The sequence below is a fragment of the Schaedlerella sp. genome (assembly GCF_056796775.1).
Window position 1 is genome coordinate 1 of record NZ_JBQIKP010000030.1, and the last position, 57,671, is coordinate 57,671.

Consider the following 57,671-nt stretch of genomic DNA (forward strand, 5'->3'; position numbering starts at 1 on the left):
TAGGTGGTCACCTGCTCCACATAAGCCTCCCGGTCCAGGTCATAGATCTTGAACTCCGCATTTTTCACTAAGACGGGTTTCTTCGTCTCGTCATCCTTCTTTATGATCCGCAACTTTGCCTCGAATTCCTCATCCAAAAGCACCCGCCAGGCCTGGGGCGTATCGGGATGGTTCTCTGTGATGTGGACCAAAAAGTCCTTGACCGGCTTATAGTTCTGGGGAACCGTGGTCTCCCGCACGAGGTACGTGCCAAAGGGCAGCGGAATACTGCAGGCATAGCCGTTTTCATCGGTAAAGATCTCGGTCTCCCCGTTGGCTCCAAGCACCACCGGGGCTGCCGAATCAAAATCGTATCCCCCGTCTTCCTTTGTATGCAGGGAAGAAACCAGATAAGCCGTAAATCCTGCCCCTGCAAGCAGGCCCGCGTCCGTTTCCCCGCTGTTTGCTGCTTTCACGATCTGGAAGGGCTGTTTGATCACCTGGTCTGGGGAGGTACAGTCCCTCTCAATGACAGCGGAAAGCTCCCCTTCGTAGCTGCAGACCAGATCATACTCGGTTTCATCGGTCAGGTAACCGGCTGGCGGGGTGATCTCCTTTACGAAATATTCTCCCAGATACAGGCCGTCTATCTCCGCTTTTCCCTCTTCATCCGTGGTCAGTGTGGCAACCTGTTCCCCGGCCTGGTAAAGTACACCGGTCTTTGCGTCCGGATGAAGGATGTCCTTCCTTGCATACAGCCCATAGACCGCATGCTCCAGCGAAGCGTCTCCCTGGGGGATACTTTCGCCTGTTTCTTTGTCCACTTTCATGAGCCGGATCGTGGCACTGGCCCGTTCATTGGTAAATGTATGGGCAAAGGACACCTTCGCCTCACTGCCGTTTGCTGCTTCAAACCGGAAGGCGTATGTATCCTCCTCATTCTTCAAATAGTTTGGCGGGGCCTGGATCTCCTTCACATAGTAACCAAATCCGATGGGAAGGTCCGCAGTGAATACGGCATTTCCATCCGTGCCAGTGGTGGCTTTCTCAATCAATGCATCTTTTTCTGCAACCGGATTTCCGTCTGCATTCTTGATGCTTTCCGATGCGTATAATCCAAACACACCTCCGGCCAGACCGTTCATCGTATCCTGATCCTTCTTTACGATGCTCACCTCCGCTTTCTGGCGGTCATTCTGGAAGGTGGCAGTGGAAAAGGCCGTTTCTGCCGTCTGCCCGGCATATGCGATCACGACCTCCTTCGTTTCCTTTGCATTGTAAAATCCTTTCGGGGCCTGAACCTCCGTTACCCGGTAGGTTCCCAGGTGCAGGTTCTTTACCGTGACGGAACCATCCGCCCCGGTCTCCAGGTTCTCTGCGACCAGCTGTCCGGATTTGAATACTACCGTTCCGGAAGGTGTCACGATATCCCTCGCCGCATAGACGTTAAATACAGCTCCTTTTTGCTTCCGGTTCCCATACTGGAATGTAAGCCCGTTTTCATGAGGAGCGGCTCCGGTCAGGACTTCCCCCTCTTTATAAATGGTCAGGTTTCCCAGCTGTTCGATATCCGGGACCGTAGTGGAAACGGTCTGGTTTGTCTTGAGTGCCACCCGGTAGGCGGTGGCATTGTACCGATATCCGGAAGGCGCGGTGATCTCTTTCAAATAGACCGTATCCTGGGTCTTTGCGATCTCCACTTCGGATTCCCCATTCCGGTTGGTGGCAGGCATGGTCGCGATCAGGTTCCGGCAGGCTTCCTCCTGATAGATCCCGAACACCGCTCCTGCCAGCTTTGCGTTGGAAGCCGAATCCACCTTGACCACCTTCACCCTGGTAAGATCCATCCACTGTACGGAAAAGCGGACCGAATTCCCGCTCTCTTCCTCATAATAGCTTCCGATATCCTGGTTGGCGTCCCCGGTGGATACCACCAGGGCTTTCCAGATGGTCCGCAGGCTCCCCCGCATTTCTCCGGTATCCCAGGTGCCGCTGACACTCATGGGGGCGGTGAAATAGAAACTGGTTCCTCCGGAGATCCGGACGCTTCCGCCGGTCTGAGTTTCTCTGCTATCCTCGTTATGGAACGTCACGTTTTCCGGGATTCTTAAGGTAATGCTGTTTCTGGAATCCCCTTCCAGCCAGATACTTTCTGTCCGCTGCTCCGAGCCGTTGCCGGTTGCTTTCAGTGCGGTTTTTGACAGGCTCAGATATGGGTCTGGGGGCGCTGGCTGGTCCGCCAGGTAATTGATCCATCCCAATACCCCGCATTCCTGCAGGTCTTCCATGGTACAGCCCTCAAACCCGTCGATGCCGCAGTAGAAATAACTGGCCGCGATGTGGGTGAACACGTATTTCAGTTCGCCCCCGAACTGGGGCATGAACTGGTCGGTCAGATCCCCGGCGCCGCCGTATCCATAGTACAGGGTTTTCTGCAGGTTGGGATTGCTCTCCAGGACCTGGGACGCGTAGCTCCCCGTAGCCGGTGTGCCCTTGGCGGATTCCAGGCAGTATGCGATCCTTCCATTCACGGTGAACATGTTGGTGGAGTAGTTTCCCAGATTGGTGGGATAGAAGACCTGCGCGCCTGTCACCAGGGAGGCGCTTCCCGAGGCGGCCCTGGATCTTTTGGCTGTGGTCCTGGTATCCATGGAAAACAGCAGCAGGCCGCCGTCCTCCGCGATCTGCTCTGCGTGTTCATGGGCATCCTCAGACTGCTCCATATCCTCTATGACGGCTTCCATCTGTGCTTCTGTCAGGGAGTCTGATGAGACGGATTCCAGGCCTTCAAAATCCGGAGCCTCCGTGTCCGGTCCGAATTCCTCATTGTCCTGACTAGGCTCCCCGAACGGTTCTCCCTGGCTGTTTTCAGACATAGATTCTGACTGTAATGCACCCGGGATTTCTTTAACGATGATATTCCGGCAGATATGGTAAGATGGATTTCCGCTCACAGGCTCCACAAAATATACTGCTTTGTATGAGTCTGGCCGATCCGTGTCAAAGTCCTGCCCGGACTGGTTCTTTGCTTCGTGGAATTTCACCCTTACCTTCTCTTCCGGAATCTCCATGCCGGAAAAATCATACTCTATGTCAAAGCTGCTCCCGGCTTCAATTTCGTGATCTCCTGCCGTCACGATCTCATCCTCTGCCAGTACTGACCGAATGGCTTCCAATGCCGGATACTCTGCTTCATAGGCTGTCGGCTCCGGATCCTCTGCCAAAGCCGAAGCTGGCTGGATCAAGGCTGACAGGATTGTTACGGCAGCCAGCAGGCCTGAAATTACTCTTTTTGTTTTCCTATTTGTCAATCAATCTACCTCTCTTTCATCTCTTCACTTATTGAATGACACAGGAAACCCGCTATTTGCAGCTTTTCCTGCATCCTGTGAGACAATCCAGCAAAAAATGTCACTGGCGCGTTTTGCCGGATACTTCATAATAATAAAAGCCACAGGCCTCTTTTTTAGAAGTCTGTGGCTTTCGATCAATGATTCTATTTTTGTTCTTCTATTCCATCTCATAACAAACAGCGTAATAAAGTTGAAAAGGTTACGCCATAGGAACGGCTGCTTTCTTCTTTAATTCCAGTACCGTTTTCAACGGAAGATCTGTCTTTTCCGCAATGATCCTCTCATCCAGAGTCCCAATCAGGTTTTTAGCAATTTTTATTTTTTCCTGCTCACTTCCCTGTTCGATTCCCTGCACGATTCCCTGTTCGATTCCCTGTTCAATCCCTCTATTCACCAGTAACTGTCCCAATTCTGTCATTCCAACCGCCTCCATCAATTCTTTCTTCTCAGCGGACTCTAAAAATTTATCCGCCATGATATACAATACTGCCTCAATCTTATCCTGCTCATCCTGTCCGACAGAGCCTGCCCCCCGTGTGATCCGGTACGCTTCCTCCACCCTGTCTTTTAGGGGCATCTCCCCGCCCATCAACAGGCAGAGCGTCAGCGGAACCAGATCCTCCTTCGTAAGTTTCCCGCCGCATTCCTGCTTCTCCTGAAGCTCCCTGATCACCTGGTTCGCATTGCGGCTCTGCATTGTAATCGGGACGATGCGGTATGTATTTACGCCCTCTGTAAATTCCGCCATCGGCTTTTGGATCTTCCCGGAAAACAGCACATAAGTGGTGACCGGAACCTTATGCTGGTAGCTATACAGCGCCTCGTAGGCCCGGAATCTCTTTAAGCCCTCCAGCCCTTCGTTTGTGCTCTGGAACTCAAAATGCGCACATGAGCCGTCTTCCATGTCAAAGTTAAAGTCTTCGTGGAAGACCTTTACGTCCAGATGCACCAATTCCGTTGCCGCAATCCCCACGGCTTTCCCCTTGATCCCGAAATACGGCAGCAACACATCCGAAAAATACCTGAAGGCCGTCTTTAAAGCCACGTCTTCATGCTGGATGGCAAGGGTCTGTGCTTCGGGCTCCACAGTTTCCGGAGCCTGTTTCAAGTTTTCTGTACCCATATCCTTTATCCTTTCCGTAAAACCTTACAGGGAAACCTTCTTTACTATAACTATATCAAAAATCATCTTTGCAGACAATGCGGTTTTACTAAAAATATTTTGTTTGTTTTTTCTCTATAGCAGTTTTGAAAATCTCCCGGATAGCAGGAAAGATAAAACAAGACAATAGAATATACCCTGATCGGAGATATCCTCTCAGGTAGGATGTTTTTTATAAATGGCTTCTCTGTATCGGAACACCATCCGCATAAATAAGTCTATGACAGATGATACGAAATGTCAATACAAATGACGGATTAGAATGTGAACTTTCGGACACATTGTTACAGTTCACTGGCCAGCCAGCGAACTGTAGCGAATTCAGCCTATTTTAAGTCGCCTTCGGCGAGGGGCTGAATTCTATTCAAGGCGCAGCATGCATCCCCCCAGCCAATCAGCGTAGTGATTGGCTGGGGAGTAAACAGTAACGACACATTTTCTATCGTTCCGCCTGCTTCTTGGATTTCCTGCCTTTCTGCTTCTGGTTCTTTTCTTCCGGTTCCTCCGCCTTGGGTATCTCCGGCGGCTGTACCTCTCCCTTCATTCCTTCGGATACAGAAAATTCATCCGGCATGAATTCCTGCTCCGGCTGGCCTAAGTTGCGGTTGATATGCCGGGAGATCGTGTACACCGCATTTTTCACATTGCCGATAAACGCCCGGAGCTCCTGGGGTTCCTTATTCCCATAATCCTGCATCTGACAGATCTTGTCGAACTGGAACCCGGAATGGTCCACCCCATACTTTTCTGCCATGACATAGGCCGCGCAGAACGCCTGGGGGGCAGCCTGCGTGCGGCTGTACGTGCCGTCATGGGCATCCATGGCAGCGCAGGCCAGCTCCCGGTTGATGGCATGGAAGGTCACTTCCTCGCTCATGCCGTTGCGCACGTAGATGGTCCGCTCCCTGGGGATATACTGGGCCTGCACCTGGTCCGGCAGGTTGTCTGCAATACAAATCTTCGTTTCCGTATCTTTTAACAGGGCGCCCATCAGCGTCTGGATTGGCTTTGGCTCCGGCGGTTCCGGCTGCTTCGTGCGGATCTGGCTGATGTCATAGGCTTTGCAGATCACATACCCCTGACGGGTCTCCCCGTCCTTTTCATATTTCTGGTCCGCAATAAAGGTATAGCCGTGTGCCCCTGCCCGCAGGGTCTTATGCTCCTTCTTCCATCCATCGAAGGTCTTGACCTGACGGATCTCTGGGTTCTGGCTGTACAGGAGCAGGAGGTTGGCTGCCTTCTGCGGCTTGCACCGGGCCATGAAATTTAAGAAACCCTTTAAGGATTCCCCGTCCCGGAAGACTTCCTGGGCTTTGGAATCCACCTCTGCCCAGACTTCCTCCCGTTCCTGTTTCTTCATGGCTGCGTATTCTTCCTTCGATAACTGCTGACCCGCATCTGCCGGGGTGTCTGCCCTATTCTGCAAATACTGTGATAAATCCATCCCATCACCTTCCTTTCTCTTTGATCTTCATTTTCTTTCTGCTTCGGCGGTTTCCATTCCCGCGGCTTTTGTCCTTCTGAGCCCGCTTCTTTCCCGCCTCTTGCTTTTCCTGCCGGATCTGCTCCAGTTCCTTCCGCACCGAGGGCTTTTTACTCTGCTCCCCCTGTCCGGAAGAAATACCGTTGCTGCGCGAGGAAGGTTCGGACAGATTCCTTCCCTCCTGCGCCTTGGTAAAATTTTCCATTTCAGTTTCGTCCATTCCATATCCGCTCATTTCAGATCTGCCCATGCCCGGCAGTTCCCCGACATTGAAATCATCCTCAAAATCGCTGAGCTCGAATTGGATCTCGCCCTCCGGCATCTCCATGGTTTCGGTTTTTACTGTAGAATCTATCCCTGACTGTGTTGTTCCTTCTGCTTTTCTGGAATTCTTTTTCGTCTGGGCGGTTCTTTCTGCTTCCTGGGAATTCCCGAATGGATCCATCCGTTCTATTTCCCTCACATTCTCCTGCACGGCTTCCCCATTTTCCGACTTCAGGAAATCCAGCTCCATCTGGTCCATCACCCGGTTCACCTTTGCCGCGTCATCGGCAAAGACCATCAGCTCGCATAGTTTTGGATTTTTCCGGTCACGGATCACCACATAGGGGAGGCCCCTCTTTTTGGCTTCCTTTGCGAATTCATAGATCCTGTTTGATGGAACCGTGAAAAATTTCAATGGCCGGTTCTCCCTCAGCATCCGTGCCATGGAGATCCTGCCGTAGCTCTTCTGGTTGTTTTTCATGACCGCCGCCAGAAAAACCGCCAGGTTCTTTGCCATCGTACCGGACAGCCTTAACCCATGGTCGATCCCCTCCAAAGAATAACGGACGACCTGATCTGCCGCCTCACCTCCAAGGTTCATATCGCGCTCCCTCCTCTCTCTTTTCTGTCATTTACTGAACTGACTGGAAATGTATTCTCATCTCCGCTGTTCTGCTCACAAAGCATTTTTTTCATCAACTCCTGCTCATGATCTGTGCTTCTTCAACGCTGCATGGATCTTTCCGGCTTTTTCTCTGCTTTGGGCTGCAGTTCGCTGGGCGTCTGTCCGGAAAGCGGACGGAGGAATTCCATCCGTTCCGCAGCGTAGACCGCCTGCCGGTTCAGCAGCCTCTGCCAGGCCCCTTCCTTTGGGGCCCACCGGAATCCGTTTGCTTTCAGCTGGGCGCGGTGTTCTGCACTGGGCTTCTCTTCAAATAAGAGCTGCAGCCGTCCCGCATCCTGGTTCGCCACCGCCTCCCCTCCGTCAAACTCCCATCCGCAGAATCCTACCTCCGCATTCTGCTTCAATTCCTCGATGCGGTGTTTCAGACGCCGAATCTCCGCGTTATTATTGGTGAGCTGATAGGAGGGGAAAGGCTTCGGTTCCGGATGCCAGGATCGCTCCATGGAAGCCTTGAGCCTGTGAATCCGTTCCCCGTCCAACAGGGGGCATCCGTCCAGAGTCTTATTTTTCCTGTAAAAGGCATTCACATCCTTCATCAGCTTCTGGGTGCTCTCTAACCGTCCCAGCTTCTGCTCCAACAGCTCCACCGCATGGGGATGGTCGGATCGGATACCGCCCATCCCGGTACTTCGGATCTGATCCAGAAGCCCCTGGATCTGCCGCCATTCCTCCATGTTTTTATCACTTGCCGCATTCTGCTTTTCTTTTTTCCGTACAGGAAAGTTAGAAGCGCCTGCGATCATCACGGACGGCACGCGGGCTGCGATGTCATATCCTTTGTTCATGTTGTCGGCCAGCTTCCGGGCATAGTGATCTACAAGACGGTCGATCTTTTCATGGTAAATGGGATCCGCCCGTTCCTTCTGCTGCTCCGCGATCTTCACAGCCTCATCCACACAGTGCCGGTATTCTTTTGTCGCGCTTCCGGGCTGGTAGTCAAAAAAGCTGTTCATTTCTTTCGCCCTGCGGGCGGCAGTTTCGTTGATCGGATAATAGGTGACCGGAATTCCTGTGTAGCCTGTATGGGTCTCATCAGTTCCTGCTTCTGATGGTGCTGTATCTGATTGCGTTATATCTGATGGTGCTGTATCTGATCGTGCTATATCTGATAGCGCTGTATCCATGGATCCTATACTATTTTGTTCCTTTTCCTTCCCGTTCATTTCTGACATCCGTTTTCCTCCCTGATAGTTGATTCTTTTTCTGTGTATCCTGCTGCTCTGCCTGGCGTATCCGTTCCTCCATTTCCCTGGAATGTGTTTCAATCTGTATGGACATTTTGATCTCCCTTCTGAGTTTTTTCAGCTGATCCGAGATCTCGCCAATCCTTGGTGAATCCGGTTGTATCCGGTAAAGCCTCCGGCGCTCTTTTAAAAGCGATACCACCTGCTCTTCTCTGGGACTACGGAACCCGGAGAGCTGTTCACGGGTAGTGATCCCATGCTTCTGTAGAAATTCCATCTGTTCCACCCGTTTGTCTAACCGCCGGATATCCTCCCGCACCAGATAGGAGATTCTTGGCGGACGCTTTTTCAGGACGCCCATCTGATAAAGATAGGAATAGTACAGCGCCTGCAGGCCGGTGAGCTTCCTCTTTGGCGCGGCACTTTTGCTGCCCTGCTTCTGGCTCCATTCTCCGGATTTCGGCCGGGTTGACCGGGTGTGTTTGATTTCTTTCGGCTTTAAGATCCATTCCCGGATCTTATCCTCCGTATAATTTGTCCCCAGACTTTTTAAGCGTACAAACCGCTCCATGCCGGGAGCCTTTAGGGCGGGATATTTCCGATCCAGCTTCCACTCATATCCTTTGTGTTCCATCTGTACCAGGAACTGTTTCCATGTGAAGCTCTCCTGTACGGCCTCCCGGATATCCATGCGGATCGCTGTCCGCCAAGTCGGCCTGCCGTCTTTTTCTGCCTGCCACTGGGCATAGGATTTTCCTTTGCTGCCATTTCCCTGAATGACGGATAAGCCATACTTCTGACAAAGCCCGTCGGATATCTTCCTGATCTCTTCATAATAGCTTTTAGCATTGCTACGGTATTTCTTCCCGTCTGCCATACTGACGGAATTGAGTAGGCTAAGTACCCAGCGCCTTTCCACATTGCTGTAGTAGGTTTCCGGGCACTCGCCCCCGAACCGGACTTACAACTCTCGCTGTATCCGGCTCTCCATCCATTCACAGTCTGCTCCGTGAATCTTTGTGTGACAGCTTTCGCAGACCACCAATGTTTTCCGGTTAATCTTCTTCATAAAAGCTGCCCATGGTTGACTTTCATCCAACTCTTTTAGCGTTCGTACTTGATGGATTACCAACGCCGGGGTTTCTTTTCCGCACCATTCACACCGATTTGCTTTCAATCGTGTTCCCAGGCTGGGCTTCTTTAGGGTGTCTTTCGGCTTATGAATAATGTCCGCTTCTTTTCCCAAAGGATATTTATTTCTGGCAAGACTGCCTTTCCATAGGAGTCGAATCCGTTCATTGCCGTGCTTATCCTGAAATTTTACGCCGATGTCCTTTCCAATACGATACTGTGCAATAATTCTCTGCTTTGTCGTACGGTATTTGCATGCCAAAGTTTTGTAAAAGCTGTATTCCATGATATAGCGGAATTTATGGAGCTTAGAACGATTGTTTGCAATCGCATAATAATTGCAGAATCCTCGTATCTCGCCGTTGTACTGTTCTAGGATACTCAAATCTGTTCGCCCAATAAGTTTTCCACGATGCGTGGGGTGCCATATCTCTGTCCCATTATGGACATCAATTCTCATGGCTCCCAGTTCCAGCAACTTCTTCTGTATAACAAGAGTCGGAACTTCCAGCATTACATGACCGCTGTAGTTTCTAGCCTTGAAGCCGCTTTTTGTTTTCTTGGCATGATTGCTCTGCGGTGTGACCCTGATTTCGAATCCTAAGAATTTTGCTCTGTCTGTTGCCTTGGTCACCAACGTCTTTTCGTCCGACAGTTCTAATTTCAACTGTTCGGCGATATATGCGCCGATTATCTGCTTGACAGCCTGTGCGTCTTTCTTGGCTCCGATGATACCGATAATGAAGTCATCAGCATACCGGACATATTGCAGTCTACGAAAGTTTGTGTCCATCGGATTTTTGCAGGGAATGGTTTTGTGAACCTTGTCCAATTCCCGGATACTTTCCAGAAGAACTTGCCTTTCTTCCTCTGATTGTGCTTTTTCCAATTTTCTCTTGAGTCCGGTTCTTTTGTCGCTCAGCTTACGATATTCCACATTAATGGCTCGTTTGTCCCCATGGTCAAACAATTTCTTGAACTCTGCCACATACTTGTCGAACTGGTCGAGGTAGATATTGGCAAGAACGGGACTGATAATGCCGCCCTGCGGGGTACCGCTGTAGCTTTGGTGCAGTTGGTTATCTTCCATATATCCTGCGTTGAGAAATTTACGGATAAGGCGTAGAAAGCGCTCATCTTTAATTCTCTTTTGAAGAATACCGATCATTACATTGTGATCGATATTGTCGAAGAAGCCTTTTATATCTCCTTCTACGAACCATTTACATCTGACAAAGCGATTTTGAATCATTCTCAAAGCTGTGTGACAACTTCTGTTAGGACGAAAGCCATGTGAGGTATCCTCAAAGCTGTCTTCGTAGATTGATTCCAACAGCATTCGGACAATTTCCTGTACCAGCTTGTCATCAATGGACGGAATCCCCAGTGGACGGAGTTTTCCGTTCTTTTTAGGGATATATGTCCGTCTGGACGGCTTGGGTTGGTAGGATTCATCTTTCAGGGTTGCAATAAGCCTGTCAATTCTTTCAAGGCTCATTGCGTCAATAGTTTTTCCATCTGTTCCTGCGGTCATGTTTCCTTGACTGGCATATATATTTTGATATGCCTGTAAGAAAAAATCCTTGTTGAACAGATTACGGTACAGCCTGTCATAGACATAGCCGGATTGAGCTGAATGCTCTTGCAGACTGTTCAATACATTTTCTGGATTTCTCATAGTGCCTCACGCACCTTCCTTTCTTTTGTACTGAATTGAATGAACTGCCGCCCTTCGCCATGTGCGTGCCATTAACACGCTCGGACTACTACGGCGGCTCCGTTGCCATATTGGATATTCAGGACCTGTGCCCATAGCTCTCGCAAGCATTCCAACTTAGGCAATCCCCATTTAGTAACAGAGTAAAAAGCTGTGTTCATTGTCGGATACGGTTTTCGTCCTTTTATGCTGATACATACGGACTGCACATTGGTTTCGCTCCTATCAGTCGTATTTCCTGACGGAGATGTGCAGCGCAACGGATATAGCTGTCTTCCGTTACGACCACCACAAATGTCCCTTGGACTGCCGTTTAACCAGTATAGGCTTTATCCTTATATGAACTTTGGTCTTGCTACTCAGTCGTGGCATGACAACTTGCCAACTCGTAGCTTTACGGTCGTGCTATTGTTCCCTTTGGGTTTCCCCATCCAGGTTAGCCGTTGACCACAGGCATGAAACCTCGCGCCTGCCGCTTGCTAAGCGGATTTACTCTGCCCCTTATGGGCGCACAGACGATGTGGTTATGATAATGGGCGGTATTCAGATGCGTGGTAACTACGGCCTCAAACCGGCCTTTTAATAGCTGATCCGCCAGTTCCTGACCGATCAGATGCGCCAGTTCCGGTGTCACCTCTCCTTCCGCAAAGCTCTGGATCAGGTGGTAGCCCTGTACGCCGCCCAGCTTGTGGAACCGTTTCTTGGTCGCCACCATGTCTGCAAAAGCAGAATCACAGGTACATCCGATGGAATCCTCATAGACCGCCAGTTCTGTTTTCTCCCGGTTCATGGCATAGTCCACCGCCTCTTCTAAGGAACCGGCGGCTTCGGATCTCTTCCTGGTTTTCTTTTCATCCTTGATATAATCAATCGAGCGGTCCAGACGGTGGACCGGGAGGATACTGGTATAGGCCAAGCCCGGTCACCATTCCTCTTTTACCAGCTGCCAGGTCTCCCGGGAGATCCGCAGCATTTCCCGGAGGTTCTCCGGGCTGGCCGTACCGGATGCGTTGGCCACATGGGCCAGCTGGTTGGCGTTGTTGCATAAGCCTGCGATCTTCCGCAGCAGGTCTCCGTGATGCTCACAGGGCTTGGCATGGACTTCCGCCCCCATGATCAGGGTGCGGAGATATTCCTCCCGGGAAAGCCCGCTCTTTTTCACCTGTTCCTCCAGATACCGCAGCTCCTTGGCATTGAGCCGCACGGGTATCACATGGTTCCGTTTCCTCATCGTTCTCCCCTTTCCTGTTTCTGTTGTTTCGGCTTTCTATTTTTTGTCTTCTGTTCCGGTTCTGTCTGTCTCGGCACATGGCTTTCCCATGGGATTGCGGAAAGGTCAAACACTCCGCAGTCCGGAACATACGCGCCATACCGGACATAGGGGAAACCCTCTGACTGTACCAGGATCCCTTCCCTGCGCTCCGGTGTGGTGACCAGGAGGCTGTGGGCACACTGCCCCTCGTCATCAAGATACATATCGCCGCCGTTTTCATAAAGGAACTCGTAATGCCTATAGAGTTCTTCCTGGAATTGTTCAAATGTTTCTTTGGAAAGCTCGACTCCTTTTTCTATCTGTGCCTTCCATGTTTCCCCTGGATAGACCGGATCTGCCAATTCCCATCCGTCCAGGGGCTTCCTGTGGAATTCTGCGTAGACAGTCCGGCTTTTTTGCTTCCCCATCTTTACTCGCCGCCTTTCTTCAGGGGCAGGGCTCCTGCCATGGCTGCGTATGCCACATTGCCTGCTATAACCCTTTTTCTCATAATAATGCCGGGCCTCCCTTCGCTTCCAACGCCCGCATGGTCAAGGGCATGAAAATGATGTCATTCCTCGCCATTTCCTTTGCAAACTCCTGGAGCTGCCACGCCTTCCCATCAATCTTCACATGGGTATCATCCAGATAGTGGCAGATGCTAAACTGCCGCTCTCCCCTCTGGTTGATCAGCTGGATGGGATCCCCGTCCTGGATACAGAACAGGCTGTTGTTAAAGTGGTCGACAAACCGGATCACCTTACGCCTCCCATAACCGTTCCGCTCCATCTCCCGTTTGGCACGGGCCATCGCTCTGTTACACTTTGCCCCGGCTGCCAAAAGGCACATGGCTAGGATCCCTGCCATGCCGCCAAACAGGATGCCGACAATAAGCCATACGATAAACATTCTTTTCTCCTTCTCATTTTGTAATTAGTCCTGAAAAGCAGGTACGATATTTTTCTGTTAAATTTTATATGCTATGGTGTTCTCTGCTTCCGGGGGCTTGGGGTTCTCCCCAAAGTTGCGTTTGGGATATCCAAACGCTATGCTTGCCAAACCAGTTCCAGCGTTTGTTGGCACTCCACCCGGCAGATTCCATGCAGGCTTTCACCGTTCCCTTTGCTGCTTCTTTTCCGGACAGATCAGTTTCTTATAATCCTGTGCCATCTTCCCCATCATCCTCCAGGGATCTGCGCCGTCCCCGACACGGTCCGTATATTCTCCGATGGGCATTCCCGGCAGCTTTTTCCGGCCCTCTTTCCAGAGATACAGCACATCCTCCTGCCGGCCGTTGGCCATGACCGTCTCAATCCGGACATGATAAGTCTGATATTTCTCCGGGAGGAACTCGTACATAGAATTCTCGATCAGTTCATAAAACTGGAACCACGGTAATCCGATTCTATCTAAAAGTCCCAGCTGCTTTCCCAGCTTTTCCAGCTTTTTGCGGCCTCTCCTCAAGGGATCTTCCATCTCCGGTGTTTCAATCCCCTCTACATTTCTGAGATTTTCCATGTCCTGGATCCATCGCCTGAGCCCGTCAAATACGGTCCGCAGCCGCTGTCTCTCCTTCTCTTCCATCTACTGTGCCTCCTTGATCCTGACCAGCCCGTCCAGCGTGGTGCAGATGATATGGAGCCGGTCTGCCATGCTGATCTCCGTGTTCATCGTTCCGGTCAGCTCTTTTCCGCAGACCACCACCATCCGGCATCTCCGGAGCACCATATGGGACATTCTCTGGAACGCCTGCATATCCTCTGCCTCCCCTTCGTCCAAATATGGAGCGAAAACAAACTGCGGACAGATCGGTACATATCCCAGTTCATAGATCTTCCGGCAGTATTTCTGCATTTTTGCTTTTCCTACGTCTGCAGGACAGCATACATAAGCCAATGCTTTCTCCATGCTGCAATCCCTCCTTTCTTCCATAGGCATCCCATGGGATGCCTGATCTGATTCTGACGGCCGTTCTGAGCATCCTATGGGATGCCTTGTTCCATTCTGACGGCCATTTCGAGCATCCTATAGGATGCCTTGTTTCATTCTAACGGCCTTTTCGAGCATCCCATGGGATGCCCTGTTCCATTCTGACGGCCATTTTGAGCATCCGATTGGATACCCTGTTTCACTCTGACAGCCGTTTCGAGCATCCGATTGGATGCCCTGTCTCATTCTAACGGCCATTTCGAGCATCCTATTGGATGTCTTGTTTCATTCTGACAGCCGTTTCGAGCATCCGATTGGATGTCCTGTTCTATTCTGATGGCTGTTCTGAGCATCCTATTGGATACCTTGTCCTATTTTGACGATTCTTCCGGGCATCCAATAGGATGTCTGTTCTGTCTCAGACATGTCCGGCCATCTCACCGGGCCATCTGCTTTTCTGCAATCTTACATTTTTGCAGTGTGCCGGTCTTACCCTGGAACTCGTAGACATCATTCCCCAGCCGTTCCTCCGGAGCCACCTGCTTCTGGTTGACCTCCATCACCATCCGTTTCAATTCCGCTGGTGTAAAGCCTGCCTCTTTGGACAGAATCAAAACCTCGTGCACACTGGAGGGCAGGATATAGAAATCCCCTTCCATCTTTTTGTAAACCTCCTCCAGCACTCCTGGATACAACACGACTGCCGCACCTTGATCCCTAAACTGGTTGGTAAGAAGATACGGGCCGTCCTGATCCATGGATTCCCCTTCCGGCATTTCCTGCCCAGAGATCTCGTATATTTCTGACCAAAGCGGTTTGAATCTGATGCCATCTTCTTTTTGGGAATTTTCCAGGGCTGTTTCAAAAAGCTCCTGCTCCGACACACCCCACTGTTTCAGGTTCTTGTGTGTCACACGCATCCCAAAGTTTCCCTCCTCGGTCCTTGCAATCTCCACATATACGACCTCTGCCCCCACCGGATGCATTCGATAAGGCCCCTCTTCCAGATAGGCTGCATTCTGTTCCCGGCCTGCCAGGCGGATCCTCAGCTTTCCTTTCATTTTTTCATAATCCGCCACTTCGGATTCCGTGATGTCCGGGGGCTGACTTTCCAGGCATAGATCCACAAGTTCGCCGCAGATCTGAGAAAGCGCTTCCCCCCGCAGGTACTCCTGGTAGTACTCGTCAAGATAGACCGTAATGCCGATCCCTGTTCCCTGTTCCGAGACCATAAGCCCTCTCTTGGAAATATTATTTTTTTGTGCTGTATACCAGGAAATGGTATAATCCCCTTGTTCCTGGAATGCTTTCTCTGCCAGCGTTTTCATCTCCTCCTGGAATGTCCGGTAGTCCATCTTATCACCCATGCCGTTTTCCCCCTTTTTTCTTTCTGGTTTTCTGTTCCCACATCCTGGCCAGAGCTTTCCATGTTTTTTCATACCTTGTGTTTGGCTTCCAATCCAGCACAATCTCAGTTCCCTGCTTCATCGGCTCCGCCTTCCTCCTGTCTGCCCGTCTCCAGCGCAGAGCGTACCCGCTCCGTCCCCAGGGCGTAATACGTATCGGTGACTTCGATCCCCACCGCCTCATAGCCTTCCTCCACCGCAGCCAGGATGGTGGTCCCGGAACCAGCAAAGGGGTCTAAGATCCGCCCTCCCGGCTCACAGATCTGGATCACGTCCTTCATCAGCTGCAGGGGCTTCTCCGTCACATGGATCCGGTTCTGGGGATTCCCATACCGGAATACTCCCGGTAAGCACGCCACCGGCCGGCTGAGCGGCATGGGGCCGTTGCTCCCCCACACGATGTATTCTGCCTGCTGGCGGAAACGGCCTTTCTGGGGGCGGGAGCTTCCTTTATCCCATACGGCCGTCCCCCGCCAGATCCAGCCCGCCCACTGCAGGGCATCGGTGATGGAGGGGTACTGCCTCCAGTCTATAAATAAACAGATCGGCGCTCCGCTCTTGCAGGCTTTCCGGACATCCAAAAGCCACTCCGCCATCCAATGGGTCCAGGATCGCTGGTCCTTGTTATCCCCGTCAAAATCCGGCAGGGCATTTCCGGAACGCATGCTGCTGTATTTCTGGTTCGTAGTCCGGTTCCTCTCATTCTGCTTCGTACCGCCGGAAGCATAAGGCGGATCTGTCACTACCGCGTCAAAGATTTCCGGCCGGAAGGCTTTGACCAGCTGTAACGTATCCCCATGCAGGATCCTCCAGCCTTCTCCCCCTGCGGATTCCTCCGGGTACATCCCTTCTTTCAATAATTCCTCCAGTTTCAAGCTTTTCTCCATAGGCATCCCTTCCTTTCTTTTTCCTGTATTTATAAACTGTGTCATGGATTCCTTGTGTATGGGATCTTTCATCGGCACAGATTTTTCTTCTGTTTCTGCTTTCTCTGATCTCTCTTTTCCCTGGCACTGCTCAGTTCCGTTTCCACATATTCACTGATGATCCCCAGCGCCTCATGGTAACTGCCTGCCTGGAAAACCCGGTCATACATCTCATCCGCTTCCTTTCTCTGGCCATTCCTGGAAAGCAGCCCGCCTGCGTCAGCTACGATAGAAAAGATATTTCCCTCATGGCCGATGAGCTGCAGCCTGGGACGTTCCTTTTTTACTTGTTCGCATGTATCGTCTTTCTCCGGATCTGCTGCTTTCTCATTTTCCGGATCCGGTTTCTTCCCTGCTGTCTGCATCCGGAACTGCATTCCCGTTCCCTGCCAGAAATGTACATTCAATGTCCCGCCGTCTACCCGGATGTCCCTCTGTTCGAATGCTTCTCCCCAGCCATCGCTGTACTGGCCGGTAATATAATCACACAGTTCCTGCAGTTCCCCCGCCTCCAGGTTTTCTTTCATCCTTAACGTGGTACAGCCATACAGAACTCCTTCTGCACTTTCTACGGAAACGATGGCAGACTCCACCTTTTCTTTGATGGGATCACTGCCATGGAAATATTCCATCAGGTTACAGACCTCTCCGCCTTCCTCCAGGCGATTCTCATGGTCTACCTGCTTCTGGATGGCTTCCATATACGGCATGAGGTCCCTGCCGTCCAGCAGTTCCCCGCCGTGATCAACTTCCTCTTCCCAATCGGATGCTTCCTCCTGGAAAAAATCGCCTGTCAATGGCGTCAGGATCTTCATTTCCATTCCATCCCATACAGCCTCCGTTTCTTTCCCCATCTGGTTCACCTCCCCTGCTCTTTTGTCTGTTTCGTTTTCTTCCCTTCCGTTTTCTTCCCTTTCGTTTTCTGCTCTTTCAGATTTCCTGTTTTTCTCGCACTGACCGGTTCGATCTCTACATATTCCCTGATGATTGCCAGTGCCTCCTGAAAACGGTTCCCGGTCTCCGTAACCCGGTGATACAGGCCTTGTGCTTCCTCCCTCCTTCCATGCCGGTTTAACAGCTGGATGGCATCTGGCAGCACAGAAAAAATATTTCCTTCCTGGAGACGAACCTGCAGTTTCAACCGGGGCTTTCCCGGATCCGGGGGTATCGGCTTCTGGTCTGCTGGAGCCGGTCTTTTCCGTCTCTCCGGGGTGGGTGCCTCTACCTCGTTCGTCTGCAGGAAGAAGTCTATGTCCCACGTGTCACAAAACCTGACATTGATAAATCCGTCCTCTACCCGGATATCCGTCTGCTCCAGCGAATCCCCCCAGCCGTCACTGTACTGTATGGTGAGATGCCCATACAGTTCCTCCAGTTCCCGGGGAGTCAATGGCGCTTTCAAAAGCAGCGTGGTACAGCCGTACAGCACATCTTTGATCTTTTCTACGGAGATCCCGGCACGCACGGTCTTCTCCCGGAGCGGCAGGCTGAGGAATTCATCCTCCATCGGGTCAAAGGGATCGCCTCCCGGGATCTCCGGCTGGTTCTCCCTGTCCACCTGCTTTTTGATCGCCTCCTCATACCTTGCCAGATCCTTTCCATTCAGGTCTCCCTCCCTGTCGCCCACGTAGTGTCTCCATCCCTGGCTGTCCTTGAGAAAATGGATCCCTGACAGCGGGCTGAGGAGCTTCATCTGGATGTATTTCTTTGTCTGGCTGTTCTCCTGTTCCGGCTGGATCCGTTCTGCTTGCTGGGGCTTGACGTGTTCCGGCTGGGTTCGTTCTGCTTGCTGGGGTGTAATCTGTTCCGTATTCCTTCCGCTTTTTATGTTCCTCATCTCCTATCTTGGCTGGATTCCTATTCCCCTGTCGGATTTCTGTATCAGCGTTCCATGCCGTTTTTTCCTCTTTCTCTTTGCTGAAAGTTTTCTGGCGGCCGGAACTTCTTCTCCTCCATCCGGACATTCCGTTTCCCGTTCTCCATGATCAAAACATCTTCCGTAGGGTTTTGATAGGTTTCTCCCGGAAATATAGTGTCTTTGATGATATATCTCCCGCAGACCCTCCCGTAGATCTGGCTGTTTCCGGCGATCAGCGGGGAAAATCCTTTTCCATCCTTTTGGATCACGGCTTCCCCGCAGCAGACCGCATCGTCATAGATCCAGCATTCCCCCTCCTGGGACAGGTTCCGTTCCGATTGGACATAGCCTCCCAGATCCCCCGCCGCGATCCATTCATTGACCGTTTTCAGTGCCTGGATCCGGTGGAGCCAGGGGTATCGGGGATGGGAATGCTCCGTGATCTTATATTTCTTCTGTAAGGTAAATGTATATACTCCGGGCGGCCGAAACCAAAAACACAGGATCCCTCCTGCAACGGCGATCCTGCTGTCTGCGAAATGCTCTCCCCAGCCTTCTGAAAACCTGCCCTCCACATAGGCGGACAGCGTCTGTAATTCCTCTTCGGAAAGATGTGCTTTTGTCTGAATCTGGAGCCATCCACACAAGGTACTTCCTTCCCGGGAAACGGAAACATCCGTCCAGTCGATCTTTTCCCGGATCTCCGATATCAGCCCCTCTTCCAAAAGCCTCCCATTGTCTGCCGGGGTTCCTTCTCCCGGCCCTCCGATCTCATGGAGGAATGCCTGGATCTGCAGCGGGTAATGCCTCAGCCCTTTTCCTGACAACGGGATCCTGGTTCCCATCGGACCGCCTCCATAGAAAACGCCGCTCACAGGGATCCTCAGCCTGTAGGTCTCCGGCGCTTCCCTTGTGGATGTCCATCCTCTTTCCACCGCTTGTTCCCTTTCTGCTGTTGGTTCCATTTCCTCTGTTCGTTCCTCTTTCATATACTTCTCCGCGATGTCCTTCACCTCCCATTCTCATTCATCTCACGTTCTGCCTGGACAGGCTTCTTTTCCGCTCCATCTCCCACACTGCCAGATCTCCATAGTCCGCTCCCTCTGTCTGTGGCAGGTTTTCCAGGATCCGGTAACGGGTTCCATATGCCGCTTTGATCTGCCCGCAGGCCCATCTCCCGGCAAAATCATTGTCCATGCAGATCTCGATCTCCTCAACCTCCGGGTGGAGTTTCAGGAACTGCACCAGCGCCGGAGGATCCTTTGCGTGCTTCCACGCAGGATTCCTTTGATTTCTGCTTCCCCCGGTTTCCTGGATCTGTGCTTTTTCCCCTGCATTCCGTGCTTCTTTCGGCGCGCTGATGCCTCCCAGCGCAAGGCGGTATTTGTCTGCTTTTCCTCCTTCCAAGGTCATATGGGCCAACGCGTCAATGCAGGCTTCATAGACTGCCACCCGGATGCTCCCATCGCTTGGAGGTACACAAAACGCATACTTCTTTTCACTCCCGGCCTGCTCGATCCGGAAGGCCTTGCCGTCTTTCTCATAAATTCCTCTCAGGAAGGCATACCTGGGGTTCTGTGCTTCATCCATCCCAACAAAAACAGCATTGTGGTACGGGGCGCTCTCATATAAAATCCCCAGCTTCCTGCAATACCGGATCACTTCACTGCTGATCCCCCTGCTGTTCAAGTATCTCTGCACACGGCTGCAGTTTCGGAACGGCTCCGGCAGCACAAAGGGCTTCTTCGGCCTTTCCTCCGTCTGGTCAGGCGGACAAGCCAGTGAGGGATTCTCCTGCAGTAACATCTCCACCGCTTCCCGGAACTCTATGCCGTCTACACGGATCAGAAAATTCAATGCGGAGATCCCGCCGATGTCCCTGGACTTCCAATGCCATTTGCTGGTGATCCCGTTGATCTTGAAGCTGTCATGGTCGGTCAGCTCCCATTCATTCCTTGCGGAGGATCTTTTCAGACGACCGGGCTGGTGCTTTTGCAGATACTCCATGGCCGTCACTGATCGGACGGCTTCCAGCTGCTCTTCCCCAAACCAGGGCATTAAAGCAGGGCCTCCCGGAGCTGTTTCACCCGGTCAGTGCGTTCCCATGGGAACTCCTTCCTGCCGAAATGCCCATAGGCGGCAGTCTGGCGGAAGATAGGTCGTTTCAAACGCAGGGTGTCGATGATCTGCTTCGGGGTCAGTTCGAACACCAGGGGAACTGCCTGGGCCAAGCAGTCATCCGCGCAGGCCTTGCCGGTCCCGAAGGTATCCACCTGCACCATCACCGGCTGCGCCACCCCGATGGCATAGCCCAGGGATACCTGGCACCGGCTGGCCAGCCCTGCGGCCACCATATTTTTTGCAATGTATCTTGCCATGTAGGCCCCGGAGCGGTCTGCTTTGGACCCGTCCTTTCCGGAAAAGGCCCCGCCTCCGTGGGGCACCTGGCTGCCATAGGCATCCACCATCAGCTTCCTCCCGGTGAGCCCGGTATCGGCATCCAATCCGCCCTGCACGAACCGCCCGGAGGGATTGACCAGGATCCGGGTGTTCTCATCCGGCGGGAGCAGGCGCAATGCCGGAAGGAGTACTTTCTCCCGGATCTCCTTCTCCAGCTTCCTCATATCTTTTTCTTCCTCATGCTGACAGGAGACCACCACGCTGTCCAGACGGAGGGGCTTTCCATTGTCATATTCCACCGTCACCTGTGCTTTCCCATCCGGCAGGATCCCTTCGATATACCGGCTCTTCCGGCAGGCGGACAATTCCGCGGTGATCCGGTTTGCCAGCACCGCAGGCATGGGCATTTTCTGCGGGGTTTCCTCACAGGCATAGCCGATCATGACCCCCTGATCTCCTGCGCCGTATTCGGATTCGAAGGCGGGTTTTTGCACCCTCTTCCGTTTTTCCAAAGGGCATGCCAGCGCTCCGGCGATATCCGGGCTCTGGTGGTGGATCCGTGCTTCCATGTGGATCTCCCCGGATGGATATCCGACCTTTTCCAGGACTTCCTTTGCCGTCCAGAGCACATAGGGTTCATATTTGCTGGTGATCTCCCCGGCGATCAGGATATGCCCCCTGGTCGCCAGCACCTCGCATGCCACTTTTGCCTCCGGGTCCTGCTTCAGGCACTCATCCAGGATGCTGTCTGCGATCAGATCGCAGAGCTTATCCGGGTGGCCTTCCGTCACGGATTCCGCTGTATAAAATCGTTTCATAACCAATCCCTTCCTTTCCAAAAAGGGCAGGGGACGTTCCCTGAATCCAGGGGACATCTCCTGCCCGGTATTTTTTATTGCTGCTTTCTCTTTTTATTCCTTATGGCTGCAAACAAGACGTTGCGCTTGGTTTGTAAACACAGCGTTGCACTACAACCCACATACGCAGTTTCGAACACTTTCTCCCGGAGTTTCGAACACCTCTCCTGTGGAAAACCCTTTCCATTGTCTCAGATTCTGCACTTTTCCGGTACTTTCGAACACTTTTTCCTGCAGATTTCCGGTTTTGGAGCCCTTTTTTCCACAACAGGACACGCTTCGTTTCCATTTGTGTACTTTCCTGGGACTTTCGAACACTTCCCACCGGGTACTTGTGAACACTTCCTGCCACAACTCCCGTACTTTCCCCGTACACCTGGACACGCTTTGTCGCATGTTCCACACTTTTTAAGCACTTTCAGGCACCTGATCTGCCGGAATCTCTGTATCTGATGGGGCGGTTCACCTTTTCTGGCCTATCTCCTTCTCCTGCGGAGCAGCAGCACGACAAGTAGGGTGAATGAAAGCAGGGATACGACAAGCAGAACCACCGGCAGATGCATGGCATCCCCTGTCTTGGGAGCCGTTGTTTGATCTGATCCTGAATTATTACCCGGTTTGGATGCCTTTTCTGATCCCCTGGCATTTTTCATTTCTATGGACTGGACTTCCTCCGTATCCATGACGAGGAACTTAGTCGGCTAAGTCGGGGCGGTTACCCGCCCTTTCTCGCCTAAGAACCGTACATGAGCGTTTCCACTCATACGGCTCAAGCATTTCATCACTCTTTCGAGCGGCTCTCAAGATAGATTCGTTGGCAGTCAGCATGAACATACGCCATGTTAGCCACTTCCTCCTTGCCACCGCAGGACTTTGGTACTTTAAAGAAAATTTCCCTCTCGTCCGAAATATCCAGTGGCATTCCACAGTGATAGCAACGGCCATTTTGATTCTTCCAGATTAGTTTGAATCTTCCTGAAAGTTTCTTCATTCCCTGATTAAACTTGCGTTGCTTGAAATACTCCGTATCAAGGAACGGATTGGCTGCTTCCCTTACTTTTGTATGACGGACAATCGGCGTATGGTCTACCCGTATCAGCTCTTTTGTGTCCGTAGAGAATACCCAATTCTGGTTGCCCCTGCGGTGCCAATACTTTGTGGAAACCCACCATTGCCCTTTCTTCGGATGCCGTCTTTTCGCCCATCTCCACAATAACTCATAGAGAATATAGTCCAGATGTGCAAACGCTTCTGCCGCACACACAGACTGGTGGTAATTCGTCCATCCTCGGATTTGTTGGTCCAGTTTCATAATCAGCACATCCTGATTCCATGCTTTCCCACGTTTCAGTATCGTGTCAGATAAATTCCTCACGACTGCCTGTATGGATTTCTTTGACGGCTTCACAATCAGCTTTCCCTTGAATTTTCGGAATGTCCAGCCTAACATATCGAATCCGTCGTTGATGTGGGTAATCACCGTCTTTTCTTCTGACAGTTCCAGCCCCCGTGTTTTCAGAAATTCACGGATTAACCCTTTGGCTTCCTCCGCAATCTCTTTTGTTGCCGCCGTGACTATAAAATCATCAGCATAACGCACAAGGTTGACTTTGCTCTTGTTGTGGACAAAGGCGCTCACTTTCCCCTTTGCACTTAAGTCAAAGCGGTTTATGAGTATTTCCTGCATACCGTCCAGTGCCATGTTCGCAAGAATCGGCGAGATAACGCCGCCCTGCGGAGTGCCGTCCTCTGTCGGGAACAGCTCACCTTTGAAAATAAATCCTGCTTTCAGGAATTGTTTCAAGATAGATTTGTCCATAGGGATATTCTCTATCAGCCATTCATGGCTGATGTTGTCAAAACATCCTTTGATGTCGCCCTCTAAAACCCATTCGGGCGATACTTTGCGTGACAGTGCCGCAAAAATATATTCGCAAGCGTCCTGACAGCACCGCCCTTTTCTGAAACCAAATGATTTCATGTCGGCGGTTGTTTCTGCCACTGGCTCTAATGCAAGAGCGTACAACGCCTGCATTGCCCTGTCATACATAGTTGGAATCCCTAACGGACGTTTCTTTTTCTTATCTTTCTTCTCAATATAGACACGTCTTAACGGCTTTGCTTTGTAGCCTTTGTCTGTCAATGACATGACAGCCCTCATCTTCATTGCAGGTGTTGACCAGATTTCTCCGTCCACCCCTGCGGTTTTCTTTCCTTTGTTTGTGGTCACACGCCTTACGGCGAGTGCTTTTGCATAGAACGAGTGCGCCAGTAGATACTGAAGCCGCTTCACTGTGTTCCATTTCTTTTCCTGAGTTGCCTTGACAATCCTGACTTGCAGCCTATTAACTTCCTGCTCCGCTTTCTTCCAGTCGATAGTTTTCCACTGCATAGAAAGCCGCTTGCTGTCCAATAATCTCTCAGAAACTGGCGTTTCCGTCGTTGAATTATTACCGTTCATAGGTTTACCTCCATTCTTTGCCATGAAATACCGTAGGATAAGTCTGCACCCTTTCGGGTCAGGGCAAATCTTGAACCCCTATGCCCCGCCATTACAGCAGAGCCGTTCGCTTTTTATCCCGTTCCTCTACCCTCTGTGCCATTTCTCTGCCTTACGGCTTCGATACCTTAAATATAAGGAACACATAGGGCTTACCAAGTTCCGCATAATAAATAATTGTGAATGCCTTAGACGCCATCTTTGAGCCGGGAGGAATCACGTCCATTTGTTACGGTGTTGAGAAACTCACCGCAACCACCTCCGCACCTTTTGGTGTAAGTGTATCAGCCTTATTTCACTTATTCCCTGTAACGACTCTTACAATGGTTCACTTTACATTCGTCATAGCACTCTTATCCTAACAGTACGCCCGACTTAGGCTGTCAGGTTTCCCATATTGTCCCACAAGCTTCCCACCTGAACGTTACCATTCACGCAGATTGTGGTAGGATTACCCCAAATGGATAGGGTAGCTGACGACCAGCAATTTATTATGCGACTTCTTGTCGCACATCTCCTTCGGGATCACATATCCCTTCGGTGCAGCGGTTTCCCGCAGGGTCAGTTCCTCATTGGCCGGGAGCTTCTCCACACGGTACGGCTTCCCGTCTGCCTCCCATTCTTTCAGGACAGTTCCGTTCTGGTCAACGATCTGCAGGACGGCATCGGAAAGCTCTTTTCCCGTAGTCTGGTCCTGGACGGAAAGATCAATCCTGGAATATCCATCCTTCATCTCCACCTTTGCGATGCTTTCCTTCGATACCTGGAACGTGAGGTCTGAGGCCGATACGTAGCCCTCCTGATAAGGCGCCATTTCTTCATGTAACGTGTACTCCCCTTCCGGTAATCCAAGGATCATATGGGCTTCCTTTGTGCTGGTCCATTCTTCCTTCAGGTTTCCTTCCGGATCCAAGACCTGCAGCACTGCGCCTTCCAGCAGTTCCCCGGTAACTGCATCAACCTTGGAAATCTGTGTTTCTGTGATGGGTTCTTCCTGTCCGTCCTGTTCCCGGACATCATATACCGTCAGTTCCACCCTTTCCTCCTGTTCCACATCCACCGGATACACATTGGAATCCAGGAGATACTCCTCCGGGGCTTTGATTTCCTTCACATAGACCTGCCCCAATCCCCTATTGATGGGATCACTAACCGTGTTTCCGTTCTCCCCGGTCTCCGGCAGTTCCATCAGCAGGTCTTTGCCTGCTGGATCCTGATAGATCCCATACACGGCACCTGACAGCGCAAGGCCCGTATCCCGGTCTTTTTTCAGCAGTCGGATCTCGGCCTGACTCAGCCAGTTCACCGTCAGGCGGACCGGCTCTGCAGGCTGGGAAGCAAACACACCGGTGTCAGCTTTTCCTTCCCGGGAAGCCAGAAACCGCATCTCCCAGTGATCTTTAAGGGAACCGGACAGTTCGCCGGAGTCATAGGATCCGGTGACCTGCTTGTCAGCAGAAAGATAGAAGGAATCGCCTCCATAGATTGTGATGGTTCCATCGGTAATCGTGGAGTCTTTTGTCACGTTATGGCAGGTCATATTTTTAGGAATGCTCAGTTCCATAAAATTCCTACTGTTCCCATCTAGCCGGATCTCCGGTGTCCTCTGCACCTCCCCTTCCCGGACTGCATCTACAGACGCCGCAGAGAGGGACAGCCTGTTGCTGGGCGGAGCTTCCTGTCCGAACAGGAACTGCAGATATTCGTCTATCTCTGTATCTTGCAGCTCCTCCGGCAGATATCCTGCCGCTTCGCCCTGCCCTTCGTATGCGCAGCTGGCCGCAACCTGGGTATACACATATTTTTCTTCCTTGCTCTTTCCAGAGAGACATTCCCCGGTCAGGTCCCCTTCGCCGCCGTATCCATAGTACAAAACCTTCTGCAGGGTTTCATTGGATTCCAGCATGGAGGATACGGCATCTACGGTAAAAGGCTTCGAATCCTGCGCTTCCAGACAGTATGCTGTCTCACCGTTGATTCGGAACAAACTGGTTTTATGATCTCCGAGAGAAACCGGGGATTGGATCTCTTCCCCTTTCTCCACATGGACAGTGGAATCTACAGTCCCGGAAGCATTTCCGGCTGCGGAAACAATCAGGATCCTGCCCTCTGCAATGTCTTTGAGCAGCCTAGACAGGGATTCCTCCGTATCTCCCTTCCCACCACTGATGGTGATCTTCCCATTTCCTGTATCCTGCGGTTTATTTTCCGGCTGTTCCTCCGGCTTAGAATCCTTATCCGGATCCGCTTTTTCATCCGGGTCTTTCTTAGAGCCAGAATCGAGATCCGTCTGGTCCTCTTTCTTAGAACCGGAATCTGCATCCGATTCGTCCTCTTTTTTCGAGCCGGAATCTGCATCCGATCCATCCTCTTTTTTAGAGCTGGAATCGGGATTCGTCTCATCGTCTTTCTTCGAATCGGAATCTGCTTCTGATTCGCCTTCTTTTTTCGAACCGGAATCCGTATTTAACTCGTCATCTTCCTTAGAGCCGGAATCCGGATCTGATCCTGCATCCTTTTTTGTTTCTACCCCATCCTTGGAATCTGCCCCGTCCTCCGGATCGGTATCCGTTTTCTGTTTTTCCCCGCCGTTGTCTGACACATGTGCGCTCCCTTCGGTATCGGTCAAAATGATCTTCCGGGTGACTACGTAGCACTCTCCCTGATCCTTCGGGGTCACCAGATAACTGGCGGTATAGCTTCCTGCCCTGTAGGACTGGTATTCGCTTCCGTCATCCCCGATCGCCTGATAGAAAGAAACCTCATCCTTCTTAGGGTCAAATACAATCCCTTCCAGGGAGGTCCCTATGGAAAAGGTTTGATCCTTCACCTTTTTGACCAGGTCCTTTGCCGTGACACGGTGCTGTGCCTGGGTGGGCTCCTGCTGATTCTCCTGCTTTGCCTTCTCCTGTGTTACATGTTCCTGCTGGCTGGAAAGTTCCCCTGCCGCATGGACAGCGGGCAGGTTCCCTGCCGGAACCAACCCCATGACCAGTGCCAGCCCGAAGGCCGCCAGCCTTGTTTTCATTTTATCAAATGTCATTGCATTCTCCTTTTTTCTCTTTGAAATAATTCCAACCGTACTGTTTCAAATGGTTCCCCCGCTCTTATCGTTCCCGATCCCTACGGCACTTCGTGTGCTCTCCGGCTTCCTTTTTTGTCCAGCTCACTGCATCCCGGACTATCTTTGTCGGGATCCCGTTCTCCCTGCAGCCCTCCAGGATTCCCCGCAGGTACAGCCCGGACGGGCTGGCCAGCTTTTCTTTATAGGGCGCGTTCATGACATAAGCCATCACGTCCATCTGCATGCCTGCTTTGTTCCGCACACGGACCTCCTGCTTTCCATACAGGCGCGGATACCCTTCGTATACATCCAGGGTCTGCTCGCATTCCGGCGTGATCTCCCATAACACGCCTTCCACCTGGCCGCCTTCCTCCGGGAAAATGGTCGCCACCCCACTCCCCGGCTGTATCCCGCAGAATACGAGCCGGTAGTCCTCCAGGCGGACCGTTTCCACCACCCTGGCAGCCGGACACCGGAATTCCATCTGGTCCAGGTTCATGTTGCTTCCATAGGCAAAATAATATGCATTCTCCTTCGTTCCATTCACCTCCCTTCCATCTAACGTTCCTCTCCTATACGGTTTCTTTTCAAACAATTGTACGTGCTTTTGTCATACCTCCATGCTTTATCTCCTTCCAGATTTTCCAGCAGGTGCTCCCGGACATTTTTGTATTCCGGCCCGATCAGCCCCAGTCGGAGCAGGAATGTGCGGAATGTGAAACAGGGATTCTCTGTGATCTCCGTTTTCTTCATATGGGTACACTTCTGGTTGATCGCCTGGGCAGAAATGGCAAGTGCCAGCGTGATATTCGCCCGCACCTTTCCTGCGTGGAGGGTACTCTCAAAGCACCGCCATTCCAGAGTCCCTTTGGAGAAAACAGCATGCAGGTTGAGGGCATAATACCGTGTACAGTTATAATGCTCATGGCTTCCATCCCCTCCCTCGTACCATGTCCGCTTCAGCTTTTCCATGGAAATGTTGCTGTTCGGCATCCTGCGGATCTTCTCCAGCACCATCGGCCGGACTTTCTGGCAGTATTGTTCTTCTCTTCTGGTTTGCACTTTCAGTGCCCGGAACAGGATATCTTCCTTGGAATACATGATCGTCAATGCATTTTTGAGGCTCCTTGCTGTATGGTTGGATGCGTCCACATGGACATGCATGCCGCAGGAGGGGTTCACCCTGGCTCCGTTCCTCCGCAGACACCGCACCACTTCCTGCAGCTTTCCCATTTCCTCATAGGTGAGCTTGGGGCTGACCATTTCCGTGCAGTATTCCGATTCTGCCGGAACCATCCTTCCGCCTGCACGCCGCTGTGCAGAAATGCTGGAATCATACACAAATTTCCACTCCTTCCCCTCCCGGTCCAGCAGACGCCAGGAATCGTAGGAGTGCCTATAATAGACGGAGGTGCCGAACAGTTCCGCCACTACCTGGGCCGCATGCTCCCGGGTGAGTCCCGTCATCTCGATCTCCGTTCCGAAGTATTGCTCTTTCAGATCCATCCGCATCCCCCTTTCCTTCCTGTGCTGACTGCATACAGAAAAACTGCCGCTGGCCGCCTGGATATGATGGTATACTTAAGGCTGACCGTCGGCGGCTTTTTTGCATACGATGGTATGGAACAGGATCTCCCCACAAAAAAACGGCATGCTGTTTCGTCCCATGCCGTTTCCGTGTGGACCGGGACACTTGGATCCCGTCCCTGGTCATACTCTTTTTTTGTATCCGGAATCCCCGGATCCTGCTATGCAATGTCCGCTTCATCGGGTTCCGGTTCGAAGGACTCTTCGATGTCTGGTTCCTGCTCTTCCGGTTCCTCTGGTGCTTCTGTATTTTCCGAGGTTTCTGTTTCTACATTCTCGGATGCTTCCTGCGGTGCTTCTCCAGCTTCTGCTGATTCACAATCACATCCTTCTCTAGCTTCTGCTGATTCGCAATCGCATATTTCTTCGGTTTCTACTTCCTCTGATCCTTCTCCGGTTTCTACTTCCGCCAGTTCAGATACTTCTTCGTTTTCTGTCTCCGTGCTTTCCGGTTCTTCCCCTTGAGATGGTGTCCCGGACACGGTTTCTCCGAATTCCGCTTCAATCTCTTCGATTGCCCGTTCGAGCAGTTCGATCAGGAAATCCTTCTGCTTGCATCCTTTCTTTGCTACCGCCGCCTTAAACCTTTCGAAGAGTTCATTTGATACCTGTACTGCCACTGTCCTCGTTACCATGCTCACTTGTCCTCCTTTTTCTGTGAAATGCTCTTCAATCACCTGCTGGATGAATTGCTGTGTACTGATCTCCCGCTGTTCAATCTCCTGCCGCACTTTCGTGTGCAGTTCCATCGGGATCTTCCCGCAGATGTTCTTCATCTCTGCCATTCCGGGTTCCTCCTTTTCTTTTGTTACATACAGGATACTGGAAAACCAGATGGATATCCATTCACAATACCCAACAAAGATAGGGAGCCAAAATGCAGCATACCTGACAATGGCGTATTGTTTCATCCTCCCTCAAAACGGCACCACCTCCTTTTCCTGTCTTTTGTCCTTCCTGTGGACGCACAACAGTCCCCGCGGCAGACGCCGTGGCCCCAGCTGTACCTCACCCTTCCATCCGGGACAAAAAATCCAGCATCCGGCCAGGGATCTCCGGCTCCGGGATCTCTACCCCCGGAACTTCCGGCTCCGGAGTTGCGGGTCTCTGTTGGAACCGCAGTTCCCCCAGCTCTTCCCGGACAGCCTGCCGGACACATCCTTCCAGATGCCGCGCCAGGTCCTCCTGCAGGATCGCCCTCACCAGGAACCGGTTCTTCTGCCCTTCCGGAACACGTTTCAGGATCTCCCATGCCCTCCGGTGCTCCGGATTCTCCGGATTGGGCCGGAAAGAGAACACCGGCCGGCTCATGGTTTGAGCATCTCCCCGGCGATCCGTTCATACCCGGCTGCATTGGCATGGACATCGGTTAAAAACACGCCCCGGCACAGCCCGTCCTGGGGCTTGATATTGCGCTCCATGATGGAAGCGCCGCCTCCCAGGAACACCACCGGGATGGCCTTGAAGTCAAAGCCCGCCTCCAGGATGGAGGACAAAATCCGCTCGGTGTAGAGCCTCCCATGCTGGCAGATCATCTCCTTTGCGGTCTCATCCATGCTGCAGGTGCTCCCATTTAAGACACGCTCGATCTGGCTGTCCGTTACAGACAGCCCCATCCTCCGGCGGATCTGCTCCCTGACCTCATCCATGCACCGGATCACCCCCAGCTCCAGGCTCCGGCAGGTGGCTGCGTTAGGAACAGCATTGTCCAGCCGCATCAGGTCTACCGTCCAGCCCCCGATATCGGCCAGCAGGACGGATGGCTCCCCGTCCACAAACTCCGGATGCAGCGCAATGGCCGAATAGCCCTGGGGGAACAGCTTCACGTCCCGAATCCATAACCGGTATTTCTCATCGTCATACTGAAAGCACAGCGGCTGGTGGTCCCGCAGTAGATAATGGTAAAACGCCTGCTTCTCCCTGCCGAAGCCGGACAGGGGGAGGCCTGCCGCAAGAACCACCTCCAGCTGCTTCTCCGCTTTGCGGTGCCGGATCTCCTGTGCCAGCGCCGCCATGGTCAGGAGATAGTAATTGTCATTGGCGGTCTTGTCCTTCATTAATGCCTGCCGTCCTGTACCGCAGACATAATATTTTCCGCCATACTGCAGGACATTCTGCGTGGTGTACGGCTCATAATCATAAACCGCAAGCCCGCTGGGGAACACCACATGGGGCCCCTTAATGGCATAAAAGCCATGGTCGATTCCGATTACCATGGATATCACTTCCTTCCTATATGTATTTGTAATCCGTAACGGTTCCGAACGGCGGGGGGGGGCCTGTGGCCTGCCATTCCCAACCGTTACCATGATCCGATCTCCGTGGATAAGGACAGAAATTTTGATCTGCATTTGAAGAATGCTCCTGAAAACGTATGGTTCTCAGACACTGTTTCGGAAATGCCCTGCCTAAGAGACGGGAAGAGGCAGGAAGAGACTGCGGTCAGGAACATGTTTTCTTCCCAGCAGGCTGGGGTTCCTTCCCCCTGGAAGCCGGCCGCTCTGCGGGCGGCCCATAGACGAGGGTGTTTCCCTGAACCCTTGCGTAATGGATCACCCGGATCTTCTCCTGCCGCTCCTTTTCCCGCAGCTCCCGGTATGCTGCCCCTGTCAGGAACAGGCGGCAGTGGTCTCCCGGAGTTCCATAGGGTTCCCGGCTGTTTAAAACCCGGAATTCCAGCATATGCTCCGTATCCGCGGCATACCGTTTTCCACACAGGATCCGGTCCCCCTTGACGTAGTCTGCGCCTGCACTCTCCCTGGCAATCGCCAGCAGTTCAAATACACTCATTTCCAAAATCTGTCACCTCCTGAAAGCAAAAAAGCAGGACGCATCCTGTAAGGTGTTCCTGCCGTATCATTTCGCTTATTTCTACTTTTCTAATGCTGATTTCTCCTATCCCTTTTCTTCCCTCTATAAATAGACTCCTGTCCTGCCTGGCATCTTTTCAGCATTGTTCTGATCTTTCAACAGGTAAAATCAATAGGAACTATATAATCTGAGACAATGTCAGGAGAAAATCTTATGCCAAAACCAAGGACTAAGACCGGTGAGAAAAACCTCATCAGCCAACAATTAATTGCACTTCGGAAACAATACAACTATTCTCAAAGACAGTTATCCTATCTGCTCCAGCTGGAAGGCTATGACATGGATAAAAATGTAATCACAAGGATTGAAACAAACCAGCGTTATGTCACAGATCTGGAACTTCAGGCCTTTTCCCGGATCTTCCATGTTTCCTATGACTACCTTATTGAGGGCCGGGAGACCGGGAAGGATCCATAAATCCGGAACTTGCCGCTCCGGATCCACCGCTAAAATATATCCGGGGCATCCTGCCTTGGATCGTTCTTCTTTCATTTCTGCCTCCTGTTCTCTACCCATACCACATCGGATCGTTCCACGGATTCTCTGCGTATCCCGCATATGAGCCGTTGCCTTTTCCGCCCGGCATTGTTTCCGCATACAGTAACCATATGGATACAGCCCTGCATCAGCCGGGTGCCCATCAAATGGCCGCACTGCTCATACAGGGCTGCAGATCAAGTAAAATTTACCATCCTGCCTGACTTACAGATCTTCTTATAGTCTGCATTCTGCAGGAGCACCTTGGACTGGTGTCTTACTTTCCGGTTCAGTATTTTTTTCTTTCTGGAAATCCCGGCCCGGAGCTCTCCCCTGATACTGTATGGTCCGTTTCTCCTGGTCCAGGAGTTTCTTTTTTCATGCGCGGTTCCCGGCATCCGTTTCTGTAATGCCATTTGATTTCCCCTTTCTTCATGAATCCTGCTGTTCTTTGATTTCCTTTGATGATCTTAAAATATCCTCTACCGCATACTGGTAAAAAAGTTTATAAAATGTAAGCCAGCGTCCATGGATGGCATCCGCGTACCGGGCAATGGCAGTCCGCATTTCCTCTGTTTTCTCCAGGCTGCTGACTGCTTTGTGCGTCTCCGACTCCAGCTCCACTCTCGCCCGGTACTCTGTGCTGGTGGAGCGGAGCCGTCGGTCCGCTGCCTCGATCTGGTTTTCAGCCAGAAGGTCCAAAAGCTGGCCTGTCCGGTTTTCGCTGTCCTCCCCTGCCCCATGGACGCCAAACTCCTGCAGCCCTGGGATATGCATGGCCTGCCCTAAATAATAATGGTATTCCCGGATCAAAAGCTCCGTTTTTTCCCGCAGGCTCAGGTAATCTTTGACCGCCTGATGTTCCTCTGCCGTCAGCTCCACAGCCCCTTCCCCATCCAAGAAAGGTACAATCGCGGGATAGGTCTGAGCCAGACAGCCCTGCTCCTTTAGGATCTCTTCAAACCGGGAATGGTTTTCCTTCAGATACGTCACTACCTCCCGGTCCACCCACAGGGACAACGCCTCCTTCCACTGTTCCTCTCTGCCGCATTCCACCATGTCATCTTCCTCCTTTCTTAAGAATCCTCTCTGCTTCAAGTACCACACGATACCAGCTGCGAAAGCAGAAATCCATTCACAAAACCTACCAAACCGGATGCTCCGAAACTGTGCAGATCTGACAAAGCACAGCGTGATCCCTGTGTATCTGTCCCCATCCCATTCCAAAACAAAAAGCAGATCCAGTTTCACTGACCCTCCTCAAGGGATATCCCCTCATAGCCATCCGGCCCTTTCACAAAGGATCCGGTCTTACTGCATCTGCTGTCTCTGCTTTTCCGTATTCATTTTTATGTCAATCAGCAACCCCGGTGCAAGCATCGGGGAATGTACTCTCCCTGGATTCATCTGCCCTCAATATCGGATAAAATAATCCTGAAACGGAATGCTGCACTCATCCTGGGCTGAAACAAAGTGCAGGTCTTTCACTACCTCTCTCCGGATCCTTGCATCCTCCGGCGCTTTCATGATCACGGAGCGGATCTGGAAATCTTCATACACATGGGCCAGGACTGCTTCCAGCAGTTCCTGGATGTCTGCCCTGGTCTCATGTTCCGGCAGAAGGTCAAGCCGCAGGATTCCCATGCAGGCACCGTCCGCCGAATATTTGTAAGAGGGGCAGACCTCCGCCATCCCCGCAATCTTCCCTGTGCTTTGATGGACGATCGTAAAACGGACAAAGTCCTTTTCCCGGTATCGGCTCTCCCAGAATTCCATACATTTCACAAACTGCCTGAAATCGGTATAATAAAAGTCATCGCCGCAGCAGTCTCCATTAAAATACTTTGCAGCCTCCGGATTGCTGTAGCACTGGAACAGCCCGTCTGCATCCTCCATCCTCATGTTTCTCAGCAGGAAATGCTCCGATTCGTAAACAGGACATTCTTCAAATACACTTATTTTGCTCATATTCCTCTTCCCCTATCTGTCATGCTGTACTATATCATAACAGAACTTATGTTTGCTTTCAAGAGTTATTTTCTGCCTTAGATACACAGTGACCTGGACTCCCTCTCTCTTTTTTTCTTCTTATCCCTGTTTTTCTGTTGTATGGTTCGGAATTTCCGTACCTTCTCTGCACCCTGACCGACCAGCTCCCTGATCTCCGGCAGCGAAGTATTCCACATGGAATCCTTACGCAGACCCCCAAGCTCATGTCTTTTTGCGTATATAGCGCCCAGCCTTGGATACACGGTCAACGCATCCGGTATTTCCAGAGGGTATTCTATCAACGGGTGGCAGGAGATCTCCTGGGACACTTCTTCCAGCATCTCTTTCCTCATTTCCGATGTACAATCCGGAAAAATGTCTCGCCCGGTCAATTCCTGGTAAGCCTCATATCCAACATAGTTTAAAAACACAAACTCACAATCGTCATACCGTCTTACATCTGCGAGCGAATCCGGATCCTTTAATGCAGCCAGATAGACCTCTTTCCCCTGGGCGATCAGCCAGTTCCTGAAATAGAGAAACCGTTCATCGCTGCAGCCGTTCTCCTTAAAAAGTTCTGCTGCGGTCCAAAGGCTGTATTTGTTCGCCGCCTCCTGATACCCGCTTAAGACTGCATAGAATTTCAGTATCTGTTCCGGCTGCATTCCCCGCAGCTGTCCCTCCAGCCAGTGCGCCATCCATGCCATATCCCTTCCACACTGTTCTTTTGCCTCTTCCATGATCTTCCAGAAAATATCCTTGTTCATATTCATCCGCTCTCTTTCCGTATCGAACCACCTCGCCTTTCTGTCATTTTCATATTACCATCCCTTCCTTCCGTCCATGCTTTCTATCCAACAAAAAAACCGGCATCCAGAGATCACATTCCTCCTGCCAGTCATTCCATTTCTTCCCTCTACTCCATACACATTTTTCCCTAAGCTTTGTGTATCAAGTAGCTATATTCCATCATTTTAAACTTAATATACGCTATATAGCCAAAAATCCTAGTCCAGTTTACGTCGGTAAACTAAACCCCACCTCTGAAGCGCCTTGAAAACACTATTCTTAACAGCATACGAAACTGTATTCCTTGTTAACTTTATGATAAATTAAAGACCGATATCAAATAATATAAACTTTTAATATCGGCCTAATATTTTTATTCCACCTTACATCCAAATTGCTTGATCTATAACATTCCTTATTCTATCTACTGTTCTTTCTCCTATGCGATATATTTTATATAAATCTTTTTCTGAACATGCCGCCAATTGTCCAACAGTAGTATATCCTGCTTCTTTTAATCTAGTTATTTTATCTTCTGTTAAACCATAAGGAAAAACATTCGATTTTTTTAACTTTTCAATATCGAAATCTAATATTCCTAAACTATTACTTGCATCAATTTCAGGTAAATCCACTGCTACAAATAACATATTATTGGCTGCAAATTGAATATCTTCAACTTTTGTATTAATCCATTCCTCATACAACTTTTTCGTCAAACGTGTCCCTGAAACTTTCTCAAGGACATTGCATAAATTAATAGCATATCTGGTTCCCCTTCCTCCTTGTTTCATTCCTCTTGATGCTTCTCTTTTAGAAATAAAGCCAGCATATTCTAAAATCTCAAGTGGTTTACTGTACTTATTTGCTAAATTTCGATGAATTATAAAGGAAGTGGCTCTTTTTTCACCACATTCTTGATAAATAATATCTGCTATTTCAGTACAACAATCCATTAATGGCTCATATATTCCAATTTTGTAACGTATTTCCTCAAGCATAGGCCAAAAAAAATCACTAGCCAATTCCAAAAAAACATCATTTAATCGAGTATATGTAACTCTCTCATCCTTTTCCAAAATAAGGGAACATCCTTTAATAAATGAACGAACATTTCCCAAAACAGCCATTCCTAAAAACTCCGCAATATTTTCTGCTGAAATATTACCGAATATTTTAGGATTATTTATGCCTTGAGGATAACGTAATTTCATAACTTCATAAAAAAATTCTTTGAAACCAGTTTGACCAAATCTTCTAGAAATATCTATTACCTTTGCATCATTATATACATCAAAGCGAGTTCCAAATTTTGTAACACCCGGATATATCGCAGCTTTACAAGACACTCGACTACTAGAAAGTGTTCTAAAAATCGCAAAAAACTCCTCTAATCCAGCCTCGCGACCAATATGTGCTGCATCATCAAAAAACAATACTATTCTTTTTTCAATTCTTTCAGAAAATTCAATAATTGCCTTATGAACCGCATAAACCTCTATTTCACACGAAAAGTTATACCTATATTCTCTTAATGCTACTTCCTTTATCCTGTCTATTAATATTTTCAAAAATTCATCTTCATATTGTTTTCCTTGACTTCTTAATAACGGCAAATGTCTCAAACTTAAATATATACCACATGCCCTACTATTATCAGCCTTCAATCTTCTATCAGATTCTCTAAGTAAAGCACTTTTTCCCGCACCACGTCCACCTTTTAACAAAACAGGTCCATGTGCCATTAACTGTGCAATAATATTATCCTCATATTTATAAAAACAGTGATATTTTTCAAAATCTTCTGGTGCAAAATCTTCACAAGCTAAAATTAAATCTGCAAATTGATTCTCATAGTTGCACATTTCCAATCATCTCCTCTACATCAAAAAAAATTACCAACGCTCTTTCTTTATCAATCGTGGGAGTCATAAAGCCCACAAAATGACTTATCAATCCCAGTGTAGCACATAATTTATATGTATCCACGATTAGACTTTTTAATGTTACCGTATCAAGCATCGAATGCACATCAACTAAACATTCAGAATGAACCCCTTTTGAAAAAGATGAAAACATTCTGACAGCCAACGATTTGCTTTTTTCAAAATTTGCATCTTCATTTTCTGATAAGATTTCATTGAGCCAATCACTGTTAAACGTTCTATCCCCAACATAATCACTTAATGCACTAAACGCAGGTTTCCATACAATTTCTCCCATGTAGTTTCCTAACAATGCTCGATCAAAACTTTCCTTTTTATTTTCAAACGACCACAAGTTTCTGTCTCTGTTTTTAGCTATAATATCGCTTGACCATTCTACAGCTGATTGGGCTTTTTTCCCCAAATCATAAGAAGCATCTGATTGGACTTTAAACACAGTAATCAATCTAAACGGATCTAACCTACCAAGCAAGCTTGTCAAAGATGACTCCAAAACGTTTCTCCCATAAAATGGAATTTCTATACTAGCATTGTCAGAATTTCCATTAAAACTAATAATCAACTCCGTCATTTTCCCAATTTTCTTAGCTAAATTATTCATTACAGTTTTAAATTCATACATATCAGAAGTTGGTTCTCCGCAAATAAGTATATCAAAATCTTTTATACTTTCCATATTAATCCATCCCACATATAATAATAAATAGATTATATCATAGAAATTATTAGAATAATAGATAATATAAAACCTGAATCCGTGAAATTGGTTGTTTTATGAAGCCAATCCTAAATCTGATTGGCTTACTCTTGATAAATGGTCCTTCAAAGACAGTATTTTAATGAATGATGATTGATTTTAGCTCTAAATGACAGTTAGGAATACTGGAAAACCTTAAAAAATGGCATACTTTCCCCTTGGTTTTTCATATGGTTACCTGGTAGGACGATTTTACAATTGGAAATCTGCGAAAGCTGTATATACCTCCGCAAAAGCATGCCGCCATATATTACTTCGGCCAAGACCTATCAACAACTGACGGGCATGCTCTGTAACGTGGCTTGCCATCATGATCATGTTTCCGATTACCGTGCGCAGCCTCCTGCGTCTGACTTTATGTTTTGTCTTGGTTCCCTTCCTGCCGATGCTTTCCTGTCCGATCATTCGCGGGATGTTATAGGCCAGGATTGTCAGTTCCAGTACCAGTTCGTTGGTCTCAAATTTGCCGGATGGCAGCCGCTCCACATCCATATCCGTCTTGATCTCGCTGTGGAACTGTTCACATTCGCCGTGGGCATGATACAGGCCTATGACTTCGCGGTCCGTCATCCCAAGGTTTGTCCACCAGGTATTGACCTCTGTGTCGCCTTCCAAAAGGAATTGCCCATATTTATCAATGGTACGGTTTATGATCTCATAACCGGTACGCAGGGTGATGTTTTTTTCCTCACCATCCTCTGATTTATACGAAACCGGTTTCCAGTCACTTCCAATATAAACGGTCTTTCCATCCCGGGGAGTTTCCACATCCTTACTGTGTTCCTGAGCCATCCTCAGCCAGTCCTCTTTGCTTTCCTTGCGGAGGTTGCGCTTTATGATGAAATGACAGCCCGCTTCCACCAGGATGCCGATATTCTCTGCGGCATCGTTTCCTGAATCCAGGCGGACCAGAAGCGGCTCATCCGTAATCTCTCTGCATATACGGATGGTTTCCCGTAAAAATTCAGGGGTATGCTTCTGGCAGTGCTGTTTTCCCTCCCGCAGCTCACAGTTGGCCAGATAACCTTCCGTACCAATATATGCCATGATCGGTGCGTAGCCGTCATATCCTTTATAAGTTCTGGAGACACCCTGCTTTTTCGTCTTGGAATTATCAAAGGGCGTAACATCAATATCCACTGGCACATAACCATTTGGAAGTTTTCCCGGTACAATGCCATTTTCCCTTAGCATCCGGATGTTTTCTGCAAGGATATCAGAACGCATGGAGGAGCCAATGTCGTCCATCCGCTGGCGCAGGGTTTCCTCAGAAGGGATGCTTCTGACAATTCCAAGTGCGTATTTGTAAAAATCCGGGGCGTCATCAAACTCATGGACGGACTCATAAGCAGGTTTTCCCATCGTGAGGAGCCCGATATAAGTGAGCAGGACATCGCCGTTCTTGATTTGGTGCTGTGAACGGTTTGGGGTTACATCCATACGGTTGCAGCGCTTTACAAAGTCGCATTTGCCGAGAATAGCACCGACAACTGCAAGGCCACTGGCTGGGATGATCCACTCATTGGTAAACTCAATTTTTATCTTTTTCATGATGACTGCCTCCATAGTTTTCTTATGGAGTATTGTATCAGAAAACATCACCAAATGGGTGATATTATTTCATCTTAAAAAAATATCGGAAGGCCGCATAAACAGAGCGATTATAGCATGGAATAATAATTAAGCTTCACGGATTAAGGTGGTATAAAAGCCTCCTTAATATTCAAATAGGCTCTCGGAATCTCAAAGCCTTATTTTATGTGGCTTCCGAGAGGCGTTTTTTATAAATTCCCCCACTTTTTTCAAAAAAACTATTGACAAATCGCCTCAAAAATGCGGCGCTTCGCGCCCCTTGATTAACAAGGTAATTCGTTCCGGCGCAGCCGGTACAGATTTTTTGATTGGGGGCGATTTATTGAAACCTTATAATCCCGGCGGTCATTCTGCCTACCAGGAACGGGTCCTAGCTCAGCTGCGTAAATATTATCCGGATGCCGTTTCCTCACTCCCTGCATCTACATGGGATATCATGGAAAAATTCTGGGCTCTTGACCTCTCGGAGCTGGATTCCCTCATGCAAGGCCGCTATTCTGTTTTCGGCCCTGCACCCAGACTACCTTCCGATATGCTCCGTTCCATCCTTCTTTCCGTCGAGTTCAAGGCCTCTTCCTATACGAAGTGGGCTGCCGACCTCAAGGAAAACCATCTCCATGCCATCCTTTCCGGCTTCTTCATCGGGGATACCCCCGGTACCGGCACTTTTTACGATTTCCTGGGACGTCTGTGGCTCTCTGACAAGGATAACCTTTCCGATCCCACCCATCCCCCAAAGGAAAAGCCCAAAAAGCCGGATAAGAAGGGCGACAAAGCTCCTTCTGTTGAAAAAGTCACTGTCAAAGACCTTTTTCAGCAGTTCGAGGAGCATCCTCCCACTGACATGGAACCCTGCAAACTCCTCTACGAAAATTTTAAGGTGCTTTTTCTTCAACATTCCGTACAGGATGGGTTGGTTGACCTGCTCAGCCTTTCCCTTGCCGGTGACGGAACCCCTGTTTATACCGCTGCACAGGAACGGAAAAAACGTACCTGTGACTGTCTGGAAAAGGGCGTCCGTGACTGCAGATGCAACCGCATTTACAGCCAGCCCGACTGTAACATCGGCTGGGATTCCCACAGGGAACGCTATTACTTTGGCTATGATTTATACATGCTTACCGACGCCGGTTCGGGAAAGGACCTCCCGGTTTTCCCTTTCCTCAGCCCGGCTTCCCGGCATGATTCTGTCGGCTTCCTTTATAACTGGTTTTCCATGAAACAGTTTCTGCCGGAAGCTGTTGTTACAAAGCTCCTGCTGGATTCCGCCCATGATGCAATGCCTTACTACGAATACTGCCGCGATCATGGCATCATCCCTTTTATTGACCTAAATGCTGACAGGGGGCGGCCTCCTGTCTATAAAGATGATTTTACCATCAATCATGAAGGCGTACCCGTATGTCGGGAGGGCCATGTCATGCGCAGGGATGGCACCGAACCTGCAAAAGGCAGGACAAAATTTAAATGCCCTAAGATCAGCTTCGCCGGGGGCAGCGTTACCTGCACTTGTGAAAATCCATGTTCAACCGCAAAATATGGCAGAACCGTCCATCTCGTTTTGAAAGATAACCCAAGGCTTTTTAATGAGCCTCCCCGCAGCAGCAAGGAGTGGAAACTGGAATACAATGCAAGGACTTCTGCTGAACGCTGTAACAAACGTGAGAAAGTAGACTATAAATTAGAAGACGGCAGATACCGCTCCTCTAAGATGTGGTACTGCCGCCTGTTCGACATCATGATGTGTCAGCATCTTGATGCATGGGATTTGCCAAAGACGTCCCGACTAAAAGATGTCCTTTGAGCAATCCGCTTAACTGAATAAGCAATACCATTATAAGCCCTGTCTGGCGCATGGTCTAGTAAACTGCGCCCTTTTTCTCAAAATTTATTTCAGCAATTCTACTTTGGACAATATTTACTTTTCAATGTTCAGCTAACCGCTGGGCTTTGGTCAGCAGGCTCAAGATTCCGAGAGCCTATTCAACTGGTTACAAACAAAAACTGACATATGAAGAATCTTTTTCTTCTGTCAGTCATTACATTTCTCCCACTACTTCATACACATTTTTCCCTATGCTTTGTGTATCAAGTAGCTATATTCCATCATTTTAAACTTAATATACGCTATATACAGTCAAAAACCATAGTCCAGTTTACGTCCAACAGCAAAATGGGCGGCCAATCCGCCAGCGCACACGCGATACTGAGCCTTCGCTTCATGCCGCCTGACAATTTCGAGACGGTAGTATACATCAATTCCTCCAATTGAAACTCGCGGATCAGTTCCTGGTCCTCTTTCCTTCCCCGCACGCCCCACAGTCTCAGATTATCCTTCACAGATAATTCCTCCATCAGCGGAAGCTCCTGGGGGACATAGCCGCAGAACTTCTGAAAATATTTCATTTTGCTCAAAGGATCCTTCCCGAAATAGCGCAGTCCGCCCTCATCCGGCCGGATGACGCCTGAGAGAATCTGCATCAGGGTCGTCTTGCCGCAGCCGTTCCTGCCGACGATCGCCACGCACTCTCCGCAGTCCGCGCGAAAGCTGATATGCTCCAGTACGTTTTTTCTTCTATAGCTCTTTTTAATATCCGATACTTCCAGCATGGTTCGCCTCCGATTTCTTTACATTGCATTGATCCGGCGCAGCATTACAAAATTTCTATTTTACAGGAATGTACTTTCGTTTCTTTATCATAGCTGATCCCTACGGCAAGTATCCGCCCGGTATACTTCGGCTTTTCGCCCAATTTTCCTTTCAATCGCAGAGCATAATCCTTATCTTTTATCTGCTGGATAGCAGCTTCCGGCGTATCATCCACCTTTAATTCAAGGATGATCGCATCTGCATTCTTTCGCTCCGGATAAAAGATAAAATCAACATACCCTTTCCCGGCTTTATCTTCGCGTTCGACACGATATTTATCACGTGCGGACAGGTAGACCAGATTTACTACCGCAGATAATTCAATTTCGCTGTTGTAAGAAAATATGGGGGATTCTGTATTGTGCGCGTATTCAAGAATTTCCTCCATAGTTTCCGTATCTGAATCCAACGTTGCCGTAAGCATTTTTCTGGATATATTTGCAAGATTATAAATATATCCCAGTGACTTTTCTCTCCTCATCATGGAAGCATAGCTGTCCATCAGCTCCTTATTGGGAATGGATACGCAGCCGTCTTCAAAAGTAAGAAGGCCATATATGACCATTGCGGAATATATTTCGTCTTTTGTTTCCAGCAGCAGGGAGGTTGCCGCATATTCCTGAATATCCGCAGGAATTGCCTCACCCGCAAACATCAGGGCCAGATCCTCCTGTACATCTGCGATATTGTCCTTAATATATCCGAAAATAGAATCATAAGTGCCGGAGCTGGTCCAGTAATTTGCCAGTTCATTATCAGTTAAAGCACAAACAATGGAGCGCGGATTATAAAGCTTGACGCCGCCCTTTGTGTGATATCCATCATACCATATCCGCAGATCTTCGCGCGTGATCCACGGATTATCCGTAATTCTCACATAAATACGATACAGTTCATCAACTTCTATGTCCATAAATCCAAAATATTTGCTGAAACGAGCTCTGGTTGCCATGTTATATTCCTGAAACATATTCAGTTCCGAGCCATCGGAGTATTTCGCAATCGGCAGGATCCCCGTCATATATACCAGTTCCGCATACACTTTTCCTTTCAGTAAGGATTTCAGGAAAAGCAGATAATCCATCCGCTCTTTTTCTGTGATAAAAGACATGTGAAATACGGCATCCCATTCATCCATAACAAAAATAAATCTGTGTCCTGTTTTCTGGAAAATATCTGTAAGGATATCCCAGACTGCTTGATCCGGATCGATCGGAATATCCGGGTAGCCTTCTGCCAGATCTAAATTAATCCCATTTTGGACGCGGTCAATATATTGCTGATAATTTGCACAGTCTCTCGGCATTTCACTAAAGTCAATGTAGATCACATTATGCCGGTTCAAATGCTCTGTGTAAAATTCTGAGGAGGATATCTTCAGATTTTTGAATATATTTTCTGCGTCAGCAGCTTTTCCCAAAAACGCGGCAATCATATTTGTCATAACGCTTTTGCCAAAACGCCTGGGCCTGGTAATACAGAAAAAGCGTTCTTCCGTTCCGATTGCAGGCAGAAGCTCATTGAGCAAAGAGGTTTTATCGACAAAATAGGTTCCGGATGCTGTTGCCTGATATGCGTTGAACGGAACCGTGCTGTTCAAAAATGTTCCCATAGTGCGCGCTCCTTCCTGTAATGGTAGTGAACCGATGCTGTATGGTTTTCCTAAATTATACAGGAAAGGGCTTTTTACTTCAAGGGGCAGAGTTGGATATTTGGATATCCGTTCCTGGTGAGCTGCCTGTGCAAACTCATGGATGAGAATGGGCTTCAATCCGGATATGTAGAGCAGGAAATAGCTAACGGAGCTGAGGCAATCGACGCAGAAGTAGTTTTTGCGGGAAATCTGCCGTTCGTATTGCGCCGGCCAGCTGTCACCCCTGTGACAGCTGGCCGAATACATTCCGCAGCAAAAGCGAGATGAGCCATACGAGCAATGACACCCCGATCATCAGCCTTCCGCGAACCATGCGGATTTTGACTGGGTGGTCTAGCCGTGTAGCGTCTCAAGAATACTGGCGCCTCAGAATAATCTGGGGTGTTTTTTTATTACATGTCACGCCTGGTCAAAGTGTGACATGTAACGTTTTTTTAACAAACAACGAGCCTTGCACTTTAATAAAAAATCTGAAATAATTGTAACCAATCAGCCGTAATAGATGTCTAACAGGTATAACCGGTTATCATCCAAGCACATTTCGAAAAAAGGAAGGTGGTTTTACGTGCACAGAAATAAAAACAATGATAAAAAGGATCTGGAAACAGAGCTTGAAGGAAAGCTCGCGAAAAAGGCGATCCGCGGAAATGCCGATGCCTACGGAGAACTGATCCGCAGAAATCAGGAATATCTCTACAAAATGGCATATATCTATACGGAAAACCAGCAGGATGCCCTGGATGTGGTCGGCACGGCCATCCTGAAAGGCTACCAGCATATCCGGTCGCTAAAGAATCCTCAGTGGTTCCGGACCTGGATCACACGCATCCTGATCCGTTGCGCACAGGACGCCAACAAAAAAATCGTCTATTTCAACAGCATTGACGAGGTGGAGATTCCCGAACGGTATGGGGGAATCTCCCTGGAGGAAACCTGGGATCTTAGAAACGCCATCGAGCTTCTTCCCGAAAAATATCGGAACGTCATCATTCTGAAATATTTCAGCGGGATGTCGGTCCAGGAGATCGCCTATGTCCTGGAAATCCCGGCAGGAAGTGTCAAAGCCTACTTAAGCCGGGCACGTGAGGAATTGAAAAAATATCTGAAGGAGGATTACATGTATGCAGAATCTGTTTGAAGAGATCAAAGTTCCGCAAACGGAACTGGAAAATATCGTAAATGAAAAGCTGGATATGATCCGGAAGGATTCCCGGAAAAAGAAACGCGCGAAAATTCTGTGCGGCTTCACTGCGGCGGCAGCCTGCATGGCCGGTTTGATCGTATTCTCTGTTTCCAATCCGGTACTTGCGGCGCAGCTTCCGCTGATCGGGCATCTGTTTAGGCAGGTGGAGGATCAGCAGTCCTATTACAGGGATATAGATGAGACGAAGGTGCAGAAGATGCCGGAAGCTGAGGAGGCCGAAAATGTAGTTGACGGCATCAAGATTTCCCTGTCTGAAATCTACTGCAATACGGAAGCGCTGTACATGACTGTTGTGATTGAATCGGAGGAGGCATTTCCTGATTATCTTTTGAATAATACACTGGCGCAGACCTCGCAGATTCCGGATCTTTTCATATTAGACACGGACGAAACCTTTGGCTTTACAGACCAGCCGCTGAGAACTCCTCTGCAGGCGAATGGTCAATATATTGACGAGCATACCTTTGTCGGAAGTGCCCGGGTTGATTTTACCCTTGGCCATGGCAGTATAGATGAAAACGGCAATGAGACCAATTTTTTATTTCCTGATGTCATTCCGGAATCCTTCCATTGGAATATGGATATAAAAAAAATTTACACATGGTATAGAAGCTCTGCGTCCGATTCCTGGGAGACCTGTACTCTGGAGGGCCCCTGGTCGTTTGAAGCGGATGTAGCCGCAAAACAGACGGAGAAGATTGTCAAAGAGGTCAATGACTATGGTCCTAACGGCATGGGGATCACTACGGCAGAGAAACGGGAATATGAGATCTTGCTGAATTATGGCTATGATGAAAGCAAGGCAACAACGTATGATTACGAATCTATCCAGAGTATCGTGCTGGATGCTGATGGAAAATACATGCTGGATAAAGCCGGAATGCTGCCGATCGGGGATTTTAATGTATCGAAGATCCATGTATATTACGTTCCTGTTGCCTCGGAGGAGGACTGGATGGAGGTCCAGGAGAAACTGACTGTGGGAGAACCGGCCGACTTTATCAAGGAGATTGCCGCGCATCATACGGAGATTGACTTCGGAGATTGACTTCGGGGCCTGATATATGGCTGTATACGGCTGCTGTATATATATGCCGTGCTTTTCTCTCTGTGAATATCTCCGTCATTTTATCAAGAAATGACGGAGATATTATTCTGCTGATTGCCTGTTCTACAGCAATACTTATTTTTTTCATGCAGATATACTTCATTCAATTTCGCTTTTTTTGATTTCAAATAAGTCCCTTCTGTCATATCAGCCAAAAGTCTGGCAAATCATTAAATGGTGGAATAAACTGGATGCTAACAGGGAACGGAAGGAAAGGGATCATGAAAAAGGTCGTTCCGTTATCCCCCTTGAATGGAGAGCAGATGAAACGTATCTATCCGGCAAGCCTTCCTATGATATGGTTTTAAGAAAGCTCATGCTTGCGGGCGATTTCCTTGATTTTGTATTTGACCGCCCGGAAACGCTGCACGAACTTGTCACGGATGCGGATTTTATAATCTATGAATCCGTGTATCTGCCTAAAAACCACTTTATAAAAGCAGAAACATTGTCTACAGAGGACTATCTTTCTTATTTCTACCCTTTTGACAGACTGGATTTCAGAAAAAGCGGTGTAGAATCGGGCTGGTCTGTGGCTGACCGTGAGGGCATTGCGATCACGATGGCGATGGGGAATGCACCGCAGGCTGTGACGATGGGATTTCAGAAGGAATATGCGGAAAGGTATGACTGGATTGTAAAAGAGTTTGCTGACCTTGCATTTACCTTTATGACAAGTTTCCTTTATTACCTCGATTACGATTCAATTGACGAAGATACCCGTAACCTGTACCGTCAGGGCGTTTCCGCTTTCGGCGCCATAGCGCCGACTTATCGGATAGCTCTTAAAAAGGATTCTCCCGTCATCGTATGGGATTTCCACTCCCTGCTCGTCATGGTGCAGATGTGCTTTTCTTTCATGCTCACGGATAAGGACAGTGATATGCGTATGTGCAAGCACTGTAAAAAAGCCTTTATCGCAAGCCGGAAGGGGAAAGAATTTTGCAGCCAGAAATGCAAGAACCAGTTTAATGTCTACAAATCAAGGGAAAAGAAAAAGGAAAACTAATTGGACAACCGCTAAAAAATACTTGCGGCACTTTAGAAATTGTGGTATATTGAACATAAAGAAGGACATCTGCGCTAACAGATGTCCAACAGGAGCTACCGATAGACGGTTAGCCCGATTATTTAGTCACAAAATAGCCGTAACCTTTGGTCGGGTGGGCGGCTATTTTTGTGTCTTGACATCATCTGCTCATCATGCTGCAAAACTTAAAATCGAAGCAACTCTAAAGGGAATATATCAGATCATGTAGCACTACTTCCTCCGCCCTGCTCCTAATGCTGTTCATTTTTTGGAGCCAACAGAGCCAGTCATAGGATTTAAGCTGCTCCGTCACTCCCTCTTTCTTTGCCATCTGTCTTACAAGCCTGTCCATCATCTCATTACATTCCTCGTCAATCTCCGCAAGATGCTTCCATAAGGTTTCCGACAAAGGCATATGCGAATAAATGCCCCTGTGGTTTTCTTCTAAAAAACGCTTCCTCATCCGTCCATACTTCCCGATCTGATATTCCGTTGTATCCGAAAGTTTGAGGTTGGGAATCCTATCAAATTCCCGTGTATTACTTTATCGCGCATGAGCATTTGAGTCGGTATCCAATCAGGGAGAATCCCTTGGAAAAGCCAACCTTGTCCTGAAGAAAAATCTGCTTGGAACGCGGATGTACGCCAGGTCAGAAAAGCGGAAAGCCGCACATTGAATTACATACAAAAAAAATGGTTTGAAGATGGAGACTTTAGAAAACCGCACAAACTTTACGTTGATTTTTACCGCTGTATGAATTTTGAATATATTGGACATCTATTTTATCTGTTATCCGAGTTCGTGGATTAGGTTCTTGCATTGCATAGCGCAGACACATATCTGGATTGGGCTGCAGACATTTTTGAGTTAAGAGTCAACTCGAATCCGCGCCAGGAGGAGTGTGGAAAAGAAGAATCCCAGATGCTGGGCGTATATTTTCTGTATTTCAATCAGCTGTTGGGCAAGCGGAAGGCCAAAGGCCTGGCCGAAAAGTATGAACGAAAGGGGTTATAAGGATATAGGTATTTCAATCCACACTCCCACGTAGGGAGCGACGGGTATTACCCTAACGGCTGATTTCGTATTCAATATTACAAGTATAGATTGATAGTCTTCTGTTTTCCCTACAATTTCATTTTCAAGCTTCTAGTACAACGAATAATAAGTATCTGGCTATATCGCGCAGGATGATTTTTCAGATACAAGGCAGATTTTCGACGGCGTAGCGGTGGCTACGGCTAGAAAATCTAACGCAGTAGCTGGAAAATCAGACAAGTGATATGGCTAGTTATTTATTATTCGTTGTACTAGGCGCAAGCCGTAAATATATTTTACTCCTGTTGAAGCATGTCCAACACTTCCTCTCAGTTTGTATGTTCCGCAACAGATTCTTCCCTGCCGGATCCATCGTCTGAAATATGGGCAACAAAAAATCCCCCCTGTTTCTGAAAATTGCATTTTTTCTTATTTTCTGTTTACAGTGGCCGCATTTTCCAGTATACTGTTACATGAAATTACATAAAATAAATCATGTGCTGTTAAGCTCGGTGCTTATAAACGCTGCAGCCAAAGGTACAAACAATTGTTTTCTAAAGGGTTTTCTGTACGGTGTCTGTTTTACAGGCGCTTTAGTCAGAAAGCTCTTTTATTTTCTAAAGCACGATAAAGCAGCATAAAATTATCTAATGTAATTTTTTTCATCGTTAAAGGCTTATTTTCAATCATAATGGTATACGGAGTCACTTCCGCTCCTACCATCCCCTGCTTGTATTCAATAAATACAAATCTATCCTCCAGCACGTTAATCTGATCTTCGTCCAGACAATCCACAATAAATTTTATAATATTCTGAATAAAACTATCTATGTCACTTTATAAAGTGTGGATTGAAATGCTGAAAGTCTCATTTAATGTTTTATCCGGCTGTAATCCTATTATAGTTTATGTGTGACAAAAAAGCTCAACCCATTTCCACAGATATCCCTGCCCTGGATGCAACTCCCGGTCATTCTCTATGATCTGAATCAACATGTTTCCTCCCGTTCCATCATCCCCTGTAAAGCCAGTTGCTCAATTCCGCAAATTCCCCCAGTGTCAGCGCTTCCCCCCGCACCGAAGCGCCCTTTCCCAGCTTTTCAATGGCCGCCTCGATCTCTTCCTTTGTAAAATCCAGCTCCGGCGAGTTCTTCAGCCCATTCGCCAGCGTTTTCCGCCTCTGGTTAAAGGACGCGCGTATGATCCCAAAGAGCAGCCTTTCGTCCTTCACCGCCACCGGCGGAGTCTCGTAGCGTTCCAGGCGGATCACCGCGGATCCGATCCTGGGCCGGGGCATAAAGCAGTTCTGAGGGACATTTGCCGCAATATAAGGCTTCGCATAATACTGCACTGCCAGGGAAAGGGCGCCGTAATCCTTGCTGCCCGGCCCCGCCTGCATCCGGTCCGCCACTTCCTTCTGCACCATCACCGTAATGCTCCGGAGCGGCACATGCCCCTCAAACAGACTCATGATGATCGGGGTGGTTATATAATAAGGAAGATTCGCCACCACCTTGATCGGCCGCCCTCCATTTTCTTCTTCAACCAGCTTTGCCAGATCTATTTTTAAAATGTCGCCGTTGATGATCCGCACATTGTCATAGCCGTCCAGCGTATCCTCCAGGATCGGGATCAGCGCCCGGTCGATCTCCACGGCGATCACCTTTCCCGCCGCGCAGGCCAGGTACTGAGTCATAGTCCCGATCCCGGGGCCGATCTCCAGCACCATATCCTCCTGGGAAATCTCTGCGGAGCGTATGATCTTATCCAGAACATGAGTATCGATCAGGAAATTCTGCCCGTATTTTTTTTGAAATGTAAACTGATATTTTTGGAGAACCGCAATCGTATTCTGCGGATTTCCCAGCGTTGGTTCCTTCATAATATGATGTCCTTTCGTTACAGGTCACGCCTGGTGAAGGTGTGACCTGTAACGTCCTTTCTACAGTTCCTTACACCGGACCATGCACCTCTTTTTGTAAAATGCGATCCCATAGCATACTACCTGAGAATATTCCTCCTCAAATTCTTCCGCATACATTCTCTCATCAATCTGCGCCGCTGCTTCATCGCAGTCCTTTGTCAGATTTTTCAGCTCCTTTGAATATTTTGCTTCAAAGACTGCTGCCCGGTCTCCGGCAGGATCCAGCACAACCACATCGCATCTCCCCTCGCCGTGTTCTTTGTTGGATTCCACGGCATAACCCGCTCCCGCAAATATCCCCGCAAGAAACGCATGATAAAAGTCTTCTTTATAATCATGATAGCTGATGGTTTTTCGGAGCAGTCTTGTCATTTCTGACGTCACCTTTTCCGCTTCACCATTCCAGACTGCCGCAAACAATTCTTCTCTTTTCCACGCCTTTGAGCTATCCTCGAACCACTTTTTGATCGAGCTCTCAAAAATCTCTTTTACTTCTGCATTTGGGATCCTCAGAGCCAGGCTGCCCTTCGGAATCAGCTCATTTCCCAATTCCCGCGCGCGGACCCTGGTTAAATATCCTGTCAGATATAAAATACTCCAAAGATTTTCTTCGGATGAGTGCAGGTAGTCATATGTCAGATCTTCTTCAACACTCTGGACCACATATCCGCCTGAAAGCAGGGTCTCGAATTTTCTGGTAACGTCATCCCCCGCATAGTCGATAAATGACCGGATCACTGCGTTGTCGCTGCTGTCCTTCCAATAGCTCAGAGGCTTCTTTGACGGATCCAGCAGCAGATTTTTTACATGGTTTACAACATCCCACGGACAGTACACATCCAAATCCCCAAAACGGTACCCGTCGTACCATGCCTTCATCTCCGCGGCATGGGACGTAAGTCCCGTATCCCGTAGCAGCCGGTCCAGTTCGGTCTGTGTAAACCCAAAATATTCATTGAGCCGGGTGTCTGATACCGTATTCGCCACAAAATTATTTGTTCCGGTAAAAATACTCTCCTTCGCGATCCGAAGGCAGCCTGTTATTACTGCAAATTTTAGTGAGCTGTTATCCTTAAATGTCTGCATAAGCCCTTTGAGCATATCCAGCATTTCAGGATAATATCCTTTTTCACTGGCCTTTGCGAGCGGCACGTCATACTCATCTATGAGAAGAATGACCTGCTTTTCATAGTAAGCCTCCAGCATTCTTGTGAGCATAAAAAGGCTGTCTTTTATTTCCTCCGGCGTCGGCTTCTTTGCCGCAATCCGCTGAAAAATTTCTTTATCATACGGATTGATCTTATCACTGTCTAAAAGGTAGAGATGCTCTTTATAAGTCTTGGCGATCACTGACGTAAGCCGTCCGTATGCCCCCGAAAAGTCTAGGCCATCCACGCTTTTCAGCGACAAAAATAACGTCGGATACTGATTCATCCATTCCGCGCAGAGCCTTGTCTGTTTTGAAATCTCCAGCCCTTCAAACAATTCCCTGCTGTCTTGCCGGATATCGAAAAAAGCGGCCAGCATAGACATCCCCAGCGTTTTTCCAAAACGCCGCGGCCGTGTGATCAATGTAACCTTTGTTCCGCTGGTCTTCATCAGTTCGGCAATCATCCCTGATTTATCCACATAGTAGAATCCTTCTTTTCTGATTTCCGTAAAATCCGAGGTTCCTACCGGAATCATAATTTTACACATATCTGCCCGCTCCTTTCTAATGTCCTCCCGCTTTCCTTTTCCGCTGCTTTTCACAGCCATTTCACACAGTTCTTTAAGCATTTAGCAGCAATCGCCTGCGCGAAATGCCAAAATTTCAGGATCGCGCGTTCCGGATCAGGCTATCCGATAAAACGCCCGCGCGTTTTCCTCTGTCGCCCGGATCACTTCCTCCGCCGTCACGCCCTTCAATTCTGCCACTGCCTGTGCCACATAGGTCAGGTTCAGTGAGGAGTTCCGTTTTCCCCGGTAGGGCTCGGGCGCCAGGTAAGGGCAGTCCGTCTCCAATACAATATGGGAAAGCGGCACAGCCTGTACCGCTTCCTTTAATTTTTTCGCGTTTTTAAATGTGACCACGCCGCCGACCCCGATGAGATACCCCATCTTCACGTATTCCTCGGCCATCTCCTGTGAATAGGAATAGCAGTGTACGATCACGTCCATTCCCCGGCCATGCTCTTTGAGAATCTCCATCGTATCTGCCGCGGCCTCCCGGCTGTGGACGTTCACCGGAAGCCCTTCCTGCCGCGCTAGCGCGAGCTGCCGCACAAACCACTCCTTCTGCAGGTCGTGCTTTTCCTTATCCCAGTAGTAGTCCAGCCCGATCTCTCCCACCGCCGCGATCTTTTCGTCCTTCAATAACCGCTTCATCCTGGAAAATGCTTCCTCATCCAGACCGCCTACCTCGTCCGGGTGTACCCCGATCATGCCGTATACAAACGGATACTTCCGGGTCAGCTCCAGAACCCGTTCCCAGGATTCCACCGAAGCGCTGGCATTGACGATGGTGCCGACCCCGCCGGCCTCCATCTGCCCAAGAAGCGCCTCCCGGTCCGGATCAAACTGCGGATCATCATAATGCGCATGCGTATCAAAAATCATATTCTCCTCCATTGTGTTACCCACTTTATAACACGATATCATCAATCTTCTGAAAACTCTTCCTATTGTGCGAACCCACTTTACAACACGATATCATCAATCTTCTGAAAACTCTTCCTATTGTGCGAACCCACTTTACAACACGATATCGTCGATCTTCTGAAAGCTCTTCATATCGTAGGATTCCACCGTATTTCCCGCTGTCAGGTAGAGCCTGCTGCCGGAATACAATGCCCGCGCGTTCCATGCGTACCCGCTCAGCTCCCGCTCGAAAATGCATTCGAACCCATTTTTCCCGTAGGAAAAGATCACATACCGCATCACGTCCCCGTCCACGCGGAATCCGATCAGGTTCTTTTCCACATCCACCAGTGCTGATTTATAATCATAAAATACATCCGAGGAATACGTATTTTCCAGCACGTACTTCTCCGCTTCCGTAACATTTTCCGGATCTGTAATATCGAACATGGAGAGCTTCACGCCCTCTGTCGCAGTCCCTGTTTCGTCCACGTCCATGCCGATCCCCAGAAGCTTCCCTTCCCCATAAGGGTGCAGGTATTCCGAGAATCCCGGGATTTTCAGCTTTCCTAAGATCTCCGGCTTCTTCGGGTCTGACAGGTCCACGGAAAACAGCGGATCCATCTGCCGGAATGTGACAAAATACCCGGTATCGCCCATAAATCTCGCAGAGTAAACGGCCTCGTCCTCCGCCAGCCCTTCGATCCGGGACAGCTCTTCCAGATTTTTATCCAGAATATAAAGGGAATTGGTGTCCTTAAGCTCCTGTTCGGCCTCCTCGGTAAGCCCAAACAGCCGGGGCGTGCTGCTGTTGTCGGAGGAAATCGGGGTCACGGTCACGACCAGACGCAGATTCCCCTCATATTCGTCAATGCTGAACGAATCGTTGAGCGTCCCGTCCACTTCCGTCTGCCCCACAGCCGTAAGCTTTCCGTCCTTATAAGAGACCTTCCGGATACAGGTTCCGGACACACTCCGCCCGGAGCTGCCGCCTCCCTGACGCGCCAGGGGCATGATGCCGTAGTCGCCGTAATCACTCTCACAGATGTAGATATTGTTCCTGCTCACGTAGCACATTCCTGCGCTTCCGAATACCGCCTTGGTATCCACCTTTTTCTCCGGATCCTTGATGGAAAATGCGGAGATGATGGTGTATTTTTCCGCCCGCGCGCCCATGGGCATCAGAATGTCCCCGCTTTCGATCCGCTTCCCCTGCGCCATCGGGATATATCCGTCCCGGTCCGTCCTGGAGCTGTAGATCTCCGCATAAAAATCACTGAGCAGATACACATAGTCCCCGGACACCCGCATGGTGTTGTAATTCCCGCTCTGGGAAATCTTTCCTACGGACTTCGGTTTTTCCGGCTTACTGATGTCAAATGTCTCTGCCACGGCATACTGCAGATAGCGCCCGCCGTATTCCCCGGTGGACACGTCGCCCTGATCCCGGTACTCTGACTGGCTGTACACCGCAATGAGCCGGTCGCCCTTCACAAAGATCTCAGAAACATAGCATTCCTGATCCAGCCGGATGGTGCTTAAGTGCTCCATCTCTTCCTTCTCGATGCCGACGATCTGGATCTGCTGGTTATTCACGATATACAGCCGTTTTCCGTCTGTCTTTACAATGTCCGCTTCTCCAACGCCTTCTTCCCGGACGTTGGTATCTGAATAGCCGGAAGCTCCGCCGGCCTCCCCGGCCGTGTCTGCTGATACCTCGTTTTCCATAGGCGCGCTTTCCATTTTCGCGCTGCCGCCGGCCATCCCGCCGTCCACGTCGTCCATCACCGCATACTCCTCCGTGGATCTCTGCATCTCCTGCATCCGTTTATTTTCCGCTTCGATGTATTCAAAAACCTCGTCATAGTTCTTTGCGGTTTTGATATCTGTTACTTCGAAGGGGTCTCCGCTCCGGTCCGACCGGCCGGATACACTGCTTTCCTTTCCATTCTGCCCGCCGGCAGCTCCATCCTGCTCTCCGGCCGCGCCGCTTTCCGAACCTCCTGAACTGTCCGCGGCGCTGTCTGCCGCTGATTCCGTAAGCATCTCTTCCGAACCAGCAGCCGCGCCGCTGTCTGCGTCCGCTATCATCTGGAACTCCGCATGATCCGACTTGGTTCCAGTACCGAAGCCGAATCCTACTGTCCCGGCGGCAACAGCACCGATGACCAGCAGGCCGCAGGCTGCTGCCGCCGTGATCTTTCCATAATAATATTTTCTTTTTTTCTGTCCCCTGGATTCCAGCATCTGCTGGATCTGGTCCGGCTGCAGGGAATCCGGGATTTTTATATTTTCACTTTGCTCTTCCGCAAGCTTTTTTAAATCTTTCTCATCCATACTCATATTCCGCGTCTCCTTTCTATACCTTGTGAAACGGCCGTATGGCCATAACGGGGTGCCCTTGGGTATACCTTGTGAAACGGCCGCATGGCCATAACGGGGTGCCCTTGGGTATACCTTGTGAAACGGCCATATGGCCATAACGGGGTGCCCTTGGGTATACCTTGTGAAACGACCGTATGGCTATAATGGGATGCCGCTGGGCGCACTTTTGCCGCACAAAGTCCGCCGTCCCGCAGGGACATGTTCGATGTGATTCCTTTCGGACATTCCCGACGCGTCATACCGCGTCCCCGGTATCGGTCATTTCAGCTCAGGATCCGGCGAAGCCTGTCCATGGCGCGCGCCTTCCGCGAACGGACTGTCGCCGGGTTCATCCCCAGCATCCTGCCAATCTCCGCGCTGGCATACCCTTCCAGCACAGAGCAGGCCACAATAACCCGGTCCTCTTCATCCAGCCGCATAAAAGCCGCCCTGACATCACAATCTCCGGCTTGGTCCCGTTCCTCAGCCGCCAGGCCCTCCGGCAGCTCCTCTGTCCTCTGTACGTTTTTTAATTTTCTCCTGCACTGATTCGCCAGGATCGTAAATATCCAGCTTCGGAAAGACTCCTCCTTTTTCAGCTTATGGATATTCTCATACGCCGCAATGACCGCCTCGCTGACTGCGTCCTCCGCATCCTGGGGATGTTTCATTGTGTACAGCGCAAACCGGTACAGCTCCTTATAGATCCGCGCGTACAGCCCCGAAAACGCTTTCACATCCCCGCGCCGCGCCCTTTGGATCAGGACCAGCTCTGAACTATCCTTGTAATCATACATCCGCTCCCCCTCCTTCCAATCCGGCATGACCGCTGTTTCTCACCAACTGATGGTGATGTAAATAAGAGTATAAAAAATGAGAAAGTGTTGCAAAGTTTTTTATTTTACGTGATTTTACATAGTAATAACTATATCACTTTTCTGAGCCTTTAATCCAGATACCACAGTATAATTTCTGTTAAATTACGGTTCAGGTCCCACTAAAGGAAGTATAACACAAAATGTGCCCCTTGAATACCTTAATAAAGTATTGAAAATCCCTCACCTCTCATGTTATACTAGACAGAAAGGGAAACAAATCGAAGAGAGTAGAAGACTTCCCATACTCAACTAACGAAAGGATGTACATTTATGCGAAAAAGTATTAAAACAAACGTTGGAATCCGAGTGATTGCGGCACTCGCTTCCGTAATTTTGTTCAGCAGTGTCATGACGATAAACATTTTCCGCATTAAGAATATGCAGGCTGATAATGCTGACGTCAACAACTTGCTGTCCACCGTACAGGCTGCCGAGACAGCCCATTACAAATGGTCCAGCGGACTGAGCAACGCGCTGTATGCCGATGCCGAATTTACCGGCAGTACCGACCCGACTACCTGTGTCCTCGGACAGTGGATCTACGGCGACAGCAGCACCGCGGATCCTGATATCCTGGCCCTGCGCGACCAGATCGAGCCCCTCCACAAGGAGCTGCATGAATCCGCTATCCATGTACTGGATCAGATGAATTCCAGTCCGTCACAGGCACAGGCTTACTATCAGAATACGATCCTCTCCAACCTGTCCACACTGGTAGGATTCTTGGATCAGATCGTTGAGGACTGTACTCAGAAGAGCCTGGACAGCACCACCGAAATGCGGCAGATGATCCTGACCATGAACATTTTGTGCGCGGTCTGCCTGACCCTCGCGCTTGTATGTCTGCTCAGCCTGGTTCAGTACGTTCTGAAGCACATTGTAAAACCAATCATTCACATTACCGACCAGAGCCGTCCTCTTCAGGATGGAAATCTGGAATTTGAGCTGGATTACCATGCGGAAAACGAGCTGGGCTACCTGGCAGATACCCTGAGAAAATCCATGGGCCTGATCCACGATTATGTGGAAGATCTGAACCGGATCATGGAACAGCTTTCCCGCGGCAACTTTGATGTTGCCACGACCGCTCCGTTTATCGGTGACTTCCGTACCATTGAGATGTCACTGAACAGCCTGACCTCCACCCTGTCCGGAACCATGTCCAACATCCTCCGGGCGGAAAAGATGGTATCCGGCAATGCAGAGCAATTATCCAGCAGCTCCCAGACACTGTCCCAGGGCGCAACCCAGCAGGCAAGCGCGGTGGAAGAGCTGTACGCTACTCTGGAAGAGCTTTCCCGCAATGCGGACCGCAATGTAGGCGTGGCTCAGGAAGCCCAGGAAAATGCACGCCTCACCGGAGAGCAGGTATCCGTCAGCAGCCAGCAGATGGAACAGATGGTGCAGGCCATGGAAGATATCAGCGCTTCCTCCCAGCAGATCGGCAATATCATTGCTACGATCGAGAATATCGCTTTCCAGACCAATATCCTGGCATTGAACGCGGCAGTAGAGGCTGCCCGCGCCGGAGAAGCAGGCAAAGGCTTTGCCGTAGTATCGGATGAGGTCCGCAATCTGGCAGCCAAGTCAGATGAAGCAGCCAAGGCTACCAAGGATCTGATTGAGAATTCCGTACAGACAACGGCGCGCGGAACCGAGATCGTAGGAAAGGTTTCCGCCTCCCTGAAAAAGACGCTGGAGCTGGTAGAACAGTCCAACGAAGCGATACATACGATAGCAGACGCCATCCAGGGCGAAGCAGATTCCATTTCACAGGTTACCGAAGGAATCGGACAGATCTCCACAGTGGTCCAGTCCAATTCTGCCAGCAGTGAGGAATCCGCGGCTGTCAGCGCAGAGCTCTTCGAACAGGTTCATATGCTGGAAGCGCAGACAGAGAAGTTTAAGCTGAAACGCTGATCCTACAAAGATTTACCGAATATATGGTCACAGAAAAGGGACGGTCACTTGAAACCGTCCCTTTTTTCCACTTGTACGGTTGGATGCTCCCAGGAGCATCCAACCCACTTATATTTTTTTATCCT

At 49.4% G+C, this 57,671-nt stretch carries 51 protein-coding genes and 2 pseudogenes (1 of these 53 running past the window's edge); 6 read left to right on the forward strand and 47 right to left on the reverse strand.

Annotated elements, in window-relative coordinates:
* The 30 genes and pseudogenes from ACTOY7_RS13605 to ACTOY7_RS13750 all read right to left on the reverse strand — a co-directional run.
* Positions 1 to 3,290 (reverse strand): SpaA isopeptide-forming pilin-related protein (locus ACTOY7_RS13605; protein WP_482672694.1); only part of this gene is annotated, 3,290 nt, incomplete at its 3' end.
* Between the two features lie 241 nt (positions 3,291 to 3,531).
* Positions 3,532 to 4,455, reverse strand: a complete 924-nt coding sequence (locus tag ACTOY7_RS13610; RefSeq protein WP_482672314.1) for an RpnC/YadD family protein — start codon at positions 4,453 to 4,455, stop codon at positions 3,532 to 3,534.
* 478 nt (positions 4,456 to 4,933) lie between these two features.
* On the reverse strand, positions 4,934 to 5,938 hold the full coding sequence (locus tag ACTOY7_RS13615; RefSeq protein WP_482671413.1) for an ArdC family protein: 1,005 nt from the start codon (positions 5,936 to 5,938) through the stop codon (positions 4,934 to 4,936).
* 4 nt (positions 5,939 to 5,942) lie between these two features.
* On the reverse strand, positions 5,943 to 6,842 hold the full coding sequence (locus tag ACTOY7_RS13620; RefSeq protein WP_482671414.1) for a PcfB family protein: 900 nt from the start codon (positions 6,840 to 6,842) through the stop codon (positions 5,943 to 5,945).
* A gap of 122 nt (positions 6,843 to 6,964) precedes the next feature.
* The gene (locus ACTOY7_RS13625) at positions 6,965 to 7,879 is read right to left on the reverse strand and encodes a DUF8626 domain-containing protein (RefSeq protein ID WP_482671415.1); all 915 of its coding nucleotides are present in this window, start codon (positions 7,877 to 7,879) and stop codon (positions 6,965 to 6,967) included.
* Positions 7,880 to 8,060: 181 nt separating this feature from the next.
* Positions 8,061 to 9,005, reverse strand: a pseudogene (locus tag ACTOY7_RS13630) (relaxase family protein); the annotation flags it as partial.
* Between the two features lie 66 nt (positions 9,006 to 9,071).
* A complete protein-coding gene (locus ACTOY7_RS13635) occupies positions 9,072 to 10,919 on the reverse strand; it encodes a reverse transcriptase domain-containing protein (protein WP_482671416.1) in 1,848 nt (615 codons plus the stop codon).
* A 553-nt stretch (positions 10,920 to 11,472) separates the two neighbouring features.
* Positions 11,473 to 11,874 (reverse strand): annotated as a pseudogene (locus ACTOY7_RS13640) (relaxase/mobilization nuclease domain-containing protein); the annotation flags it as partial.
* A 6-nt stretch (positions 11,875 to 11,880) separates the two neighbouring features.
* Positions 11,881 to 12,189, reverse strand: coding sequence for a plasmid mobilization protein (locus ACTOY7_RS13645; RefSeq protein ID WP_302168304.1), 309 nt, complete (start codon positions 12,187 to 12,189; stop codon positions 11,881 to 11,883).
* Positions 12,186 to 12,638 (reverse strand): DUF6329 domain-containing protein, encoded by a 453-nt coding sequence (locus ACTOY7_RS13650; protein ID WP_482671417.1) that lies wholly within the window; start codon positions 12,636 to 12,638, stop codon positions 12,186 to 12,188. Before ACTOY7_RS13650 ends, ACTOY7_RS13645 begins: the two co-directional genes overlap by 4 nt.
* A gap of 79 nt (positions 12,639 to 12,717) precedes the next feature.
* Positions 12,718 to 13,119 carry a hypothetical protein gene (locus tag ACTOY7_RS13655; protein ID WP_482671418.1) on the reverse strand — a complete coding sequence of 134 codons (402 nt, stop codon included), beginning with the start codon at positions 13,117 to 13,119 and terminating at the stop codon, positions 12,718 to 12,720.
* 201 nt (positions 13,120 to 13,320) lie between these two features.
* Positions 13,321 to 13,794: a hypothetical protein gene (locus ACTOY7_RS13660; protein WP_482671419.1), complete on the reverse strand. Its 474-nt coding sequence runs from the start codon at positions 13,792 to 13,794 to the stop codon at positions 13,321 to 13,323.
* Positions 13,795 to 14,118 carry a DUF7768 domain-containing protein gene (locus ACTOY7_RS13665; RefSeq protein ID WP_482671420.1) on the reverse strand — a complete coding sequence of 108 codons (324 nt, stop codon included), beginning with the start codon at positions 14,116 to 14,118 and terminating at the stop codon, positions 13,795 to 13,797.
* A gap of 458 nt (positions 14,119 to 14,576) precedes the next feature.
* Complete coding sequence (locus tag ACTOY7_RS13670; RefSeq protein WP_482671421.1) at positions 14,577 to 15,506, reverse strand: DUF5688 family protein; 930 nt, start codon at positions 15,504 to 15,506, stop codon at positions 14,577 to 14,579.
* Positions 15,499 to 15,627 (reverse strand): hypothetical protein, encoded by a 129-nt coding sequence (locus ACTOY7_RS13675; RefSeq protein ID WP_482671422.1) that lies wholly within the window; start codon positions 15,625 to 15,627, stop codon positions 15,499 to 15,501. Before ACTOY7_RS13675 ends, ACTOY7_RS13670 begins: the two co-directional genes overlap by 8 nt.
* The gene (locus ACTOY7_RS13680; protein ID WP_482671423.1) at positions 15,611 to 16,432 is read right to left on the reverse strand and encodes a DNA-methyltransferase; all 822 of its coding nucleotides are present in this window, start codon (positions 16,430 to 16,432) and stop codon (positions 15,611 to 15,613) included. Before ACTOY7_RS13680 ends, ACTOY7_RS13675 begins: the two co-directional genes overlap by 17 nt.
* A gap of 68 nt (positions 16,433 to 16,500) precedes the next feature.
* The gene (locus ACTOY7_RS13685; protein ID WP_482671424.1) at positions 16,501 to 17,325 is read right to left on the reverse strand and encodes a hypothetical protein; all 825 of its coding nucleotides are present in this window, start codon (positions 17,323 to 17,325) and stop codon (positions 16,501 to 16,503) included.
* A 5-nt stretch (positions 17,326 to 17,330) separates the two neighbouring features.
* Complete coding sequence (locus tag ACTOY7_RS13690) at positions 17,331 to 18,308, reverse strand: hypothetical protein (RefSeq protein WP_482671425.1); 978 nt, start codon at positions 18,306 to 18,308, stop codon at positions 17,331 to 17,333.
* Positions 18,309 to 18,352: 44 nt separating this feature from the next.
* Entirely contained in the window at positions 18,353 to 19,342 is a 990-nt protein-coding gene (locus ACTOY7_RS13695) for a hypothetical protein (protein WP_482672695.1), read from the reverse strand.
* 13 nt (positions 19,343 to 19,355) lie between these two features.
* Entirely contained in the window at positions 19,356 to 20,387 is a 1,032-nt protein-coding gene (locus ACTOY7_RS13700; RefSeq protein ID WP_482671427.1) for a DUF3991 domain-containing protein, read from the reverse strand.
* Complete coding sequence (gene metK, locus ACTOY7_RS13705) at positions 20,387 to 21,547, reverse strand: methionine adenosyltransferase (RefSeq protein WP_482671428.1); 1,161 nt, start codon at positions 21,545 to 21,547, stop codon at positions 20,387 to 20,389. The genes ACTOY7_RS13700 and metK overlap by 1 nt, the downstream gene beginning before the upstream one ends.
* Before the next feature lie 515 nt (positions 21,548 to 22,062).
* Positions 22,063 to 22,269, reverse strand: coding sequence for an LPXTG cell wall anchor domain-containing protein (locus ACTOY7_RS13710; protein ID WP_482672315.1), 207 nt, complete (start codon positions 22,267 to 22,269; stop codon positions 22,063 to 22,065).
* 98 nt (positions 22,270 to 22,367) lie between these two features.
* Positions 22,368 to 24,047 carry a group II intron reverse transcriptase/maturase gene (gene ltrA / locus ACTOY7_RS13715; RefSeq protein WP_482672696.1) on the reverse strand — a complete coding sequence of 560 codons (1,680 nt, stop codon included), beginning with the start codon at positions 24,045 to 24,047 and terminating at the stop codon, positions 22,368 to 22,370.
* 490 nt (positions 24,048 to 24,537) lie between these two features.
* Positions 24,538 to 27,129: a SpaA isopeptide-forming pilin-related protein gene (locus ACTOY7_RS13720; protein WP_482671746.1), complete on the reverse strand. Its 2,592-nt coding sequence runs from the start codon at positions 27,127 to 27,129 to the stop codon at positions 24,538 to 24,540.
* A 64-nt stretch (positions 27,130 to 27,193) separates the two neighbouring features.
* Positions 27,194 to 27,649, reverse strand: a complete 456-nt coding sequence (locus ACTOY7_RS13725) for a gamma-glutamylcyclotransferase family protein (protein WP_482671755.1) — start codon at positions 27,647 to 27,649, stop codon at positions 27,194 to 27,196.
* 59 nt (positions 27,650 to 27,708) lie between these two features.
* The gene (locus ACTOY7_RS13730) at positions 27,709 to 28,656 is read right to left on the reverse strand and encodes an amidoligase family protein (protein WP_482671747.1); all 948 of its coding nucleotides are present in this window, start codon (positions 28,654 to 28,656) and stop codon (positions 27,709 to 27,711) included.
* 242 nt (positions 28,657 to 28,898) lie between these two features.
* Positions 28,899 to 29,522 carry a hypothetical protein gene (locus tag ACTOY7_RS13735; RefSeq protein WP_482671748.1) on the reverse strand — a complete coding sequence of 208 codons (624 nt, stop codon included), beginning with the start codon at positions 29,520 to 29,522 and terminating at the stop codon, positions 28,899 to 28,901.
* Positions 29,523 to 29,745: 223 nt separating this feature from the next.
* Entirely contained in the window at positions 29,746 to 30,048 is a 303-nt protein-coding gene (locus ACTOY7_RS13740; protein WP_482671749.1) for a plasmid segregation centromere-binding protein ParR, read from the reverse strand.
* Positions 30,045 to 30,953: a ParM/StbA family protein gene (locus ACTOY7_RS13745; RefSeq protein WP_482671750.1), complete on the reverse strand. Its 909-nt coding sequence runs from the start codon at positions 30,951 to 30,953 to the stop codon at positions 30,045 to 30,047. Before ACTOY7_RS13745 ends, ACTOY7_RS13740 begins: the two co-directional genes overlap by 4 nt.
* A 226-nt stretch (positions 30,954 to 31,179) precedes the next feature.
* Positions 31,180 to 31,527, reverse strand: a complete 348-nt coding sequence (locus ACTOY7_RS13750; RefSeq protein WP_482671756.1) for a DUF5720 family protein — start codon at positions 31,525 to 31,527, stop codon at positions 31,180 to 31,182.
* Positions 31,528 to 31,761: 234 nt separating this feature from the next.
* On the opposite strand from ACTOY7_RS13750, the gene ACTOY7_RS13755 reads away from it, so the two are divergent.
* On the forward strand, positions 31,762 to 32,025 hold the full coding sequence (locus tag ACTOY7_RS13755; RefSeq protein WP_482671751.1) for a helix-turn-helix domain-containing protein: 264 nt from the start codon (positions 31,762 to 31,764) through the stop codon (positions 32,023 to 32,025).
* Between the two features lie 257 nt (positions 32,026 to 32,282).
* Here the strand turns inward: ACTOY7_RS13755 and ACTOY7_RS13760 are convergent, their stop codons facing one another.
* From ACTOY7_RS13760 to ACTOY7_RS13790, 7 genes are all read right to left on the reverse strand, one after another.
* The gene (locus tag ACTOY7_RS13760; RefSeq protein ID WP_482671752.1) at positions 32,283 to 32,501 is read right to left on the reverse strand and encodes a hypothetical protein; all 219 of its coding nucleotides are present in this window, start codon (positions 32,499 to 32,501) and stop codon (positions 32,283 to 32,285) included.
* A 16-nt stretch (positions 32,502 to 32,517) separates the two neighbouring features.
* Positions 32,518 to 33,336, reverse strand: a complete 819-nt coding sequence (locus ACTOY7_RS13765) for a DUF6664 family protein (protein ID WP_482672697.1) — start codon at positions 33,334 to 33,336, stop codon at positions 32,518 to 32,520.
* A gap of 162 nt (positions 33,337 to 33,498) precedes the next feature.
* Positions 33,499 to 34,053, reverse strand: coding sequence for a GNAT family N-acetyltransferase (locus ACTOY7_RS13770; protein WP_482671754.1), 555 nt, complete (start codon positions 34,051 to 34,053; stop codon positions 33,499 to 33,501).
* 77 nt (positions 34,054 to 34,130) lie between these two features.
* The gene (locus tag ACTOY7_RS13775; RefSeq protein WP_482672370.1) at positions 34,131 to 34,841 is read right to left on the reverse strand and encodes a DUF4240 domain-containing protein; all 711 of its coding nucleotides are present in this window, start codon (positions 34,839 to 34,841) and stop codon (positions 34,131 to 34,133) included.
* A 405-nt stretch (positions 34,842 to 35,246) separates the two neighbouring features.
* Complete coding sequence (locus tag ACTOY7_RS13780; protein WP_482672371.1) at positions 35,247 to 36,728, reverse strand: ATP-binding protein; 1,482 nt, start codon at positions 36,726 to 36,728, stop codon at positions 35,247 to 35,249.
* Positions 36,715 to 37,485 carry a hypothetical protein gene (locus ACTOY7_RS13785; RefSeq protein ID WP_482672372.1) on the reverse strand — a complete coding sequence of 257 codons (771 nt, stop codon included), beginning with the start codon at positions 37,483 to 37,485 and terminating at the stop codon, positions 36,715 to 36,717. Before ACTOY7_RS13785 ends, ACTOY7_RS13780 begins: the two co-directional genes overlap by 14 nt.
* A gap of 273 nt (positions 37,486 to 37,758) precedes the next feature.
* The gene (locus ACTOY7_RS13790) at positions 37,759 to 39,165 is read right to left on the reverse strand and encodes an IS1380 family transposase (RefSeq protein ID WP_482672698.1); all 1,407 of its coding nucleotides are present in this window, start codon (positions 39,163 to 39,165) and stop codon (positions 37,759 to 37,761) included.
* Between the two features lie 253 nt (positions 39,166 to 39,418).
* On the opposite strand from ACTOY7_RS13790, the gene ACTOY7_RS13795 reads away from it, so the two are divergent.
* A complete protein-coding gene (locus tag ACTOY7_RS13795; protein ID WP_482671382.1) occupies positions 39,419 to 40,963 on the forward strand; it encodes a transposase in 1,545 nt (514 codons plus the stop codon).
* 323 nt (positions 40,964 to 41,286) lie between these two features.
* Here the strand turns inward: ACTOY7_RS13795 and ACTOY7_RS13800 are convergent, their stop codons facing one another.
* Positions 41,287 to 41,769: an ATP-binding cassette domain-containing protein gene (locus ACTOY7_RS13800; RefSeq protein ID WP_482671381.1), complete on the reverse strand. Its 483-nt coding sequence runs from the start codon at positions 41,767 to 41,769 to the stop codon at positions 41,287 to 41,289.
* Positions 41,770 to 41,813: 44 nt separating this feature from the next.
* Positions 41,814 to 43,421, reverse strand: a complete 1,608-nt coding sequence (locus tag ACTOY7_RS13805) for an AAA family ATPase (protein WP_482671380.1) — start codon at positions 43,419 to 43,421, stop codon at positions 41,814 to 41,816.
* A 607-nt stretch (positions 43,422 to 44,028) separates the two neighbouring features.
* On the opposite strand from ACTOY7_RS13805, the gene ACTOY7_RS13810 reads away from it, so the two are divergent.
* The 3 genes from ACTOY7_RS13810 (at position 44,029) to ACTOY7_RS13820 (ending at position 46,784) form a co-directional block, all read left to right on the forward strand.
* The gene (locus ACTOY7_RS13810) at positions 44,029 to 44,601 is read left to right on the forward strand and encodes a sigma-70 family RNA polymerase sigma factor (RefSeq protein ID WP_482671379.1); all 573 of its coding nucleotides are present in this window, start codon (positions 44,029 to 44,031) and stop codon (positions 44,599 to 44,601) included.
* On the forward strand, positions 44,585 to 45,715 hold the full coding sequence (locus tag ACTOY7_RS13815; protein ID WP_482671378.1) for a DUF4179 domain-containing protein: 1,131 nt from the start codon (positions 44,585 to 44,587) through the stop codon (positions 45,713 to 45,715). Before ACTOY7_RS13810 ends, ACTOY7_RS13815 begins: the two co-directional genes overlap by 17 nt.
* A gap of 358 nt (positions 45,716 to 46,073) precedes the next feature.
* A complete protein-coding gene (locus tag ACTOY7_RS13820; RefSeq protein WP_300885334.1) occupies positions 46,074 to 46,784 on the forward strand; it encodes a hypothetical protein in 711 nt (236 codons plus the stop codon).
* A 223-nt stretch (positions 46,785 to 47,007) separates the two neighbouring features.
* Here the strand turns inward: ACTOY7_RS13820 and ACTOY7_RS13825 are convergent, their stop codons facing one another.
* The 7 genes from ACTOY7_RS13825 to ACTOY7_RS13855 all read right to left on the reverse strand — a co-directional run bounded on the left by ACTOY7_RS13825 (position 47,008) and on the right by ACTOY7_RS13855 (position 55,545).
* Positions 47,008 to 47,325, reverse strand: a complete 318-nt coding sequence (locus tag ACTOY7_RS13825; protein WP_482671384.1) for a TnpV protein — start codon at positions 47,323 to 47,325, stop codon at positions 47,008 to 47,010.
* 1,113 nt (positions 47,326 to 48,438) lie between these two features.
* Positions 48,439 to 48,606, reverse strand: coding sequence for a hypothetical protein (locus ACTOY7_RS13830; protein WP_160284727.1), 168 nt, complete (start codon positions 48,604 to 48,606; stop codon positions 48,439 to 48,441).
* Positions 48,607 to 48,853: 247 nt separating this feature from the next.
* Positions 48,854 to 49,723: a 16S rRNA (adenine(1518)-N(6)/adenine(1519)-N(6))-dimethyltransferase RsmA gene (gene rsmA, locus ACTOY7_RS13835; RefSeq protein ID WP_160284728.1), complete on the reverse strand. Its 870-nt coding sequence runs from the start codon at positions 49,721 to 49,723 to the stop codon at positions 48,854 to 48,856.
* Positions 49,724 to 49,783: 60 nt separating this feature from the next.
* The gene (locus ACTOY7_RS13840; protein WP_482671383.1) at positions 49,784 to 51,463 is read right to left on the reverse strand and encodes an AAA family ATPase; all 1,680 of its coding nucleotides are present in this window, start codon (positions 51,461 to 51,463) and stop codon (positions 49,784 to 49,786) included.
* 135 nt (positions 51,464 to 51,598) lie between these two features.
* The gene (locus tag ACTOY7_RS13845; RefSeq protein WP_160284729.1) at positions 51,599 to 52,363 is read right to left on the reverse strand and encodes a TatD family hydrolase; all 765 of its coding nucleotides are present in this window, start codon (positions 52,361 to 52,363) and stop codon (positions 51,599 to 51,601) included.
* 135 nt (positions 52,364 to 52,498) lie between these two features.
* Entirely contained in the window at positions 52,499 to 54,727 is a 2,229-nt protein-coding gene (locus ACTOY7_RS13850) for a beta-propeller domain-containing protein (protein WP_482671377.1), read from the reverse strand.
* Between the two features lie 305 nt (positions 54,728 to 55,032).
* On the reverse strand, positions 55,033 to 55,545 hold the full coding sequence (locus tag ACTOY7_RS13855; protein WP_160284731.1) for an RNA polymerase sigma factor: 513 nt from the start codon (positions 55,543 to 55,545) through the stop codon (positions 55,033 to 55,035).
* Positions 55,546 to 55,896: 351 nt separating this feature from the next.
* Between ACTOY7_RS13855 and ACTOY7_RS13860 the strand changes: the two genes are divergently transcribed.
* Complete coding sequence (locus ACTOY7_RS13860) at positions 55,897 to 57,546, forward strand: methyl-accepting chemotaxis protein (RefSeq protein WP_160284732.1); 1,650 nt, start codon at positions 55,897 to 55,899, stop codon at positions 57,544 to 57,546.
* A 118-nt stretch (positions 57,547 to 57,664) separates the two neighbouring features.
* Here ACTOY7_RS13860 and ACTOY7_RS13865 read toward each other — a convergent pair whose 3' ends face one another.
* Positions 57,665 to 57,671: the end of a hydratase gene (locus tag ACTOY7_RS13865; RefSeq protein ID WP_300885874.1), read on the reverse strand. The gene runs 2,261 nt beyond the window's last position; only the last 7 of its 2,268 coding nucleotides appear in the window; its start codon lies beyond the right edge, outside the window; the stop codon is at positions 57,665 to 57,667.

Excerpts from the sequence above, each read along its gene's own strand:
- ACTOY7_RS13610 (WP_482672314.1), bottom strand. The coding sequence starts at position 4,455 with ATGGGTACAGAAAACTTGAAACAGGCTCCGGAAACTGTGGAGCCCGAA.
- ACTOY7_RS13615 (WP_482671413.1), bottom strand. The coding sequence starts at position 5,938 with ATGGATTTATCACAGTATTTGCAGAATAGGGCAGACACCCCGGCAGAT.
- ACTOY7_RS13620 (WP_482671414.1), bottom strand. The coding sequence starts at position 6,842 with ATGAACCTTGGAGGTGAGGCGGCAGATCAGGTCGTCCGTTATTCTTTG.
- ACTOY7_RS13625 (WP_482671415.1), bottom strand. The coding sequence starts at position 7,879 with ATGAACAGCTTTTTTGACTACCAGCCCGGAAGCGCGACAAAAGAATAC.
- ACTOY7_RS13635 (WP_482671416.1), bottom strand. The coding sequence starts at position 10,919 with ATGAGAAATCCAGAAAATGTATTGAACAGTCTGCAAGAGCATTCAGCT.
- ACTOY7_RS13645 (WP_302168304.1), bottom strand. The coding sequence starts at position 12,189 with ATGAGGAAACGGAACCATGTGATACCCGTGCGGCTCAATGCCAAGGAG.
- ACTOY7_RS13650 (WP_482671417.1), bottom strand. The coding sequence starts at position 12,638 with ATGGGGAAGCAAAAAAGCCGGACTGTCTACGCAGAATTCCACAGGAAG.
- ACTOY7_RS13655 (WP_482671418.1), bottom strand. The coding sequence starts at position 13,119 with ATGTTTATCGTATGGCTTATTGTCGGCATCCTGTTTGGCGGCATGGCA.
- ACTOY7_RS13660 (WP_482671419.1), bottom strand. The coding sequence starts at position 13,794 with ATGGAAGAGAAGGAGAGACAGCGGCTGCGGACCGTATTTGACGGGCTC.
- ACTOY7_RS13665 (WP_482671420.1), bottom strand. The coding sequence starts at position 14,118 with ATGGAGAAAGCATTGGCTTATGTATGCTGTCCTGCAGACGTAGGAAAA.
- ACTOY7_RS13670 (WP_482671421.1), bottom strand. The coding sequence starts at position 15,506 with ATGGGTGATAAGATGGACTACCGGACATTCCAGGAGGAGATGAAAACG.
- ACTOY7_RS13675 (WP_482671422.1), bottom strand. The coding sequence starts at position 15,627 with ATGAAGCAGGGAACTGAGATTGTGCTGGATTGGAAGCCAAACACAAGG.
- ACTOY7_RS13680 (WP_482671423.1), bottom strand. The coding sequence starts at position 16,432 with ATGGAGAAAAGCTTGAAACTGGAGGAATTATTGAAAGAAGGGATGTAC.
- ACTOY7_RS13685 (WP_482671424.1), bottom strand. The coding sequence starts at position 17,325 with ATGGGGAAAGAAACGGAGGCTGTATGGGATGGAATGGAAATGAAGATC.
- ACTOY7_RS13690 (WP_482671425.1), bottom strand. The coding sequence starts at position 18,308 with ATGAGGAACATAAAAAGCGGAAGGAATACGGAACAGATTACACCCCAG.
- ACTOY7_RS13700 (WP_482671427.1), bottom strand. The coding sequence starts at position 20,387 with ATGCCCTGGTTTGGGGAAGAGCAGCTGGAAGCCGTCCGATCAGTGACG.
- metK (WP_482671428.1), bottom strand. The coding sequence starts at position 21,547 with ATGAAACGATTTTATACAGCGGAATCCGTGACGGAAGGCCACCCGGAT.
- ACTOY7_RS13710 (WP_482672315.1), bottom strand. The coding sequence starts at position 22,269 with ATGGATACGGAGGAAGTCCAGTCCATAGAAATGAAAAATGCCAGGGGA.
- ltrA (WP_482672696.1), bottom strand. The coding sequence starts at position 24,047 with ATGAACGGTAATAATTCAACGACGGAAACGCCAGTTTCTGAGAGATTA.
- ACTOY7_RS13720 (WP_482671746.1), bottom strand. The coding sequence starts at position 27,129 with ATGACATTTGATAAAATGAAAACAAGGCTGGCGGCCTTCGGGCTGGCA.
- ACTOY7_RS13725 (WP_482671755.1), bottom strand. The coding sequence starts at position 27,649 with ATGAACCTGGACCAGATGGAATTCCGGTGTCCGGCTGCCAGGGTGGTG.
- ACTOY7_RS13730 (WP_482671747.1), bottom strand. The coding sequence starts at position 28,656 with ATGGATCTGAAAGAGCAATACTTCGGAACGGAGATCGAGATGACGGGA.
- ACTOY7_RS13735 (WP_482671748.1), bottom strand. The coding sequence starts at position 29,522 with ATGGCAGAGATGAAGAACATCTGCGGGAAGATCCCGATGGAACTGCAC.
- ACTOY7_RS13740 (WP_482671749.1), bottom strand. The coding sequence starts at position 30,048 with ATGAGCCGGCCGGTGTTCTCTTTCCGGCCCAATCCGGAGAATCCGGAG.
- ACTOY7_RS13745 (WP_482671750.1), bottom strand. The coding sequence starts at position 30,953 with ATGGTAATCGGAATCGACCATGGCTTTTATGCCATTAAGGGGCCCCAT.
- ACTOY7_RS13750 (WP_482671756.1), bottom strand. The coding sequence starts at position 31,527 with ATGAGTGTATTTGAACTGCTGGCGATTGCCAGGGAGAGTGCAGGCGCA.
- ACTOY7_RS13755 (WP_482671751.1), top strand. The coding sequence starts at position 31,762 with ATGCCAAAACCAAGGACTAAGACCGGTGAGAAAAACCTCATCAGCCAA.
- ACTOY7_RS13760 (WP_482671752.1), bottom strand. The coding sequence starts at position 32,501 with ATGGCATTACAGAAACGGATGCCGGGAACCGCGCATGAAAAAAGAAAC.
- ACTOY7_RS13770 (WP_482671754.1), bottom strand. The coding sequence starts at position 34,053 with ATGAGCAAAATAAGTGTATTTGAAGAATGTCCTGTTTACGAATCGGAG.
- ACTOY7_RS13775 (WP_482672370.1), bottom strand. The coding sequence starts at position 34,841 with ATGAACAAGGATATTTTCTGGAAGATCATGGAAGAGGCAAAAGAACAG.
- ACTOY7_RS13780 (WP_482672371.1), bottom strand. The coding sequence starts at position 36,728 with ATGTGCAACTATGAGAATCAATTTGCAGATTTAATTTTAGCTTGTGAA.
- ACTOY7_RS13785 (WP_482672372.1), bottom strand. The coding sequence starts at position 37,485 with ATGGAAAGTATAAAAGATTTTGATATACTTATTTGCGGAGAACCAACT.
- ACTOY7_RS13790 (WP_482672698.1), bottom strand. The coding sequence starts at position 39,165 with ATGTTTTCTGATACAATACTCCATAAGAAAACTATGGAGGCAGTCATC.
- ACTOY7_RS13800 (WP_482671381.1), bottom strand. The coding sequence starts at position 41,769 with ATGCTGGAAGTATCGGATATTAAAAAGAGCTATAGAAGAAAAAACGTA.
- ACTOY7_RS13805 (WP_482671380.1), bottom strand. The coding sequence starts at position 43,421 with ATGGGAACATTTTTGAACAGCACGGTTCCGTTCAACGCATATCAGGCA.
- ACTOY7_RS13815 (WP_482671378.1), top strand. The coding sequence starts at position 44,585 with ATGCAGAATCTGTTTGAAGAGATCAAAGTTCCGCAAACGGAACTGGAA.
- ACTOY7_RS13820 (WP_300885334.1), top strand. The coding sequence starts at position 46,074 with ATGGTTTTAAGAAAGCTCATGCTTGCGGGCGATTTCCTTGATTTTGTA.
- rsmA (WP_160284728.1), bottom strand. The coding sequence starts at position 49,723 with ATGAAGGAACCAACGCTGGGAAATCCGCAGAATACGATTGCGGTTCTC.
- ACTOY7_RS13840 (WP_482671383.1), bottom strand. The coding sequence starts at position 51,463 with ATGTGTAAAATTATGATTCCGGTAGGAACCTCGGATTTTACGGAAATC.
- ACTOY7_RS13845 (WP_160284729.1), bottom strand. The coding sequence starts at position 52,363 with ATGATTTTTGATACGCATGCGCATTATGATGATCCGCAGTTTGATCCG.
- ACTOY7_RS13850 (WP_482671377.1), bottom strand. The coding sequence starts at position 54,727 with ATGAGTATGGATGAGAAAGATTTAAAAAAGCTTGCGGAAGAGCAAAGT.
- ACTOY7_RS13855 (WP_160284731.1), bottom strand. The coding sequence starts at position 55,545 with ATGTATGATTACAAGGATAGTTCAGAGCTGGTCCTGATCCAAAGGGCG.
- ACTOY7_RS13860 (WP_160284732.1), top strand. The coding sequence starts at position 55,897 with ATGCGAAAAAGTATTAAAACAAACGTTGGAATCCGAGTGATTGCGGCA.